The organism is Streptomyces sp. NPDC127108 (assembly GCF_042677545.1).
Lineage (GTDB): Bacteria > Actinomycetota > Actinomycetes > Streptomycetales > Streptomycetaceae > Streptomyces.
The window spans coordinates 1-57,516 of sequence record NZ_JBHXTE010000046.1 but is presented as its reverse complement, the minus strand read 5'-3'; the positions used below and the strand labels follow the sequence as shown (position 1 = coordinate 57,516).

The 57,516-nt window shown below is 71.4% G+C and carries 49 protein-coding genes and 1 pseudogene (1 of these 50 only partly in view); 26 read left to right on the top strand and 24 right to left on the bottom strand.

Annotated elements, in window-relative coordinates; genetic code table 11:
* Nucleotides 1–572, bottom strand: the 5' portion of a protein-coding gene (locus ACFVHO_RS31990; protein ID WP_385722294.1) for a hypothetical protein. The gene continues 388 nt to the left of window position 1, outside the view; only the first 572 of its 960 coding nucleotides appear in the window; its start codon is at nt 570–572; its stop codon lies beyond the left edge, outside the window.
* A gap of 79 nt (nt 573–651) precedes the next feature.
* On the opposite strand from ACFVHO_RS31990, the gene ACFVHO_RS31985 reads away from it, so the two are divergent.
* Nucleotides 652–846 (top strand): DUF3046 domain-containing protein, encoded by a 195-nt coding sequence (locus tag ACFVHO_RS31985; RefSeq protein WP_030362849.1) that lies wholly within the window; start codon nt 652–654, stop codon nt 844–846.
* A gap of 170 nt (nt 847–1,016) precedes the next feature.
* Nucleotides 1,017–2,258 carry an AI-2E family transporter gene (locus ACFVHO_RS31980; RefSeq protein WP_385722291.1) on the top strand — a complete coding sequence of 414 codons (1,242 nt, stop codon included), beginning with the start codon at nt 1,017–1,019 and terminating at the stop codon, nt 2,256–2,258.
* Nucleotides 2,259–2,268: 10 nt separating this feature from the next.
* Here the strand turns inward: ACFVHO_RS31980 and ACFVHO_RS31975 are convergent, their stop codons facing one another.
* A complete protein-coding gene (locus tag ACFVHO_RS31975) occupies nt 2,269–3,177 on the bottom strand; it encodes an SDR family NAD(P)-dependent oxidoreductase (RefSeq protein WP_385722347.1) in 909 nt (302 codons plus the stop codon).
* 226 nt (nt 3,178–3,403) lie between these two features.
* Nucleotides 3,404–4,201, bottom strand: a complete 798-nt coding sequence (locus ACFVHO_RS31970) for an ArsR/SmtB family transcription factor (RefSeq protein ID WP_385722289.1) — start codon at nt 4,199–4,201, stop codon at nt 3,404–3,406.
* Between the two features lie 327 nt (nt 4,202–4,528).
* Here ACFVHO_RS31970 and recA point away from each other — a divergent pair, with 327 nt between their 5' ends.
* From recA to ACFVHO_RS31950, 4 genes are all read left to right on the top strand, one after another.
* Nucleotides 4,529–5,656, top strand: coding sequence for a recombinase RecA (recA, locus tag ACFVHO_RS31965; RefSeq protein ID WP_385722286.1), 1,128 nt, complete (start codon nt 4,529–4,531; stop codon nt 5,654–5,656).
* 3 nt (nt 5,657–5,659) lie between these two features.
* Nucleotides 5,660–6,421 carry a recombination regulator RecX gene (recX, locus tag ACFVHO_RS31960; protein WP_385722284.1) on the top strand — a complete coding sequence of 254 codons (762 nt, stop codon included), beginning with the start codon at nt 5,660–5,662 and terminating at the stop codon, nt 6,419–6,421.
* A gap of 106 nt (nt 6,422–6,527) precedes the next feature.
* On the top strand, nt 6,528–7,304 hold the full coding sequence (locus ACFVHO_RS31955; RefSeq protein WP_385722281.1) for an ArsR/SmtB family transcription factor: 777 nt from the start codon (nt 6,528–6,530) through the stop codon (nt 7,302–7,304).
* A complete protein-coding gene (locus ACFVHO_RS31950) occupies nt 7,301–9,862 on the top strand; it encodes an FtsX-like permease family protein (protein ID WP_385722278.1) in 2,562 nt (853 codons plus the stop codon). Before ACFVHO_RS31955 ends, ACFVHO_RS31950 begins: the two co-directional genes overlap by 4 nt.
* Nucleotides 9,863–9,920: 58 nt before the next feature.
* Here ACFVHO_RS31950 and ACFVHO_RS31945 read toward each other — a convergent pair whose 3' ends face one another.
* The 8 genes and pseudogenes from ACFVHO_RS31945 to ACFVHO_RS31910 all read right to left on the bottom strand — a co-directional run bounded on the left by ACFVHO_RS31945 (nt 9,921) and on the right by ACFVHO_RS31910 (nt 16,972).
* Entirely contained in the window at nt 9,921–10,352 is a 432-nt protein-coding gene (locus ACFVHO_RS31945; protein ID WP_385722344.1) for a rhodanese-like domain-containing protein, read from the bottom strand.
* A 14-nt stretch (nt 10,353–10,366) separates the two neighbouring features.
* Nucleotides 10,367–10,963, bottom strand: a complete 597-nt coding sequence (locus ACFVHO_RS31940) for a cysteine dioxygenase (RefSeq protein WP_385722275.1) — start codon at nt 10,961–10,963, stop codon at nt 10,367–10,369.
* A 70-nt stretch (nt 10,964–11,033) separates the two neighbouring features.
* A complete protein-coding gene (locus ACFVHO_RS31935) occupies nt 11,034–11,120 on the bottom strand; it encodes a putative leader peptide (protein ID WP_361832679.1) in 87 nt (28 codons plus the stop codon).
* Between the two features lie 361 nt (nt 11,121–11,481).
* Nucleotides 11,482–13,083, bottom strand: a pseudogene (locus tag ACFVHO_RS31930) (FAD-dependent monooxygenase); the annotation flags it as partial.
* 224 nt (nt 13,084–13,307) lie between these two features.
* On the bottom strand, nt 13,308–14,390 hold the full coding sequence (locus tag ACFVHO_RS31925) for an amino acid ABC transporter permease (RefSeq protein WP_385722272.1): 1,083 nt from the start codon (nt 14,388–14,390) through the stop codon (nt 13,308–13,310).
* On the bottom strand, nt 14,387–15,034 hold the full coding sequence (locus ACFVHO_RS31920) for an amino acid ABC transporter permease (protein WP_190119349.1): 648 nt from the start codon (nt 15,032–15,034) through the stop codon (nt 14,387–14,389). Before ACFVHO_RS31920 ends, ACFVHO_RS31925 begins: the two co-directional genes overlap by 4 nt.
* Before the next feature lie 109 nt (nt 15,035–15,143).
* On the bottom strand, nt 15,144–16,064 hold the full coding sequence (locus ACFVHO_RS31915; RefSeq protein WP_385722269.1) for a glutamate ABC transporter substrate-binding protein: 921 nt from the start codon (nt 16,062–16,064) through the stop codon (nt 15,144–15,146).
* 131 nt (nt 16,065–16,195) lie between these two features.
* Nucleotides 16,196–16,972 (bottom strand): amino acid ABC transporter ATP-binding protein, encoded by a 777-nt coding sequence (locus ACFVHO_RS31910; RefSeq protein ID WP_385722266.1) that lies wholly within the window; start codon nt 16,970–16,972, stop codon nt 16,196–16,198.
* 362 nt (nt 16,973–17,334) lie between these two features.
* On the opposite strand from ACFVHO_RS31910, the gene ACFVHO_RS31905 reads away from it, so the two are divergent.
* Together ACFVHO_RS31905 and ACFVHO_RS31900 are read left to right on the top strand one after the other, a co-directional pair.
* A complete protein-coding gene (locus ACFVHO_RS31905) occupies nt 17,335–18,027 on the top strand; it encodes a response regulator transcription factor (RefSeq protein ID WP_385722263.1) in 693 nt (230 codons plus the stop codon).
* Nucleotides 18,028–18,036: 9 nt separating this feature from the next.
* Complete coding sequence (locus ACFVHO_RS31900; protein WP_385722261.1) at nt 18,037–19,467, top strand: sensor histidine kinase; 1,431 nt, start codon at nt 18,037–18,039, stop codon at nt 19,465–19,467.
* A gap of 97 nt (nt 19,468–19,564) precedes the next feature.
* On the opposite strand, the gene ACFVHO_RS31895 is transcribed toward ACFVHO_RS31900, so the two are convergent.
* The 7 genes from ACFVHO_RS31895 to ACFVHO_RS31865 all read right to left on the bottom strand — a co-directional run bounded on the left by ACFVHO_RS31895 (nt 19,565) and on the right by ACFVHO_RS31865 (nt 25,539).
* Complete coding sequence (locus ACFVHO_RS31895; RefSeq protein ID WP_385722258.1) at nt 19,565–20,557, bottom strand: TAXI family TRAP transporter solute-binding subunit; 993 nt, start codon at nt 20,555–20,557, stop codon at nt 19,565–19,567.
* A 148-nt stretch (nt 20,558–20,705) separates the two neighbouring features.
* Nucleotides 20,706–21,770 carry an aminoglycoside phosphotransferase family protein gene (locus tag ACFVHO_RS31890; protein ID WP_385722256.1) on the bottom strand — a complete coding sequence of 355 codons (1,065 nt, stop codon included), beginning with the start codon at nt 21,768–21,770 and terminating at the stop codon, nt 20,706–20,708.
* A 77-nt stretch (nt 21,771–21,847) separates the two neighbouring features.
* Entirely contained in the window at nt 21,848–22,624 is a 777-nt protein-coding gene (locus ACFVHO_RS31885) for an SAM-dependent methyltransferase (RefSeq protein WP_385722341.1), read from the bottom strand.
* Nucleotides 22,625–23,042: 418 nt separating this feature from the next.
* Nucleotides 23,043–23,630, bottom strand: a complete 588-nt coding sequence (locus ACFVHO_RS31880; RefSeq protein ID WP_385722253.1) for a hypothetical protein — start codon at nt 23,628–23,630, stop codon at nt 23,043–23,045.
* Entirely contained in the window at nt 23,627–24,766 is a 1,140-nt protein-coding gene (locus ACFVHO_RS31875) for a DUF6286 domain-containing Asp23/Gls24 family envelope stress response protein (RefSeq protein WP_385722250.1), read from the bottom strand. Before ACFVHO_RS31875 ends, ACFVHO_RS31880 begins: the two co-directional genes overlap by 4 nt.
* On the bottom strand, nt 24,763–24,948 hold the full coding sequence (locus ACFVHO_RS31870; RefSeq protein WP_385722339.1) for a hypothetical protein: 186 nt from the start codon (nt 24,946–24,948) through the stop codon (nt 24,763–24,765). The genes ACFVHO_RS31875 and ACFVHO_RS31870 overlap by 4 nt, the downstream gene beginning before the upstream one ends.
* 75 nt (nt 24,949–25,023) lie before the next feature.
* The gene (locus tag ACFVHO_RS31865) at nt 25,024–25,539 is read right to left on the bottom strand and encodes an Asp23/Gls24 family envelope stress response protein (RefSeq protein ID WP_385722247.1); all 516 of its coding nucleotides are present in this window, start codon (nt 25,537–25,539) and stop codon (nt 25,024–25,026) included.
* A 354-nt stretch (nt 25,540–25,893) separates the two neighbouring features.
* On the opposite strand from ACFVHO_RS31865, the gene ACFVHO_RS31860 reads away from it, so the two are divergent.
* From ACFVHO_RS31860 to ACFVHO_RS31850, 3 genes are read left to right on the top strand one after another with little or no spacing between them, the layout of a single operon-like run.
* Nucleotides 25,894–26,436, top strand: coding sequence for an RNA polymerase sigma factor (locus ACFVHO_RS31860; protein ID WP_385722336.1), 543 nt, complete (start codon nt 25,894–25,896; stop codon nt 26,434–26,436).
* Complete coding sequence (locus ACFVHO_RS31855) at nt 26,427–27,164, top strand: hypothetical protein (protein ID WP_385722244.1); 738 nt, start codon at nt 26,427–26,429, stop codon at nt 27,162–27,164. The genes ACFVHO_RS31860 and ACFVHO_RS31855 overlap by 10 nt, the downstream gene beginning before the upstream one ends.
* Nucleotides 27,161–27,511, top strand: coding sequence for an Asp23/Gls24 family envelope stress response protein (locus ACFVHO_RS31850; protein ID WP_385722241.1), 351 nt, complete (start codon nt 27,161–27,163; stop codon nt 27,509–27,511). Before ACFVHO_RS31855 ends, ACFVHO_RS31850 begins: the two co-directional genes overlap by 4 nt.
* Before the next feature lie 10 nt (nt 27,512–27,521).
* Here ACFVHO_RS31850 and ACFVHO_RS31845 read toward each other — a convergent pair whose 3' ends face one another.
* Nucleotides 27,522–28,067, bottom strand: a complete 546-nt coding sequence (locus ACFVHO_RS31845) for an N-acetyltransferase (protein WP_385722238.1) — start codon at nt 28,065–28,067, stop codon at nt 27,522–27,524.
* A gap of 109 nt (nt 28,068–28,176) precedes the next feature.
* On the opposite strand from ACFVHO_RS31845, the gene miaB reads away from it, so the two are divergent.
* Both miaB and ACFVHO_RS31835 read left to right on the top strand, forming a co-directional pair.
* Entirely contained in the window at nt 28,177–29,718 is a 1,542-nt protein-coding gene (gene miaB, locus ACFVHO_RS31840; RefSeq protein ID WP_385722236.1) for a tRNA (N6-isopentenyl adenosine(37)-C2)-methylthiotransferase MiaB, read from the top strand.
* A 104-nt stretch (nt 29,719–29,822) separates the two neighbouring features.
* Nucleotides 29,823–30,566, top strand: a complete 744-nt coding sequence (locus tag ACFVHO_RS31835; RefSeq protein WP_385722233.1) for a class III extradiol dioxygenase subunit B-like domain-containing protein — start codon at nt 29,823–29,825, stop codon at nt 30,564–30,566.
* Between the two features lie 308 nt (nt 30,567–30,874).
* Here the strand turns inward: ACFVHO_RS31835 and ACFVHO_RS31830 are convergent, their stop codons facing one another.
* Nucleotides 30,875–31,168, bottom strand: coding sequence for an antitoxin (locus tag ACFVHO_RS31830; RefSeq protein WP_289945001.1), 294 nt, complete (start codon nt 31,166–31,168; stop codon nt 30,875–30,877).
* A 25-nt stretch (nt 31,169–31,193) separates the two neighbouring features.
* Nucleotides 31,194–31,541, bottom strand: coding sequence for a hypothetical protein (locus tag ACFVHO_RS31825; protein WP_385722229.1), 348 nt, complete (start codon nt 31,539–31,541; stop codon nt 31,194–31,196).
* Nucleotides 31,542–31,722: 181 nt separating this feature from the next.
* Here ACFVHO_RS31825 and miaA point away from each other — a divergent pair, with 181 nt between their 5' ends.
* The 6 genes from miaA to hflX all read left to right on the top strand — a co-directional run bounded on the left by miaA (nt 31,723) and on the right by hflX (nt 40,046).
* Nucleotides 31,723–32,661 (top strand): tRNA (adenosine(37)-N6)-dimethylallyltransferase MiaA, encoded by a 939-nt coding sequence (gene miaA, locus ACFVHO_RS31820; RefSeq protein WP_385722226.1) that lies wholly within the window; start codon nt 31,723–31,725, stop codon nt 32,659–32,661.
* A 108-nt stretch (nt 32,662–32,769) separates the two neighbouring features.
* On the top strand, nt 32,770–33,285 hold the full coding sequence (locus ACFVHO_RS31815; protein ID WP_385722334.1) for a hypothetical protein: 516 nt from the start codon (nt 32,770–32,772) through the stop codon (nt 33,283–33,285).
* Between the two features lie 42 nt (nt 33,286–33,327).
* On the top strand, nt 33,328–34,221 hold the full coding sequence (gene dapF / locus ACFVHO_RS31810; RefSeq protein ID WP_385722223.1) for a diaminopimelate epimerase: 894 nt from the start codon (nt 33,328–33,330) through the stop codon (nt 34,219–34,221).
* A 253-nt stretch (nt 34,222–34,474) separates the two neighbouring features.
* Entirely contained in the window at nt 34,475–36,622 is a 2,148-nt protein-coding gene (locus ACFVHO_RS31805; protein ID WP_385722222.1) for a RelA/SpoT family protein, read from the top strand.
* 149 nt (nt 36,623–36,771) lie between these two features.
* Nucleotides 36,772–38,274, top strand: coding sequence for a M1 family metallopeptidase (locus ACFVHO_RS31800; RefSeq protein WP_385722219.1), 1,503 nt, complete (start codon nt 36,772–36,774; stop codon nt 38,272–38,274).
* A gap of 281 nt (nt 38,275–38,555) precedes the next feature.
* The gene (hflX, locus tag ACFVHO_RS31795) at nt 38,556–40,046 is read left to right on the top strand and encodes a GTPase HflX (RefSeq protein ID WP_385722217.1); all 1,491 of its coding nucleotides are present in this window, start codon (nt 38,556–38,558) and stop codon (nt 40,044–40,046) included.
* Nucleotides 40,047–40,180: 134 nt separating this feature from the next.
* Here the strand turns inward: hflX and ACFVHO_RS31790 are convergent, their stop codons facing one another.
* Nucleotides 40,181–41,389, bottom strand: coding sequence for a trypsin-like serine peptidase (locus tag ACFVHO_RS31790; protein WP_385722214.1), 1,209 nt, complete (start codon nt 41,387–41,389; stop codon nt 40,181–40,183).
* A 218-nt stretch (nt 41,390–41,607) separates the two neighbouring features.
* Nucleotides 41,608–42,834, bottom strand: a complete 1,227-nt coding sequence (locus tag ACFVHO_RS31785) for a trypsin-like serine peptidase (RefSeq protein ID WP_385722212.1) — start codon at nt 42,832–42,834, stop codon at nt 41,608–41,610.
* A 449-nt stretch (nt 42,835–43,283) separates the two neighbouring features.
* Here ACFVHO_RS31785 and ACFVHO_RS31780 point away from each other — a divergent pair, with 449 nt between their 5' ends.
* The 5 genes from ACFVHO_RS31780 to ACFVHO_RS31760 all read left to right on the top strand — a co-directional run bounded on the left by ACFVHO_RS31780 (nt 43,284) and on the right by ACFVHO_RS31760 (nt 52,450).
* Nucleotides 43,284–45,008: a diaminobutyrate--2-oxoglutarate transaminase family protein gene (locus tag ACFVHO_RS31780; RefSeq protein WP_385722209.1), complete on the top strand. Its 1,725-nt coding sequence runs from the start codon at nt 43,284–43,286 to the stop codon at nt 45,006–45,008.
* Between the two features lie 185 nt (nt 45,009–45,193).
* The gene (locus tag ACFVHO_RS31775) at nt 45,194–47,404 is read left to right on the top strand and encodes an IucA/IucC family protein (RefSeq protein ID WP_385722206.1); all 2,211 of its coding nucleotides are present in this window, start codon (nt 45,194–45,196) and stop codon (nt 47,402–47,404) included.
* A 169-nt stretch (nt 47,405–47,573) separates the two neighbouring features.
* The gene (locus ACFVHO_RS31770; protein WP_385722203.1) at nt 47,574–48,350 is read left to right on the top strand and encodes a GNAT family N-acetyltransferase; all 777 of its coding nucleotides are present in this window, start codon (nt 47,574–47,576) and stop codon (nt 48,348–48,350) included.
* 82 nt (nt 48,351–48,432) lie between these two features.
* Complete coding sequence (locus ACFVHO_RS31765) at nt 48,433–50,394, top strand: IucA/IucC family protein (RefSeq protein WP_385722200.1); 1,962 nt, start codon at nt 48,433–48,435, stop codon at nt 50,392–50,394.
* Nucleotides 50,395–50,434: 40 nt separating this feature from the next.
* Nucleotides 50,435–52,450: an ATP-dependent DNA helicase gene (locus tag ACFVHO_RS31760; protein ID WP_385722197.1), complete on the top strand. Its 2,016-nt coding sequence runs from the start codon at nt 50,435–50,437 to the stop codon at nt 52,448–52,450.
* A 194-nt stretch (nt 52,451–52,644) separates the two neighbouring features.
* Here the strand turns inward: ACFVHO_RS31760 and lexA are convergent, their stop codons facing one another.
* A complete protein-coding gene (lexA, locus tag ACFVHO_RS31755; RefSeq protein WP_030362804.1) occupies nt 52,645–53,430 on the bottom strand; it encodes a transcriptional repressor LexA in 786 nt (261 codons plus the stop codon).
* A gap of 494 nt (nt 53,431–53,924) precedes the next feature.
* Between lexA and nrdR the strand changes: the two genes are divergently transcribed.
* Together nrdR and ACFVHO_RS31745 are read left to right on the top strand one after the other, a co-directional pair.
* Nucleotides 53,925–54,467, top strand: coding sequence for a transcriptional regulator NrdR (gene nrdR / locus ACFVHO_RS31750; RefSeq protein WP_190119381.1), 543 nt, complete (start codon nt 53,925–53,927; stop codon nt 54,465–54,467).
* 131 nt (nt 54,468–54,598) lie between these two features.
* Entirely contained in the window at nt 54,599–57,490 is a 2,892-nt protein-coding gene (locus ACFVHO_RS31745) for a vitamin B12-dependent ribonucleotide reductase (RefSeq protein WP_385722194.1), read from the top strand.
* The last annotated feature ends 26 nt before the right edge of the window (nt 57,491–57,516 follow it).

Sequence of the window (57,516 nt, the reverse complement as noted above, 5' to 3'; positions counted from 1 at the left end):
TGGATCTCGTACGGATGCGACTTCTCCAGGCTCTCCACGGTCTGCCAGCAGAAGTCGGTGGCCCGGAACAGCCAGGCGTGCCACACCTCGTTGCGGTGCAGCAGGCCCACCACAGGACCGGTGGCGAGCAGCTCGCTGGGCGGGTCGGCCACCACGGGCACGAACGGCGCCGAGGGGTAGCCGCGCTGGCTGGGATGGATCGCCGGGAGCGCGCCGTCCGGTGTCGACACGGCGGTCAGATAGCGGCACACCCGCTCCACGCGCATGCCGCCGCAGCGCTGGATGGAGTCCAGGACGCGCAGCGCGTGCCCGGTGTGCAGCGGCTGGCTGACGGGTCCGCGCAGGTCGGGTTCGAGCGCGTGGCCGTACCCGCCGTCCTCGTTCCCGTACGCGGCCAGCGCGGTCTCCACCGCGTCGGCGCTCCCGGTGTCACCGTCCAGGAAGTGGTACGCGAACCGTCGCTGTTCGAGCACGCGCGCGGTGAGCCAGATGAACTGCTCGGCGCGGCGCAGCGGGGAGGACGGCGACGACGGGGAGGACGCGGCGTGCGGGGACGCTCCGTTTTCGGCCATGTTCAGAAGGTAGGGCGGAACGCGGTCCGGGGAAGCCCTCTGTGCGGGGCTGCACTCTCAGGGGCGCGATACTGGAGGCATGCGGTTGACGGTCTTCTGGCAGCGGATGGCGGCTCACTTCGGCGCGGGGTACGCCGAGACCTTCGCGCGCGATCATGTGATGACGGAGCTCGGCGGGCGGACGGTGCACCAGGCGCTGGACGCGGGCTGGGAGGCGAAGGACGTGTGGCGGGCGGTCTGCTCGGCCATGAACGTACCGGCTGAAAACCGCTGACGTACGGCTGCGGCCTCGCACGGGTGTCCGCGCGCGGACCGACGGGCGCGGGGGCGGGCGCGCCGGGGCGGGTGGATCTCCACGCGCGCGGCGACGGGCCTCCACGCGCGCGGAGCCGCGAAAACCGGGGGCGGCGGCCGAACGGTCGTGGCGTGGGCGAGACTGGCACGGTGGCACCCACAGACGAGACCGCACAGATCACCCCCGAGGCAGCACCGCCCGGCACCACCCCGCCCGCCCAGCCCCCCTCGGCGGAGCAGGCCCGTGGCACCGGCATGCCGCGCTGGCTGCCGCGCGCCATGGTGCTCGCGCTCGCCCTGGTGGCCTGTTTCCAACTCGGCAGCTGGGCCTTCCACCAGCTCACCGGACTGTTGATCAATATCTTGATCGCGTTCTTCCTGGCGCTCGCCGTCGAGCCCGCCGTGAGCTGGATGGCGGCCCGCGGGCTGCGCAGGGGCCTGGCCACGGGCATCGTCTTCCTGGGCGTCATGATCGCGAGCGCGGGCTTCATCACCATGATGGGATCCATGCTCGCGGGCCAGATCGTCGACATGGTCGAGGACTTCCCCGACTATCTGGACAAGGTCATCCGCTGGATCAACATGACCTTCGACACGGACCTGTCCCGGGTCGAGGTCCAGGACAGCCTCATCCACTCCGACTGGCTGCGGAAGTACGTGCAGAACAGCGCGAGCGGTGTCCTGGACGTCTCCGCGCAGGTGCTCGGCGGCCTCTTCCAGCTCCTGACGATCCTGCTGTTCTCGTTCTACTTCGCCGCCGACGGGCCGCGGCTGCGGCGCGCGCTGTGCTCCGTGCTGCCGCCCGCCAAGCAGGCCGAGGTCCTGCGCGCCTGGGAGATCGCGGTCAACAAGACCGGCGGCTATCTCTACTCCCGCGGCCTGATGGCGCTGATCTCCGGGATCGCGCACTACATCCTGCTCCAGGTCCTCGAAGTGCCCTACGCCCCCGTGCTCGCGGTCTGGGTCGGCCTGGTCTCGCAGTTCATCCCGACGATCGGCACCTATCTCGCGGGCGCCCTGCCGATGTTGATCGCCTTCACCGTGGACCCCTGGTACGCGCTCTGGGTGCTGATCTTCGTCGTGATCTACCAGCAGTTCGAGAACTACGTCCTGCAGCCCAAGCTCACCGCCAAGAGCGTGGACATCCACCCGGCGGTCGCCTTCGGGTCGGTCATCGCGGGCACGGCGCTCCTCGGCGCGGTCGGCGCCCTGGTCGCCATCCCGGCGGTCGCGACGCTGCAGGCCTTCCTGGGGGCGTACGTGAAGCGGTACGACGTCATGGACGACCCGCGCGTGCACGGGCACCGCCGCCGTGGCGGATCGCCCCTCCTCGCGCGCGTGCGGCGCTTGGTGTCGGGGCCCGAGGACGAGGCGCCGCCCGGCCCGCGCTAGCCGGGCGCGGCTACGTCAGACCGAGGCCCGTGTCGACGTCCGCCAGCTCGCAACTGGCGGCCCACAGCCGGGCCGCGACGGCGGGGTCTGCCATGTGCGCCGGTACCGGCTCGAGGCGGGGTCTGCCGCGCAGGCCGAAGACGCTCGGCCCCCACAACTGCCCCCCTCGCACCTCCGGGTCGAGGACGGCCCGCACGAGGGGCCACGCTCCCGCGTCCTTGCCCTGGACCAGCAACCCGGCGGGCAGGCCGCGCAGCCGCTCCCCGAAGCTCCGAGCGTGCACCGGCGGCCGGGAAGGCGTCAGGGCGTCCAGCGCGCCCCCGGGATGGGCCACCACACTGCGTACCGGGCTGCCGACGGCACGCAGCCGACGGTCGAGCTCGAAGCCGAAGGACATCTGCGCCAGCTTCGACCGGCCGTAGGCGCGCTTCGGCCGGTAGTCGTGGGCGCACTGCAGATCGTCCAGGTCCAGCCGTTCGGACCGGGCCGCGAAACTGCCGACCGTCACGACACGGCCCGCCGGCGCCGCGGCGAGCAGCGGTGCGAGCCACCTGGTCAGCGCGAAGTGGCCGAGGTGGTTGGTGGCGAACATGAGCTCGTGGCCGTCCCTGGTCTCGCGACGCGGTGGATCGTCGAGCGCGATCCCGGCGTTGTGGACCACCGCGTCCAGGCGGTCGAGTTCCCCTGTGTCCACGGCGGCCTTCAGGGATGCCGGCTCGGCGAGGTCCAGCGGCAGGTGGTGCAGGCGGGCCCCGGGGACGTACGAGCGGATCGAGGCCATGGCGGCCTCGGCCTTCCGGGGGTCCCGGCTGCCGAGCACGATCCGGGCTCCGGTCGCGGCGAGCTGCTCCGCCACGAAGTAGCCGATACCGGCGTTGCCTCCGGTGATCAGGAAGGTCCGTCCCCGGGCGGACGGCAGGTCATGGACGTCCCAGGGCTGGTGCGCGGGGTCCGGGGTGGCCGAGGGGCCCTGGGGTGCGGGTGCTCGGGGATCTCGGGATGGCGACGACACGGCGGAAGCAGGCTCCTTGCGCTCGGGTGCCGCTCACGTGGGCGGCACCGACGCGTTCACCGTCGCAGCCGCTGCCGACATCCCGGCGATGGTTCGTCGTCATCACCGACAGGCTGCCGACAGCCCTGCGGATTCAGCCCCCGTGCGCGTCGGCGAGCGGTTCGCCCGTCTCCAGGAGGCTCTTCAGGCTGGAGAGGATGGCCGGCCAGCCCTGGCTGCACATCGAGTGCAGCACGCCGGCGGGGTCGAATTCGTGGGTCACGGTCAGCTTGACCTGATCGCCGTGCGGCTCGATGTCGAAGGTCACCTGGGAGCGGCGCTCCGCGGCGAGCTGGGCGCGTGTCTCCTCGCTGACGCCGTTGGCCTTGGCCCACTCCGGGGTGAAGGTGTGCCAGGTGTAGGACAGCCGGCTGTGGGGCTCGTGGGCGAGGACGATCTGCTCGGGGTGTTCGGTGACGCTGCCGTCGGACTCGGTCCAGGCCATGGGGGATCCCTCGGCCCAGTCGGTCCGGAAGCCGACGCCCCAGTAGCGGCTGGTGAAGGCCGGGTCGGTCAGGGCCTGCCAGAGCCGCTCGGGGGTCGTGCGGATGTAGGTCGTGTAGACGAAGGTCTTGTTGTCCATGGGAGGTTGCTCCAGTGCTCTCTTCAGGTCCGCGAGCGCGTTGACCCGCTCGCGGTCGAATCGGCTGATCCATCGCTCCGCGATGGCGTTGATCGGAGCGGCGTTCAAGTAGTGCAGCTTCTCCCGCCCCTGCCGCACCGTGGTCACCAGCTCGGCCGCCTCAAGCACGGCCAGGTGCTTGCTGACCGACTGCCGGGCCATGTCCAGTCCCGCGCACAGCTCCCGCAGGGTCTGCCCGTTGCGGTCCCGGAGCCGGTCCAGCAGCCGACGGCGACTGGGGTCGGCCAGTGCCTTGAACACCGCGTCCATGTCTGCCACCCCCAGTCATGCAGCCAAGCGGCTGCCTTTCCATGATTGGCAGCCAGCTGGCTGCATGTCAAGCGGGAGGTCGAGGTGAAGCTCGCGGGACGCCGCGTGGTGCGCTTGACAGTAAAATCGAACATCCATTCATATAGGGGTTCTGGTGGCGCGTTCCCGGGGGTTCACGGGGGGATCCCCGGGCCGCGCCGGTGGCTCGAGGAGGGCGGATCGCCCGGAGTTATCCACAGGCCGGGCGGGCGTCGGGGCGCATTGTCAGTGGCAGGCGTTAGCGTCTTTGACGTGAAGCGATCGACTCAAGCAAATCGGGTGGAACCCATGGCAGGAACCGACCGCGAGAAGGCGCTCGACGCCGCGCTCGCACAGATTGAACGGCAATTCGGCAAGGGCGCAGTGATGCGCATGGGCGAGCGGCCGAACGAGCCCATCGAGGTCATCCCCACCGGGTCGACCGCACTCGACGTCGCACTCGGCGTCGGCGGCATCCCCCGCGGCCGCGTGGTGGAGGTGTACGGCCCGGAGTCCTCCGGTAAGACGACCCTCACCCTGCACGCCGTGGCCAACGCCCAGCGGGCCGGTGGCGCGGTGGCCTTCGTGGACGCCGAGCACGCCCTCGACCCGGAGTACGCCAAGAAGCTCGGCGTGGACATCGACAACCTCATCCTGTCCCAGCCGGACAACGGCGAGCAGGCCCTCGAGATCGTCGACATGCTCGTCCGCTCCGGCGCCCTCGACCTGATCGTCATCGACTCCGTCGCCGCCCTGGTGCCGCGCGCGGAGATCGAGGGCGAGATGGGTGACTCGCACGTGGGTCTGCAGGCCCGCCTGATGAGCCAGGCGCTCCGGAAGATCACCAGCGCGCTCAACCAGTCCAAGACCACCGCGATCTTCATCAACCAGCTCCGCGAGAAGATCGGCGTGATGTTCGGCTCCCCGGAGACCACGACCGGTGGCCGGGCGCTGAAGTTCTACGCCTCGGTGCGCATGGACATCCGCCGCATCGAGACCCTCAAGGACGGCACGGACGCGGTGGGCAACCGCACCCGCGTCAAGGTCGTCAAGAACAAGGTCGCGCCGCCCTTCAAGCAGGCCGAGTTCGACATCCTCTACGGCCAGGGCATCAGCCGCGAGGGCGGCCTGATCGACATGGGCGTGGAGCACGGCTTCGTCCGCAAGGCCGGCGCTTGGTACACGTACGAGGGCGACCAGCTCGGCCAGGGCAAGGAGAACGCCCGCAACTTCCTCAAGGACAACCCCGACCTCGCCAACGAGATCGAGAAGAAGATCAAGGAGAAGCTGGGCGTCGGCGTGCGCCCGGAGACCCCGGCGGAGCCGGGCGCGGACGCCGCTGTCACCGCCGCCCCCGCCGAGGAGGACGCGGCCAAGACCGTGCCCGCCCCCGCGGCCAAGGCCACCAAGTCCAAGGCCGCGGCGGCCAAGAGCTAGGCCATGACGCGACGAACCGACTGGGCGGACCGCGCCGACCCCGCAGGGCGAAGCCGCCCCGAGGCCGTCGGCCCGGACGGCCGCGCCCCGGCCGGTGTCGCCCCGGGACTCCCGGGCGACGACGAGAGCGGTGGCCCGCAAGGCGGCGGTCGTGGCGGCAGGGGCGGTCGCGCCGGTGGCCGTCGGCGGCGCGGCGGCTTCGGCGGCCAACAGGACAGCGGTTCCCCGTCCTCGTCGAGGGCCGAGGACGGGGAACCGCCCACGGGGGACCCGGCTGAGCGGGCACGGGCCATCTGCCTGCGCCTGCTCACCGGGACCCCGCGCACGCGCAAACAGCTCGCCGACGCGCTGCGCAAGCGGGAGATCCCCGACGACGTGGCGGAGGAAGTGCTGTCCCGCTTCGAAGAAGTCGGCCTCATCAACGACGAGGCCTTCGCGGACGCCTGGGTCGAGTCCCGGCACCACGGCCGGGGCCTGGCGCGGCGGGCGCTCGCGCGGGAACTGCGCACCAAGGGCGTGGACTCGGCGGTGATCGACGAGGCCGTCGGGCAGTTGGACGCGGACCAGGAAGAAGCCACGGCCCGCGAGCTCGTCGCCCGCAAGCTCCGCTCCACCCGCGGCCTCGACCGGGACAAGAGACTCCGCCGCCTCGCCGGCATGCTCGCCCGCAAGGGGTATGCGGAGGGCATGGCGCTCCGGGTCGTGCGCCAGGCACTGGAGGAAGAGGGGGAGGACACCGACGACCTGGGGTACGAGGCGTACTGACCTGGTACCGACCTCGCGCCCGGGCCGGAAGGTGGGGTTTTCCCCACCCTGAACATGCCCGGTCGCCTCAGTGCACAGAGGTCTGTGCACAGGCGACTGTGTACACATGGCTCAGGACGAGAGCACCACTGACGACGATGCCGTGCTCGGCGAGGGCAGTGCCTCCCAGGGCGGCGTCCCCGTCGAGACACCGGCGGACGGCACCCCCGCCGAGACACCGGCGAGCGGCACCCCCGCCGCAGCGGCGGAGGGCGACACCCCCGCGAGCAGCCACCTCCCGCCCGTGCCCCAGGAGCTCAACGACCTCCGGGCCCTCAAGGCGCTCGCGCAACCCCGGCGGCAGCAGATGCTGCAGCACCTCACCCTGCACGGCCCCGCCACCTCCGCGACGCTGGCCCGCGCCCTCGGGCTGAACACCGGGGCCACCAGCTACCACCTCCGCGAACTGGAGCGGTACGGCTTCGTCGAGGAGACACCGGGCCCCGGGCACGGGCGGGAACGTTGGTGGCGTCTGATCCCGGGCGACCGGCGCTTCCCGCCCCGCAGTCGGCAGAGCGCCGAGATGCGGCTCGTCATGGACGAGCTGAACCATCACGCGTACGCCGCCGACCTCGAGCTCTTCGCCCGGCTCCAGCGGGAGACGGACGCCGCCGAGGCGGACGAATGGGCCGACGCTTTCCCGTACTCACGCGGCACGATGCGGCTGACGGTCGCCGAACTCCACGAGTTCTTCGAGGAGTACATCGCACTGCTCAACCGCTACAAGCGCCCCGAGGCCGACACCCCGCCCGGCGCGCGCACGGTGCTCACCCGCTTCCTCGCCTTCCCGACCCCGGTGACCGATGAGGCCGCCGACAACCGCAAAGGTCCCGAGACGCCATGATGCTGAGCTACGCACTGCAGACGATCCGGGACCGCAAAGGCGGATTCCTGGGCGCGTTCGTCGCGTTGATGTGCGCCGCCGCGCTCATCACGGCCTGCGGCACGCTTCTGGAGACAGGCCTGCGCGGCACCATCCGCACCGAGCGCTACGCCGCCGCACCCGTGATCGTCTCCGCGGACCAGAACGTCCACAAGACGACCGTCAAGCACAAGAAGGGCAAGACCAAGGTCAAACACAAGGCCAAGCCGATCGCCGAGCGGGCCTGGCTGCCGGACAGCGTCACTCAACGCCTCAAGGGCGTCCCCGGGGTCGGCAAGGTCGTGCCTGAACTGACCTTCCTGGCAGAGCCGTTGACGCCTTCCGGGGCGCGCGACGCGAGCCGCCCCGCGTACGGCCACGTCTGGACGTCGGCCGCCCTCACCCCCTTCCGGCTCGCCGACGGACGGGCCCCGCGCGCCGACACCGACCTCGTCGTCGACCGCGGCCTCGCCGACCGCGCCGGACTCAAGCCCGGCGACCGCCTCACCGTGCAGTCGACGCAAGCCCCACGCACGTACCGCGTCACCGGCATCGCCACCCCCGACAAGAGCGGCGGCAGCGGCGACGGCGCGCTCGCGCACCAGACCGCGCTGTTCTTCTCCGCCCAGGAGGCCCAGCGGCTCGCCGCCCACCCGGGCAAGGTCACCGCTGTGGGTGTCATGCCGGCCGACGGCACATCCGCCGACCAGCTCAAGGCGGCCGTCAAGAAGGCGCTCAGCGGTACGACGGTGCAGGTCAACACCGGTGGTGGCCGGGGTCCTGTCGAGTTCTTGGACGCCGCGGGCGCACGGGTGCGGCTCGTCAGCATCGGCGGCGCGATGGGCGGCACCTCGCTGCTCGTCGCCGTCCTCGTGGTCGTCGGCACCTTCGCGCTCTCCATCCAGCAGCGCCACCGCGAACTGGCCCTGCTGCGCGCCATCGCCGCGAGCCCGAAGCAGATCCGCCGTCTGCTCGGCCGTGAGGCGCTCATCGTCGGAGCGGCCGGGGGAGTGCTCGGCGCGCTCGCCGGAATCCCGCTCGGCGGGCTGCTGTACGACGAGTTCGTGTCCCGCGGCGCCGTCCCTGCGACCCTCGACCGCGTCGTCAGCCCCTTCCCGCTGTTCGCCGCCGTCGCCGCGACTCTTCTGGGCGCCTGGGCCGCCGCTCGCGTCTCCGCGCGCCGCATCGTGCGGATCCGCCCGGGCCAAGCCCTCGCCGAGGCTCGCGTCGAGCCCGCCAGGCCCTCCTGGGTCCGCATCGGGGCAGGTCTCGCCCTCCTTGCCGCGGGGGTGGTCCTCGTCGTCGTCCTCGGCAGCCTGCGCACCGAGCCCGCCTCGACTCCCGTCACCTTCCTGGCCGTTGTCGTCCTCGCCACCTCCGTCGCCCTGCTCGGGCCGCTCATCGTGAAGGCGGCCGCAGCCCTCCTCTCCCTCCCCATGCGCATGACCGGCCCCGGCGGCCGCCTCGCGCACGCCAACCTGCGCGGCAACGCCGCCCGCATGGCCGCCGCCGTCACCCCCCTCGTCCTGCTCATCGGCATGACCTGCACCGTCCTGTTCGTCCAGCCCACGCTCGACGCCGCAGCCACCGCCCAGGCCCGGGACGGCGTCCGCGCGGACTGGGTCCTGACCGCGCGGGGACCGGGCGTGCCGGGGCAGGCCGCGGACCAGCTCCGGACGGCCGCGGGCGTCGACGCCGTCACCGAGGTCGTCCGCACGACCGTCCGCGTCGGCCTGGACAAGTACCCGGCGCAGGGCGTGACCCCGGCGGGGCTCGGGCGCACCTGGGACCCGGACGTCACCGCGGGCTCGCTGACGTCCTTCGGCGCGGGCGACGTCGCCCTCAGCGAGGTCGCCGCCGACCAGCTCCACGTAGAGCCGGGCAGCAGCCTCAAGCTCACGCTCGGCGACGGCACCCCGACGACCCTGAAGGTCACCGCCGTCTACGCGCGCGGGCTCGGCTTCGGCGATCTGACCATGGCCCACGAACTGGTCGCCCGCCACATCGACAACCCGCTCGCCGCCACGGTCCTCGTCAAGACCGACCGTACGAAGGATCAACTCTCGACGACCCTCGAGAAGTTCCCGAACGTACGCGTCCAGTCACCCTCCGCGGTCGGCACTCTTCAGGCCGAGCGCGGGCAGGCCAACGCCGAGGTGAACCACGTGGCCATGGGCCTGATCCTGGCCTTCACCGCGATCGCCGTCGTCAACACGTTCGCGATGTCGATCTCCGAACGCGCCCAGGAGTTCGCGCTGCTCCGCCTCGCCGGTGCGACGCGCCGCCAGGTCCTGCGGATGCTGCGCACCGAGGCGCTCGCCGTACTGCTCCTCGCGACCGTGCTCGGCAGTGGCATCGCCCTCGCCGTACTGACCGGCTTCAGCGTCGGCATGACCGGCGCCGCGGCGCCGACTGTCCTGCCCCTCGTCCTCGCGGCCGTGGTCGGTGTCGCCGGACTCCTCGCCCTGACGGCGACGGCGCTGCCCGGCCGGGCCGCCCTGAAGCCGCGCCCCGTCACCCTCGCTACGGCCAAGGAGTAAGAGGCGATACGCAAAGGAGTAAGGGGCGATACGCAGTGGAGATCGCCCCTTACCCGGCCTACTCGACCGGCAGCCCCGCCGCTTTCCACGCCTGGAAGCCGCCGATGAGGTCCGTCGCGTGCCGCAGGCCCAACTGGCGCAGGGAGGCGGCCGCGAGGCTCGACGCGTAGCCCTCGTTGCAGAAGACCACGACCCGCAGCTCATGACTGGTCGCCTTGGGTGCGCGGTGGCTGCCCTGGGGGTCGAGGCGCCACTCCAGTTCGTTGCGTTCGACGACGAGGGCGCCGGGGATCAGGCCGTCCCGCTCGCGCAGCTCCGCGTACCGGGTGTCGACGAGCAGCCCGCCCGAGCCCGCGATGTCGTATGCCTGCTCAGGGGTGACCCGGTCGAGGCCGCGCCGCACCCGCTCCAGCAACTCGTCGATGCCCACGGGGGATTGGGGTTCTCCGGAGGGGCGCTGTTGCGCGGGGACTCCGGGGACGCCGTTCATTTCCAGGCCCGCGCTCACTGCCAGTCCTCCGGACGCTCGACGTGCTCGAGGCGTAGCACGGCGCCGGTGCGGCTGTAGCGGCGGATCTGTGGGAGCGGGGGGTAGTAGGCGTGCACGGAGATGGCGTGCTGGTCCGTGGACTCGTTGAGCACCTCGTGCACGTGGTTGCGGCCGAAGGCCCGGCCCTGTCCGGTGGCGAGACGGCGTTCACGGTCGACGCCGTCGGTGAGTTCCAGGGTCTTCCAGCCGTCGGTGGGCAGGCGGGCGGCGAGCGAGTTCTCCTTGAGGGTGCCCGCGGCGGTGGTGAACGCGCCGACCGACTCGGCGTGGTCGTGCCAGCCGGTGCCGGTACCGGGTGGCCAGCCGATCAGCCAGGCCTCGCTGCCCTGAGGGCCTTCGAGGCGCACCCAGGTGCGGCCCTCCGCGTCCAGGGGCAGCGAGGCGATGAGGTTGGTGTCGGCCGCGGCGCGGCGTACGAAGTCGAGGAGCTCGGCCGAGGTGGGCTTGGCCGTCGGCCGGGCGGGCGTGGGCAGCGCGGCGGGTACGGGAGCGGAAGCCGGTACGGAGGCAGAAGCCGGTACGGGAGCAGAGGCCGGTACGGAGGCAGACATGGGGTCCGTCCAGTGAGTTCGCGGAAGCGCACACCGGCGTACGGCATGCGCGAAAGGAGGAAGGGCGAATTCAGCAGGACGGCTGACACACGCAGCCCGCATAGCGGACGAGGTCCATATGGACCCTCCGCCACAGGCGAACAGCGGTGTCGGTCATGGTCGGGAGTAGACCATGCGGCCGAGAGACGGTCAACTCATGCTCAGCATCCGGTCGGTCGGTTGTCTCAGGATGAACCACCGGGCTTCTTGGGGCCACGCTTTCCGCTGGTCGGAGCCTTGGAGGGGGTACGGGAGGGGGTACGGGAGGAGGTACCGGACGCGGAGTCGGACAGGTGCTCGGGCGAGCCGCCGGACGTCTCGCCGGGACCGGAATCGGGACCGGAACCGGATTCGCGACCGGGGCCGGGATCGCGACCGAGGCCGGAATCGGGACCGGAACTGGAACGGGGCTCCGCACCGCTCCCGCCCGCACCGCTCCCGCCCGCCCCGGACTCAGCCCCGCCCCGCGCCCCCGAAGCCCGACTCCCCGAGCCCCGATCCCCCGAGGCGCGTCCCTTCGCACTCTCACCCAGCGCCGCCTCGGCCGCCGCGTAAAGCTCCGCCGGGCGCACCCCGCTGAGCGCGGTGACCAGATGGCCGTCGGGGCGTACGAGAAGGACGGTGTGCGCCGCGGCGCCCGGGTAGCCCTCCGCGACGAGGAGCTCGGCGGGATGGGGGAGCGCGGTGACCGCGGCGGCGAGCCGGGGCATGATCCCTGCCGTCACCCAGTGCCGCCGCTCCCACACGACGGTGCCGGGCGCCACGAGCACGACGAGCAGATGACCGCGGCCGAGCCGGTCCCGCAGCCGGATGAAGGTGCCGTCGGGCGCGGTCACGCCTACGTCGGTGACCGGACTGCCCGGTTCCGTGTCCACCGCCACGACGGAGTCCGAACTCTCCGGAGCCAGCGGCGAGTCGGTGTACCTGCCGGGTCCGCCCAGAGGTCCGTTGCCCACATGGCCGTCCATGAGCAGGGCGTCCTGCCCCCGCGCGGTCCCGGGGACGTACGCCCGCAGGCCCTTGCCGCCGCGCAGCGCGGGCAGCGCCTGGTCGGCGGCGCGCAGCCGCCCGGAGACGGCGCCGCGGCGCTCGGCCTGATAGCTGTCGAGCAGGGCCTCGCGCGGGCCGTGGTGCCAGGCCAGGGCCAGCTTCCAGGCGAGGTTGTCCGCGTCGCGCAGGCCCTCGTCCAGGCCGTGGGTGCCGAGCGCGCCGAGGAGGTGCGCGGCGTCCCCGGCCAGGAAGGCGCGGCCGACCCGCCACCGGCGGGCGAGGCGGTGGTGGACGGTGTGGACGCCGGTGTCGAGCAGTTCGTACGACGGTGTGGCGCCGCCGCACCAGCCGGCGAGCGTCTCGCGGATGCGGGTCACGAGGACGTCGGGTGTCACCAGCTCGCCGCGCGGCGGCAGGAGCCAGTCGATCCGCCACACGCCGTCGGCCAGCGGACGTCCCGTCACCTCGGCACCGCCACCGCGCCAAGGAGGGCTCCGATGCAACAACGCCTGGCCGGGCCACGGAAGTTCCGTGCGCAGCGCGGCGACCGCGTGCCGCTCCACCGCCGTGCGCCCCGGGAAGCGGACGTCGAGCAGCTTGCGCACGGTCGAGCGGGGCCCGTCGCACCCCACCAGATAACTGCCGCGCCACCAGGTGTCCTTGAGGCCGCGCGTGTGGGCGGTGAGACCGGAGGCGTCCTGCTCCAGGGCGTCGAGCTTGCTCTCCACGGCGACCTTGACGAGGCGTTCGTCGGCGATGGCGGCCCGCAGGGCGCCGGTCAGCTCGTGCTGTGGGACGTGCAGCGGAGAGGGCAGCTCGTCACTGAACGTGAGCTCCCGCATCACCTGCTTGCGGCGCATGGAGCGCCATCCGGTCCAGCGCGCGCCGGTGTCCACGTCGCCGAACGAGTGCCCGGCGAGCCGTTCGACGAGCGCCGTGGTGTCCTCGCGCAGGACGGCGGTCCGCGCGGGCCGCTGCTCGTCCTTGCCGGGCCCTTCGTCGAGGACGACAGTGGGGACGGAGTGACGTGCGAGGGCAAGGGCGAGGGTGAGGCCGACGGGACCCGCGCCGACGACGATCACCGGGTCCACGGCGCGCGGCCTCCTGCCAGGACGGTCCGGGAGCGCTGGACGTACGTACAGGAAATGGCAGTTGGAACCCGGTGCACGATCACAGAACGTATGCAACAGACTGCATGGCACCCCGTCAAGCGGACGCTCGGGGCGTACCCCTTCGGGAGACTGGGCGGGGCACCACCATGGCGATGGCCCGCCGGTGTTCCGGCGGGCCATCGCGGTGTGCGTGCGCGAACGCGCTACTTCTTGAGGTCCGGGGGTGGCGTGTCCTCCGGCGGCTCGGTGGCGCCGCCGTCGGCCGTGGCCGCGCCGTCAGCCGTACCGTCCGAGGAAGTCGTCTCCTCCGTAGAGGAAGTCGCCTCCTCCGTAGAGGCCGCGTCCTCTGCCACGGCCACACTGTCCGCCGTCGGCGGGACGGCAGGCGACACGGGCTTGTCGAGCACCTGCGGTGCCTCGGCGGGCTCGGCGGCAGCCGCCACCTTGATGCCCGTCTTCGCCCGGCGGCCACGCCGCTCGATCCATGTGGCGAGGGACGAAAGGGCCAGACACATCACGATGTAGATGGCGCCGACGACGATGACCACAGGGGTGATCGGATTCTCGCCGTTGACGATGATGTTGTTCGCCATCGTGCGGGCGGCGAAGAGCAGTTCGTCGTACGTGATGATGTAGCCGAGGGACGTGTCCTTCAGCGTCACCACCAGCTGGCTGATGACCGTCGGCAGCATGGCGCGGATCGCCTGGGGCATCTGCAGGGTGATCATGACCTGCGATTTGCGCAGGCCGAGCGCGTACCCGGCCTCGACCTGACCGCGGGGCACGGCGTTGACGCCCGCGCGGAACACCTCGGCCTGGACGCAGCCGTTGTAGACGGTGAGGCCGATGACCAGCGCCCAGAAGGCGGCGTTCTCGCCGATCACGCCCAGGTCGTTCTGGTAGGTGAGGATCAGCACCCACAGCGCGTAGATGGTGATCAGCAGCGGGACGGCGCGGAACAGCTCGATGAAGCCCGTGGCGAACCAGCGGATCGCCCGGTGGTCCGAGAGCCGGCCGACGGAGAGCAGCAGGCCGAGGAGGAGGGAGAGGACTCCGGCCAGGGCGAACACCTTGAGGGTGCTCAGGAGGCCGTCGCGGATGTTGTTCCGCACGCCCGCGTTGTTGAAGATGTCCCAGACCTCGGGCTCCAGCTGGCCCTTGTCGTGCAGTCGGAAGACCGAGAAGACGATCAGGCCGAGCACGGCGAGCGAGCCGACGACCGTGTAGATCCGGTTGCGCAGCCGGGCCTTCGGCCCCGGTGCGTCGAACAGGACGCTCGAACTCATCGCGCGACCCCCAAGCGGCGCTCAAGCAGCCGGAAGAGACCGCTGATGGTGAAGGTGATGATCAGGTAGCCGAGGGCCACCCAGAGGAAGATCCAGGCGATGTCGAAGCCCTTGTCGCTGAGCAGCTTCTGCACGCCGAACAGCTCCGTCACGCTGAACGCGCCCGCGATGGCGGAGTTCTTCGTCAGCGCGATGAAGATCGAGCTGAGCGGAGGGATCACCGTACGCGTGGCCTGCGGCAGGACGATCAGACGCAGGGTCTGGAAGAACGTCATGCCGATGGAGCGGGCGGCCTCCGCCTGGCCCAGGGGCACCGTGTTGATGCCGGACCTGATGGCCTCGCAGACGAACGCCGAGGTGTAGAAGCCGAGCGCGAGCAGCGCCTTGGTCCAGGGGCTGAGACCCGGCATGAAGATCACGGGAACGACGAACCACGCCACGAGGAAGAGCACCGTGAGCGGGGTGTTCCGGAAGAGCGTGACCCAGGCCGCGCCGAAGAAGCGCAGCGGGGGCACGGGAGACACGCGGAACCCGGCGATCACGATCCCCAGCACCATCGCCAGGGCTCCGCTGGCCAGGGTCAGCAGGATGGTTCCTATGAACCCCTCCCGGAATTCCGGGAGATGATCGAGCAAAACATTCACGGAGATGTCCTAGCGGCGGCTGCTGTCGGGCGGAGCTGCCGCGCCCCGTGGGTGCCGTGACGACACCCACAGGGCGCGACGCTCAGTGCCGGTGGATCGGACGGAGGTGTCAGTAGCGCTCGAGCGCCGGGGGCTCCTGGTACGGGGAGCCCGACAGGCCGAGGGTCGCGTCGTACGCCTTCTTGTAGTCACCGTTCTTCTGGTGCGCCTCGAGGGCGTCGGCGACGGCGTCCCGCAGGGCCTTGTCGTCCTTGTTCATGCCGACGCCGTACGGCTCCTTGGTGAAGGGGTCGCCGACGACCTTCAGCTTCTCCGGGCGCTGGGCGGCGTAGCCCTTGAGGATGGCGTCGTCGGTGGTGACGGCGTCGACCTCCTTGTTCAGCAACTGCTGGACGCACTCGGAGTACTTGGACAGCTCGACGGTCTTGGCGCCGTACTTGGACTTCTTGATCTCCTGCAGCGGAGTCGAGCCCTTGATGGAGCAGACCGTCTTGCCCTTGACGGACTTCGGACCCGTGATGCTCTTCTCGTCCTTGCGGACGAGCAGGTCGGCCCCGGCGAGGAAGTACGGTCCGGCGAACCCGACCTGCTTCTTGCGCTCGTCGTTGATCGTGTACGTGCCTACGTAGAGGTCGACCTGGCCCTTGGAGATGGCCGTCTCACGCACGTTCGAGTCGATCGTCTCGAACTTGACCTTGTCCGCCGGGAAACCGAGGTCCGCCGCCACCATCTTGGCGATCTCGATGTCGAAGCCGGAACGCTTGCCGTCGGTGTCCTCGAAGCCGAGGAACGGCTGGTCGTTCTTGGCGCCGAAGACGATCTCGCCGTCCTTCTGCGCCTTCTTCAGGGTCGGCGAGTCGATCTTGACGTTCTTGGCGACCGCGTACGTGGGCAGCTTCGGCTGGTCCTTGCCGCCGGCGCCGCCCTTCGGCTTGTCACCGGCGGTCCCGGAGTCGCCGCCGCAGGCGGTGGCGGTCAGGGCGAGAGCGGCGATCACCGCCGCCGCGGCGGCGGACTTGCGAACCTTCATGGTGGACATCCTTTGTTTCGGCGGAGGTTGAGGGAGACGCTGTGGTGCGTCCTGGCATCGAGGTGGCGTCCCCGGCGGCCCCGATGCCGTCGGCGCACGGGCCGCGCCGGCGGGGCGCACGCGGGTGCGCGTCAGTGATGCAGGATCTTCGACAGGAAGTCCTTGGCGCGGTCGCTGCGCGGATTGCTGAAGAACTGGTCCGGTACGGCCTCTTCGACGATCCGGCCGTCCGCCATGAAGACGACACGGTTGGCCGCCGACCGGGCGAAGCCCATCTCGTGCGTGACGACCACCATGGTCATGCCGTCCCGGGCGAGCTGCTGCATGACCTCGAGGACCTCGTTGATCATCTCGGGGTCGAGGGCCGAGGTGGGCTCGTCGAAGAGCATCACCTTGGGGCCCATCGCCAACGCGCGGGCGATCGCGACGCGTTGCTGCTGGCCTCCGGAGAGCTGCGCCGGGTACTTGTCGGCCTGGGAGCCGACGCCCACCCGGTCGAGCAGGGTGCGGGCTTTCTCCTCCGCCTCCGCCTTGGGCGTCCTGCGCACCTTGGTCTGGCCCAGCATCACGTTCTCGAGCACGGTCTTGTGCGCGAAGAGATTGAAGGACTGGAAGACCATGCCCACGTCCGCGCGGAGCCGGGCCAGTTCCTTGCCCTCCTGGGGCAGCGGCTTGCCGTCGATCGAGATCGCTCCCGAATCGACGGTCTCCAGGCGGTTGATGGTCCGGCACAGCGTCGACTTGCCCGACCCGGAGGGACCGATCACGACGACGACCTCGCCACGGGTGATGGTCAGGTCGATGTCCTGGAGGACGTGCAGGGCGCCGAAGTGCTTGTTGACACCCTTCAGCACGACAAGGTCGTCCGCCGCGGGCTTGGCGTCCTTGGTCACCGATACTTCGGTCACGGCTTGTTGCTCCATCCTCCTCGGGTTGGGAGGACAGTAGTAACCCGGTGCGACCAGCGTCATTACATCTGAGGGGAAATTGAGCATAACGATCCGGCCGCAACCGGACACTCCGCGTGAAGGGGGCGCCCCGGCTGCGTACCGGGTGCATAACGGAACGTGTCCGTGACCCTAAGGGCCTTGACGCGGTCCTTATCCATCGGCGTGGATGCCTTGGGTGCTTTCGTGCGCCTGTATGCCGCTTGAAATCCGCGCGCACGCGCGCGTGCCTGGCGGCCACGAACACACATGCGGGACCGCGTGAGCGGGAACGGAACGACCGATGAACGAGTGGGGGGCCGGATGGGCTGGAAGGAGACCGCATGAGACTGCTGCTCGTCGAGGACGACGACCATGTAGCCGCCGCCCTGTCCGCGGTCCTGGCCCGGCACGGCTTCGCCGTCACCCACGCCCGCAGCGGCGAGGAGGCCCTGCAGGCCCTGCTGCCCGGCGAAGCGGCGCCCTTCGGAGTCGTACTCCTCGACCTCGGTCTGCCCGACCAGGACGGCTACGAGGTCTGCGGCAAGATCCGCAAGCGCACCTCCATCCCCGTCATCATGGTCACCGCCCGCGCCGACGTCCGCTCCCGCATCCACGGCCTCAACCTCGGAGCCGACGACTACGTAGTGAAGCCGTACGACACCGGGGAACTCATCGCCCGCATCCACGCCGTCATCCGCCGACCCTCGGCCGGCGGCGCCGCGAAGAAGTCCCCCGACACCGAGCTGCGGCTCGGCAGCGTCCGCATCGAACTGCCCACCCGGCAGGTCAGCGTGGACGGCGACGTGGTCCAGCTGACCCGCAAGGAGTTCGACCTGCTCGCGCTGCTCGCACAGCGCCCCGGAGTCGTCTTCCGGCGCGAGCAGATCATCAGCGAGGTGTGGCGCACGAGTTGGGAGGGCACGGGGCGCACGCTGGAGGTGCACGTGGCGTCCCTGCGCGCCAAGCTGCACATGCCCGCCCTGATCGAGACCGTGCGCGGAGTCGGCTACCGGCTCGTCGCCCCGGCGTCGTAGCGGGCACAGGTGCGCGCCCGCCTCCTTCCGCTCCTCATCGTCCTCATGGCCGGCGTGCTGCTCGCCCTGGGCTTCCCGCTCGCGGTCAGCGTGGCGTCGGCCCAGCAGCAGAAGGTGGTCGTCGACCGCATCGACGACACGGCGCGCTTCGCCGCGCTCGCGCAGTTCGTCACTCAGCGCCCCACGGGCTCACGGGTGCGCGACAAGGACGAGCGGCGCGAGACCCTGCAGAAGGAACTCGACTACTACCACGAGGTGTACGGCATCAAGGCGGGCGTGTTCTTCCGCGACCGCTTCCCCATGGCGCACGCCCCCGGCGACTGGTACCTGCCCACCGGCGGCGGGGACCTGAGCGACGCCTTCGAAGAGGCCCTGCGCTCCCGCGGCAGCCACAACCCGCCCCAGGTGTGGCCCTGGAACGAGGGCGGGCGGATCGTCGTCGCCTCACCGGTGATCCGCGACGGCGACGTCGTGGCCGTCGTCGTCACCGACTCGCCCACCGGACGCATGCGCGCGAAGACCCTGCACGGCTGGCTGCTCATCGGCGCGGGCGAGTCCGCCGCCATGCTCCTCGCGGTCGGCGCCGCGCTGCGCCTCACCGGCTGGATCCTGCGCCCGGTGCGGGTCCTGGACGCCACCACCCACGACATCGCCACCGGCCGCCTCGCCTCCCGCGTCGCGGCCGCCGGCGGCCCGCCGGAACTAAGGCGCCTGGCCCGGTCGTTCAACGAGATGGCGGACAACGTCGAAGACGTCCTCGAGCAGCAGCGCGCCTTCGTCGCCGACGCCTCGCACCAACTGCGCAACCCGCTGTCCGCCCTGCTGCTCCGCATCGAGCTCCTGGCCCTCGAACTGCCCGAGGGCAACGAGGAGATCGCCTCGGTGCGCACCGAAGGCAAGCGCCTCGCGCAGGTCCTCGACGACCTGCTCGACCTGGCGCTCGCGGAACACGCGGCGGCGGATCTCCAGCTCACCGACATCGGCGAGCTGGCGGCCGAGCGCGTCGCCGCCTGGCGGCCGCTCGCCGAGGAGCGGGGCGTGCGGCTGACCGGGGAGTGCCCGGCGACGACCGGCTGGGCGGACCCGATCGCCCTGTCCAGCGCCCTGGACGCGGTGATCGACAACGCCCTGAAGTTCACACCCGAGGGAGCGGAGGTGCGGGTGCGGGTCACCGCCGCCGACTCCAGGACCACCGTCGTCATCACCGACGGCGGCCCCGGCCTGTCCGACGACGAACTGGCCCGCGTCGGCGACCGCTTCTGGCGCAGCAACCGCCACCAGAACGTCAAGGGTTCGGGCCTCGGCCTGTCGATCTCACGGGCCCTGCTCGCTGCGGGCGGCGGCACGATGGCGTACGAGCGCCATGAACCCCAGGGCCTGAAGGTGACGGTCGGCATTCCGCGACAGGCGCCGGAGGGGGAGGGGGCGGTCCGGAAGTAGCGCGGGGCAGTGGGGCAGCGGGGCGGCTCGGGTTCGGCCGAGGGTGCTGCGGGCTTGCGAGCGGCGCTGGCGCTGGTGCCTCAGGTGAAGCGGTGCCTCAGGGCTTGACCGAGCGGTAATAGCGCCGCGCGCCCTCGTGCAGGGTGAGGGGGTCGGTGTACAGGGCGGTGCGCAGGTCCACCAGTTGGGCCGCGTGCACCTGCGCGCCGATGTGGTCCCGGCTGTCGATGACGGTCCGGGTCAGGCCCTCCGTCAGCTCCGCGTCGGCCCGGTCGGTGGTCACCAGGAGGTTCGCCACGGCCAGCGTCGGCACGGCCGCGCTCTGCTGGGCCAGCGGGTAGGCGTCGGCCGGCATGGTGGCGGCGCGGTAGTAGCGGGACGCGCCGCCCTGCTTGTGCAGTGCGTCGACGAGGCCGCCGAGCGGTACGAGGCGGATGGCGAGGCTCTCGGACAGCTCCCGCACCGAGCTGGTGGGCAGGCCGCCCGACCAGAAGAACGCGTCGATGTCGCCGTTCCGCAGCAGCTCGGGGGCGGTGTCTATACCTGCGGGCCGCGCCTTGATGTCCTTGTCCAGGCTCAGGCCCGCGGCCTTGAGCACCCGGTCGGCGATCAGTCGCACGCCCGAGCGCGGCTGCCCCACCCCGACCCGCTGGCCGCGCAGGTCCTTCGCCGACTCGATCTTGGACGAGCGCCGCACGACGAGCTGCACGTAGTCGTCGTACAGCCGCGCGCAGCCCTGTAGCCGGTCCGCGCCCGGCCGGTCCTCCAGGCGGTACTTCTCCACGGCGTCGGCCGCCGCGATGGTGAAGTCGGCCTTGCCCGTCGCGACGCGCTCGACGTTCTGCTGCGAGCCCTGGCTGTTGAGCAGGTCGATGTCGACGTCCGGCATGTCGTCGGCGGCGGCGTTGCGCAGCAGCTTTCCGTACGTCTCGTAGACGGCGCCCTTCACTCCCGTACTGAAGGTCATCCGGCCCTGCGGCGAACTCCCGCCCACCGGGAGCAGCCACCACAGGAGCAGGCCGAACACCACGAGGGCCGCCGCCGAGGCCTGCAGGGCCCGGCGCCGGCTGAGGTGGAGGGCCGCGAACATGGGCGCGATCCTGCCACCTCGCGCGGCGTGCTGGCCAGGGCGGACCGTGCCGGTACGCGGGCGGGGTGCCTGCGGCGGGCTGCGCCGATACTGAGCGGGGAGCCTGCGGTGGACTGTGCCGGTACTGAGCGGGCCCCGGATGCCGGGGTCAGGCGCCGCGCGCGTGGTCGGCGAGGACCTCGTGGATCACATGGCGCGCGTTGGCGGCGAGCACCGGGTTCGTGACGGCGTAGTACGGGAGCTGGATGAGCGCCATGGACAGCGCACGGCCGCGCCCGCGCGCCCACATCGCGTCGTCTGCGCCGGTCGCGGTGCGGAACGTCTCGCGGGCGTCGGCGGGCAGGAGGTTCCAGGCGACGATCAGGTCACAGGCCGGGTCGCCCAGTCCCGCCGTCCCGAAGTCGATCACCGCGTCGAGGCGGCCGTCCCGGACCAGCAGGTTGCCGGGCATGAGGTCGGAGTGGACCCAGACGGGTGGGGCGTCCCAGTCGGGGGTGCGGAGGGTGGCCTCCCAGACGGCGGTGGCGGCGTCCAGGTCGATGCGGGTGTCGACGGTGGGAGTGGGCGTGGGCGAGGGGGCGAGGGAGGGGGCTGGGGAGGTGTTGGCGGGGTTCGCTTGCGCGTGACCCGCGTGACCCGCGTGACCCGCGTGGCTCGGCTGCCCCACTTGCCCCGACCGCCCCAGCCGTCGCAGCTCCTCGATCGCCGCACGGGTCTCGGTGTCCTGCGTCGACACCGGGGCCCCGCGATAGGCGGGCGGCCCGTCCGTCGGGTCGGCGCCGCGCATGGCCGTGACGAACGCGGCCAGGTCCGCGGCGAGCGCGTCGGGCGCGGTGAGTGCCCCGGCGGCCGGGTTCTCGCCGTCGAGCCAGCTGTGGACGGACCAGGCCCACGGATACCCCTCGCCGGGCTCGCCGCGGCCCAGCACGGCGGGGATCGTCGCCGGGAGCCGAGGCGCGAGCCAGGGCAGCCAGCGGCTCTCCTTGGCCACGTCCTCGGCGCCTCCGGCGATGCGGGGGAGGCGCACGGCCATGGCGTCGCCGAGCCGGAACACGGCGTTGACGGTCCCGGCCGACGGGAACTGCTCGACGGGCAGGTCCGCCCACTGCGGGAACTGGGCCGCGAGCAGCTTTCGGACCAGCGGTACGTCGATGTCCGGCTCCCCGGCGTGCAGCTTGCCGTTCTGGTGGGGCTCGTCGGTGGGCGTCGTCATGCGGGCATTCTTCGTCGTCGCACCGCCTGGGTGAAACCGAATTCTCAGCGGTCGATGACGCGTTGGAGCCGTGCGTCCTAGTGCTTGCGGGCCACGCCGCCGAACATCGCCACTTCGTCCGGCTCGCCGGGCCCCTCCGGCTCCGGGCGCCAACGCGAGCAGGAGACCACGCCGGGCTCCAGCAGTTCGAGGCCGTCGAAGAACTTGGCGACCTGCTCCGGAGTGCGCTGCGTCAGCTTCGGAGTGCCGTGCTCGTTCCAGAAGGCCACGGCCGCGTCGACGTCCGGCATGGCCGGGCTGGTGATCGTGTGCGACAGGACGAGGTAGCTCCCCGAGGGCAGCGCGTCCATGATGCGGCGCACGAGCCCCTGGGCCTCCTTGTCGTCCTCAATGAAGATCACGACTCCCAGGAGCATCAACGCGACCGGACGGCTGAAGTCCAGCGTCTGGGAGGCGTGTTCCAGGACGGCCTCGACGTCACGCATGTCGGCGTCCAGGTAGTCCGTCCGCCCCTCGGGGGAACTCGTCAGCAGGGCACGCGCGTGGGTGAGGACCAGCGGATCGTTGTCTACGTAGACGATGCGTGACTCCGGGGCGATCCGCTGGGCCACCTCGTGGGTGTTGTCCGCGGTCGGCAGTCCGGTGCCGATGTCGAGGAACTGGCGTACGCCGCAGTCGGCCACCAGGTGCCGTACCGCGCGGCCGAGGAACAGCCGGTCCGCGCGCGCGTAGTCGCCGATTCCCGGGTGGAGTTCACGGATGCTGTCGCCCGCCTCGCGGTCGACCGCGTAGTTGTCCTTGCCGCCGAGCCAGTAGTTCCAGATGCGGGCCGTGTGCGGCTGCGCGGTGTTGATCCGGTTCCGTACGGCGTCGGCCGCGTCGACCGAGTCCTGCGGGGACGACTCCTGGGGAGAAGGGCTCGCGGTCACGTGATCGCCTCCTGGCGTGACGTTTTACGTGTGACGTGATGAGGACGTGGCGGGGTGGGGGCCGTGACGCGCGCGGCCGCTGATGCGCCAGGAGGCAATCTAGTCGCGGAATGCGGGCGTCCATCGCACGCCTGCGGCACGGCACCCCTGAACGCCCTTGGGGAAGGGCGGTTTTCGAGGGATGCGGGGTGCCGCGGGGGCGGTGAGCGTCGGTGAGACGGTGGCGCGCCCGTGCGCGGGACGGCGTCCGTGGGCGGGACGGCGTCCGTGGGCGGGACGGCGTCCGTGGGCGGGACGGCGCCCATGCTCAAGTCGGTGTTCACATCCACGCCGAGGTCCGTGTTCAGCGGATGCGGCGGCGCGCCTTGTGCGTCCGGACGCCGATCCGCACCTCCGTCTCCAGGGTGCGTGGTGCCGCCGCCGCACGCGCCTCCGAGACGACCTGCTCGGCCAGCTGGCGCAGGACCGCGCGGGGTGAGCCGTCGGCCGCGAGGACCAGCGTGACGCGCGCCCGCAGCCGGTGCGGGCGGCCTAGGAGGCGTACGTGGGCATGGGCCACGCCGTCGACCGCCTTGACACGCTCGGCCATCGCCGCGGCCAGCGCCGGTCCTGCGAGGGTGACCCCGTCCCGGCCGAGGGGGAGCACCCGCAGGCGCCCCGCGCGGACCTCCAGGGCGGCCCACCACAGGAACAGCAACAGGGCGACGGCCAGGGCCGCGATCACGACGGGCGGCCACCAGCCGTGGTCGCGCCAGCGCCCGAGCGCGGCGCCGTCCAGCCATAGGCGGTCGGTGCCGAGGCGCGGCCAGCCGGACGGCAGCCGGTCCCGGACGGGGGTCGCCGTCGTGGCCAGGGCGGCGCCCGAACCGAGCAGCACCGCCGCGGCGCACACCAGTGTCGCGCGGTTCACGCCTTGCCGAAGGGTGCTCATGAGGGTCCGCTCCCCGGTGCGTGCTCCTGGGCGGCGGGCTGCGGCGTCGTCCCGGGCGGGCTCGGGTCCGGGGCGGGCGGGGGTGCCGGTTCGCGCCATGTGGGCTCCGTACGCAGCCGTACGCGCAGCCGGAGCGGCCTGGTGAGTCCGCACTCCGCCAAGGCCGCCTCAGCCGCTCTCAGGGCCTCCTGGCGGGCCGTGACGGGGTCGCCGAACCCCAGCCCCACACGCGCCCGCGCTCGGCGGCGCCCGACGCGCACACGCACCCGCGTGACGCCGGGCACCTGGACCACGGCGTCCCGCAACAGGGCTGCGGCCGCCCCGCGTTCAAGGGTCGCGCGCACCCCGGGCAGCGGTGCCGCCATCGGGAGACGCCGTCGCTGCCCCGGAGTGATCGCCAGGACCAGCAGGCACACGCCGAGGGCGAGCACGGCCGCCGCGACGGCGAGGTTCACCGCCGTCCCGACGTCCGGTCCGTGCGTGGTCAGCCAGTCCACGAGTCGCACCCGCCACCGCGCGGGAGCCCGGTCCGCCGCGTGCACCGCCACCACGTCGTACAGGAGCACTCCGGAGGCGACGGCCCCGGCGAGGGCCAACGCGGCCACGGGCAGCCGACGTTCGGACCACGGGCGCCGTGCGCCGCGCGTGCCCGTCGCCTCCGTAGACGTCGCTTTGCCGTCCCCGGCGTGTGTGGCGCCTTCAGCAGTCCCAGCGCCCTCGGTGACCCCCGTGCTCCCGACGACCCCCGCGCCCCCGATGGCCCCAGTGGCACCGACGTACGCAGAGCCCCCTGCGTACCCGGCGCCCTCCGCGTAATCAGCCCCCTCCGTAGAGCGCTCCCGCAGGGACAACTCCCGTACGTGGACCCGGGCCGAGTCCACGGAGAGCCCCGTCAGGTGGGCCGTGCGGTCGGTGACGTGCGAGCGCACGCTCTCGCCGGTGTCGTCCAGCACGCCCGCGTAGGGCACCGCCACGGTGACACCCACCCGGGCCCGGCGGCCGCGCACGTCCGCCGAGCCCTGGCTGACCCGGACCTCGCCCGGCCCGAGTGCCTCCGTAGCGGCGCGTTCCGCGATCCGGCGCACCGCGCGGTCCGCGATGGTGGTCGCACCGCGTTCCGCTGCGGGGGTGCTCATCGCCGCTCCCGGTCACGGCCGGACAGGAACTCGCGGATGCCGATGCCGTCGTCCATGAGGCGACCCAGGACGAAGCCCACCGCGCCGAGCGCGGCGACCAGCAGGAAGGCCCCGAAGCCGCCGAACCATCCGGCGAATCCCAGTGCCATCCCCGAAAACAGGCCCACCAGGGCTTTGTTCACCACTCACCTCACACTGCAGAAGGGACAACTCACACCGCGGAAGGGGCTTCGGAACCACAGAGAGTGGGGCGGGCCCTACTCCACGCGGGTCTCCGCGGTGGCGTCCCGGTCGTCGTCCGGCAGGTGCACGTCGTTGATCGCGACGTTGACCTCGACGACCTCCAGGCCGGTGATGCGCTCCACGGCCGCGATGACGTTCTCGCGCACGTCGTGGGCGACGTCCGTGATGGGCACGCCGTACTCGACGACGATGTCCAGATCGATCGCCGTCTGCCGCTCGCCGACCTCGACCTTCACGCCGCGGCCCACGTTCGGGCGCCCGCCGGGCACACGGTCGCGCACGGCGCCGATGGTGCGGGACAGACCGCCGCCCATGTCGTGCACTCCGGGGATCTCGCGCGCGGCCATGCCGGCGATCTTGACGACCACGACATCCGCGATGGAGGTCTTGCCGCGCGTCGCCGCGGGTTCGCTCGCGCCCGTGCGGCCGGTGAGGGTGGTGGCTCCTTCGGTGCTCTTCGCGCCGCCGACGAGGTCCTTCTCCGTGCTGCTGGAAGCGGCCGACTTCGAGGTGAGCTCCTGTGTCGCCATATCGGCATCTCCTAGTCGTTGATCTGATCGATCTCGTGGGTCGTGCGGGTCCCGATCGGCCGTGCGTGCCAAGCAGGCCGTACCGATCGTGTTGGTGCTCTGCCCCCGTCGCGCGTTCCGTGCCGTACGGCGCTCCGTCGCGCCGAACCACTTCGTACCGCGCCCTTCACCTCCACTGACACGGGTGCCCCGAATCCGTTACGCGCCTCTCGGGAATTTCTTCTCCGGACGGGTAGCGTGCCTGCGCCGCGTAACGCGGGCGGCTTGTCCTGTGTCGTAAGAGGACGACCGAAGCGAGAGGAGCCGCGTGTGCCCGGGGAACGGGGCGGAGCGCCGGAGGACACGGATGCGTCGTTGCCGCATGAGGACGCGCTGCTGGTGGTGCGCGCCGCCGAAGGTGACGACGAGGCCTTCGAGGCGCTCGTGCACCGGCACGCGCCCGTCCTGCTGCGCCTCGCCACACGGCTGCTCGGCAGCCCGACAGAGGCGGAGGACGCCGTGCAGGAGGCCTTCGTGAGCGCCTGGCGCAAACTTCCGGAGTTCCGCGGGGAGGCCCGGTTCGGCACCTGGATGCACAGGATCGTCACCAACCGCTGTCTCAACGTGCTGCGTTCGCGGCAGCCGGTGGCGGCCTTGGACAGCGTTCCGGAACCGCAGGCTCCCGAGCATCAGGTGTCCCCGCCGCGGGCCGCCGAGGCGCACGCCGCCGTCCAGGACCTGTCGCGGGCGATAGAAGGGCTCTCACCGGAGCAGCGGGTGTGCTGGGTCCTGCGGGAACTCGACGGCGTGCCCTACGAGTCCATCGCCGAGTCGGTCGGCATCAGCCAGGAGGCGGTCCGGGGCCGCGTCTTCAGGGCCCGGCGCTATCTGACGGAGGCGATGGCCGGATGGCGATGAACGAAGGCGGGGCACCGGGCGGGACGTCGTTCGAGGACGTGCCCGAGGAGGAGATCCTGCCCTGTGGCCGGGAACTCGCGCAGGTGTGGGAGCAGGCGGAGGCGGGCGAGCCGGATCCGCACACGGCCGTCTGCCCGCACTGCGCCGACGCGCTGCGGGCGCTGCGCTCCCTGGAGGACGTCGTCGCCCGGGCGCGCGACGACGAGCCCCAGGACCGCGTCTGGGACACCACCGCGCTCGCCGGCCGCGTCATGGACGTCGTACGCCTCGAGCTGCGGCCGGGGCGTACCCTCGCGCTGGGCGAGGCCGACGAGGACGCGTGGATCGTGGAGGCGGCGGCCGCGCGGACGTTCCGGGCCGCCGTGGACTCCCTGCCCGGCGTCCGCGCGGGCAGCTGCCGCATAGAGGCCGAACCCCAGGACACCGGCCGCCCGGCCTCGGCCCCGCCTCCGGGGCGGCTGCCGCGCGGACCGGCCAGGATCCGTGTCGAAGTGCAGGTCGGCCTCTCCTGGAACCTGCAGCTCGTCGCGGACGAGGTGCGCGCCAGGATCGTCGAGGCGGCGGACCGCGAGCTGGGCATGCGGGTCGCGGCGGTCGACGTGGTGATCGTCGATCTGCTCGACGACGCGGACACGGACGTCGACACGGACGCGGGCGGGGGCCCGGGCAGGAATGGCGCGGGCCGGGGCAGGGACCGGGGCGCGGGTACCGAAGGGCGGCAGGGATGACGGAACAGCAGGCTCCGCCGGCACTCGCGGACGTCGTCGGCACGGCCGTCCTCGCCACCCCTGGCGTGGCCTTCCTGCGCCCCGGCCTGGCCGAGCTCCTGCGCTCCTCCGTGGGCCTGGGAGCGGGCCGGGGCACGTCCGGGGCAGCCGGGGCGTCCGGCGTGCGCGTGGAGCGCAGGAAGGGCTCCCAGGGCCTCGACATCGAGGTGTACGTGGTGCTGAACCGCGGGCACCGCGCCCTGGACGTGACCCGCGCGGTGCGCTCGGCGGTCGTGGCGGCCCTGGACGGTCAGGCGTCGGGGGCGGCTTCCGCGCGGGTCAAGGTGACGGTGACCGGGGTCGTGTAGCGGCGCGGGGTCAGCGGGGCGCGTAGTTGACCCTCCCGAAGGGCCAGTCCGCGGCCAGCCACGCGCTCACGGCCGCGTACAGGGGCGCGTCGAGAGCGGCCCGGTCGGCCCGGACCCAGGACCGGACGTCGGCGGCGAAATCGTCAGCCCTGGAGTCGTCGGCGGTGAAATCGTCAGCCCCGGAGCCGTCGGCGGCGAAATCGTCGGCTCCGGAGTCGTCGGTGCGCGAGGCGTCGACATGCGGCGGATAGATGTAGAGGCACCCGATGACCTCGCCGCTCGCCGTCTCGATCACGGTGTACGTGAATCCGCCGCGCCGGACGAAGTCCTCCGCGTGCTCGACCAGGTCGCGCAGGTTCTCCTCCGCGGTCATCCCGGCCACCGGGGGCCAGCTCCGGCCCTGGAAGCCCGGGGTGGCTCGGATGTGCTCGATGCTGCCGGTCCAGGCGGCGAGGTCCTCGGTGTTGTGCCGGCCACCCAGCGGTTCGAGGCGGAACTCCGGTGTGACCAGTTCCAAGGGGACGACGAAGTCGTCGGGGACGAAGGAAGCACTCATGGGCCGAAGCTATGGGGACCGGCCCACGGATCGCACCCGAATTGGGCGGGGACCGGTCGGGGGCCAAGGGGGTGAGAGCCCACTGCCGCAACCCCCGTACCCTTGAGGGATGACCAGCAGCAGTGTCCGGACCGGAGCAGTGGACGAAGCAGTGGACGAAGCGGCCGTCGCGCGAAGCTACGAGATCCGCACCTACGGGTGCCAGATGAACGTCCACGACTCCGAACGCCTCTCCGGCCTCCTGGAGAACGCCGGTTACGTGCGCGCCCCGGAGGGCTCCGACGGCGACGCGGACGTGGTGGTCTTCAACACGTGCGCGGTCCGTGAGAACGCCGACAACCGCCTGTACGGCAACCTCGGCCGCCTCGCTCCCCGCAAGACCCAGCGCCCGGGCATGCAGATCGCCGTCGGCGGCTGCCTGGCCCAGAAGGACCGCGACACCATCGTCAAGAAGGCGCCCTGGGTGGACGTCGTCTTCGGCACCCACAACATCGGCAAGCTGCCGGTCCTCCTGGAGCGCGCCCGCGTGCAGGAAGAGGCGCAGGTCGAGATCGCCGAGTCCCTGGAGGCGTTCCCGTCGACCCTGCCCACGCGCCGCGAGAGCGCGTACGCGGCGTGGGTGTCGATCTCCGTGGGGTGCAACAACACCTGCACCTTCTGCATCGTGCCCGCCCTGCGCGGCAAGGAGAAGGACCGCAGGACCGGCGACATCCTCGCCGAGATCGAGGCGCTCGTCGGCGAGGGCGTCTCGGAGATCACGCTGCTCGGCCAGAACGTGAACGCCTACGGCTCCGACATCGGCGACCGCGAGGCCTTCAGCAAGCTGCTGCGCGCCTGCGGGCAGATCGAGGGCCTGGAGCGGGTGCGCTTCACCTCCCCGCACCCGCGCGACTTCACGGACGACGTGATCGCCGCGATGGCCGAGACGCCGAACGTGATGCCGCAGCTGCACATGCCGCTGCAATCCGGCTCGGACCCCGTCCTGAAGGCGATGCGCCGCTCCTACCGCCAGGAGCGCTACCTGGGAATCATCGAGAAGGTCCGCGCCGCCATCCCGCACGCGGCCATCACCACGGACATCATCGTCGGCTTCCCCGGAGAGACCGAGGAGGACTTCGAGCAGACCCTGCACGTGGTCCGCGAGGCCCGCTTCGCGCAGGCCTTCACCTTCCAGTACTCCAAGCGCCCCGGGACGCCCGCCGCCGAGATGGACGACCAGATCCCCAAGGAGGTCGTCCAGGCGCGCTACGAACGCCTGGTGGCCCTCCAGGAGGAGATCTCCTGGTCCGAGAACAAGAAGCAGGTCGGCCGCACCCTGGAGCTGATGGTCGCCGAGGGCGAGGGCCGCAAGGACGGCGCCACGCACCGGCTGTCCGGCCGCGCCCCCGACAACCGCCTGGTGCACTTCACCAAGCCCGTCACCGAGGTGCGCCCCGGTGACGTGGTGACGGTCGAGATCACGTACGCGGCGCCGCACCACCTGCTCGCCGAGGGCGCCGTGCTCGACGTCCGGCGCACCCGCGCGGGCGACGCCTGGGAGAAGCGCAACACGGCGGACGCCCCGAAGCCCTCCGGAGTGCTGCTCGGCCTCCCCAAGGTGGGCGTCCCGGAGCCGCTCCCGGCGGCCACGGGCGGCTGCAGCATCGACTGACGCACACGGCGCTCTCAAGGCGGGCCGGGGGCGCAAGGCGGTCCCTACGGAGGGGCACGTCCTCTACGGAGAGTGGCGTCGGCTACGCCTGTACGCTGCGGATCATGCTTGTCGCCGCAGCCGTCTGCCCCTGTCCGCCCCTGCTCGTGCCCGAGGTCGCCGCGGGCGCGGCACCGGAACTGGACGCCGCGCGGGCGGCGTGCACGGACGCGATCGGGGTGCTCGCCGCGTCCCGGCCCGACCGGCTCGTCGTCGTGGGCCCCGCGGAGCAGAAGGACCGTGGACCGCACTCCCAGGGGACACACGGTTCGTTCCGGGGCTTCGGTGTGGACCTCGACGTACACCTCGGGCAGGCCCTCGCGGACGACAGCGACGGCGCGGACGACACGGTGGCAGCCGCGGAGCGTCGGCTTCCGGTGTCGTTGGCCGTCGCCGGTTGGCTGCTCGGACGTACGGAGTGGTCGGCCGCCCCGCTCGAAGGCCTCGGCGTGGGGGAACCTCTCGCGCCCGAGCGGTGTATCCAAGTGGGAGGGGAGATCGCCGCGCGCGCGGACCGGGTGGCGCTCCTTGTGATGGGCGACGCCAGTGCGTGCCGCACGCTCAAGGCGCCCGGCTATCTGGACGAGCGGGCCGCCGGGTTCGACGCGGACGTGGCGCGGGCGCTGGCCGCGGCGGACGTGGCGGCGCTCAAGGCGCTGGACGCCGAGCTGGCGCAGGAGCTGAAGGCCGCGGGCCGCGCGCCCTGGCAGGTGCTCGCGGGCGCGGCCGAGGGCGCGGGCCTGCGCGGCGAGCTGCTCTTCGACGACGCGCCGTACGGGGTGGGCTACCTCGTGGCGGCCTGGTCGTAGGGCGAGACCGCACCAGGCCGACGCCGCCTTACGGAGGGCGAGCGCTCCGGGCGAGGGCCCTCTCAGGAGGTCGCTGCAGCCCTGGCCGACGACACGTCCGCAGGAGAGGCGACCGCACCCGGCCGACGACGCCTCCAGGAGGCCACGGCGGCCCCAGCCGACGACGTCCGCAGGAGAGGCCACCGCAGCCCCGGCCGAAGCCACCGCAGGCCCGGCCGACGCCGCCCCAGGAAGCCTTCTCCCGGACACGCCGACGGCCGTGAAGCCAGTCGCGCTTCACGGCCGTCCGCCGGTTGTTCCAGAGCCGCTCAGGAAGCCGAAGGGGGCGTCGGCGGTGACGGGGGCGGGGCGTCGCCGGGGGGAGTGGCACCGCCACCCCCGCCCTTGCCGCCGTCCGTCCCCGCGAGGCGGTCCAGGGCGTCCTTGGCCTTGCCCGTCCCCGCCTGGATCTTGTCGCTGTACTTGCCCTTGGTCCTGCGATCGACCACGTCGGCGGCCTTGTGCAGGCCTTGGTCGATCTTGTCCCCGTGCTGCTGCGCGAGGCCCGAGACCTTGTCCTTGGCAGGGGCGAGTTTGTCCTTCAGCTGGTTCAGGAAGCCCACGGATTCGCCTTCCTTCGCGGGATAGTCACTTGCGGGCGCTCTCACCGGCCTCGTTGTCGGCCGCCTCCTGCGCGGACTGCTGCTTCGGGATCTCCACGCCCTCGGCGGCAGCCGACTCGGCCGATTCCTCCGCCTCGTCTTCGGCAGCGGCCTTCGCCTCGGACTTGTCCTTGTCCGTGGCGGACGTGGCGGACGTGGCGGACGCGGCGGCGGTCTCGGTGCCGTCCTCGGCCTCGGACTTGTCCTCGGCCTTGGCCTCGGAGGAGGCCTCCGCTTCCTCCGACTCGGCCGTCAAGGTGGCGGCCGACGCGTCGGTGCTCGACGCCTCGTCCGTGTCCTTGCTCTTCCGGCGAAACCGACTAAAAACGCCCATATTTACTCCATACGTTACTCGTGTGGGCGAAATCCCGCGCCGCCCGGTGCGTCCGATTGCGTCGCCCGGGTCACCGATCCTCGAAACCGGCGGCCGGAACCTCGCAACAGGCAACGAACCCGGAGCCGTGCCGTCACGTAGCTCGTTCGGGCACCCGTGAGCGATTTGCGAGACTGGTTCGGTGAGAAGTGCACCTCCCGCCCCGCGGGTCATCGCCGTCGTCGGGCCCACAGCGGCCGGAAAGTCCGATCTGGGCGTCCACCTCGCTCAGCGCCTCGGCGGCGAAGTCGTCAACGCCGACTCGATGCAGCTGTATCGGGGGATGGACATCGGAACCGCCAAACTGACGCCCGCCGAGCGCGACGGCGTGCCGCACCACCTCCTGGACGTCTGGGACGTGACGGAGGCGGCGAGTGTGGCCGAGTACCAGAAGCTCGCGCGCGCGGAGATCGACCGGCTGCTCGCCGAGGGCCGCTGGCCGATCCTGGTCGGCGGCTCCGGCCTGTACGTGCGCGGGGCGGTCGACCACCTGGAGTTCCCCGGCACCGACCCCGCCGTGCGCGCCCGCCTGGAGGAGGAGCTGGAGGAGCGCGGCCCCGGCGTGCTGCACGGCCGCCTCGCCGCAGCCGACCCGGACGCGGCCCGCGCGATCCTGCCCGGCAACGGCCGCCGGATCGTGCGCGCCCTGGAGGTCATCGAGATCACGGGCAAGCCGTTCACCGCCAACCTCCCCGGTCACGAGTCCGTGTACGACACCGTGCAGATCGGCGTCGACGTGGCCCGCCCCGAGCTCGACCTGCGCATCGCCACGCGCGTGGACCGCATGTGGGAGGCGGGACTTGTGGAAGAGGTGCGCACGCTGGAGGCGCAGGGGCTGAGGGAGGGGCGCACGGCGTCGCGCGCGCTCGGCTACCAACAGGTGCTCGCGGCGCTCGCCGGTGAGTGCACCGAGGACGAGGCGCGCGCCGAGACCGTGCGCGCCACGAAGCGCTTCGCGCGCCGACAGGACTCCTGGTTCCGGCGTGATCCACGCGTGCACTGGCTGAGCGGTGCCGTCGCCGACCGCGGGGAACTCCCGGGGAGTGCAATGGCGTTGGTCGAACGAGCGGTCACAGCCTGATCACGTGATGGCATCGGGACGCTCCGCCGGTCATCGAGGCAGCTGACGGCGTGCCATCATCGACCATCGATCGACCAGTGGAGTCCGAAGTTGGGAGGGCGCGTGGCGATGGAGGCCGGCCCTCGTGACACCGCACATGACGGCGAGCGGCACACCGCGCATGACGGTGTGGAGCACACCGCGCACAACGGCGCGCGGCTCAGCCCGGACGGACCGGACAGCCCCGGGATCACCCCGAGCGGCATGACCGACGACGGCCCCACCGAGGAGGAGCTGGCGACGGAGCCCGAGGTCGAGGTCGAGCTGCGGCCGCAGCGCAGGCTGCGTATCTGGCAGCTGGCACCGATCGTGATCCTCGCCGCCGTCGGCTCCCTGATGTTCGCCTTCCCGCTGGCCTTCGAGTTCGGCGACGGCGGCGCCGTCGTCGCCATGCTGGGTCTGCTCATCAGCTCCTGCGCCGCGGGCTGGGGCATGATGGCCGCCCGTCGCGTGGGCCACACCTGGCCGGGACTGCCGGAGCGCGGCTCCGGGCGCAGGCCGGACTGGCGCGTGGTTTCCGCGTACACCCTGGTCGTCGGGATCGTCGCCGTGCTCGCGGTCTGGCGGGTGGCCCGGCTCCGCTGACGTCCCCGACAGCCTGTCGTACCCACCCCGTACGATCGAGGGATGAGCACGCGGATCGCCTTCCTCAAGGGGCACGGGACCGAGAACGACTTCGTGATCGTCCCCGACGCCGACAACGCCATCGAGCTGCCCCCGGCCGCCGTCGCCGCCCTGTGCGACCGCCGCGCGGGCATCGGCGGCGACGGCCTGCTGCACGTCGTGCGCTCCGCCGCCCACCCGGACGCGCGGCACCTGGCGGACGAGGCCGAGTGGTTCATGGACTACCGCAACGGCGACGGCTCGGTGGCCGAGATGTGCGGCAACGGAGTGCGCGTCTTCGCCCGGTACCTCGAGCGCGCCGGGCTCGTGGGCGAGGGTGACCTGGCCGTCGCGACCCGCGGCGGCGTGAAGCGCGTGCACATCGCCAAGCCCACCGAGGACGGCGCCGACGGCGACATCACCGTCGCCATGGGCAAGGCCGTGCTCCCCGAAGGCGACGTCACGATCTCCGTGGGCGAGCACCAGTGGCCCGCGCGCAACGTGAACATGGGCAACCCGCACGCGGTCGCCTTCGTGGCCGACCTGGCGCACGCGGGCCGTCTCCTGGACCCGCCGCCGTTCAGCCCGGCCACGGCCTACCCGCACGGGGTGAACGTGGAGTTCGTGGTCGACCGCGGCCCGCGCCACGTAGCCATGCGCGTGTACGAGCGCGGCGCGGGCGAGACCCGCTCGTGCGGCACGGGCGCCTGCGCGGTGGCCGTCGCGGCGGCGCGCAGGGACGGCCTGGACCCCGCTGTGACCGGCGCCCCCGTGGCGTACACCGTGGACGTGCTCGGCGGGCGCCTGGTCATCACCGAGCGGCCGGACGGCGGGATCGAGAAGACGGGCCCCGCCGTGATCGTGGCCGAGGGCGAGATCGACGCCGACTGGCTGGCGGCGGCCGTAGCGGCGGTCTGAATGGCGCACTCGGCCGCACGGCGCACACGGGGCCACGGGCAGCGCACCTGGTCCCGCGCCCGCGCCGTGGTCGAAACCGCGCTCGTCCCAGTCGAAACGACACTCCACAGAACTGTCGCTCGAATGGGTGATCCGTTTCACGCTCGGCGAGAGCGGGTCAGCACCACGTGATGGGCTCGATAGCATCAAGCACCGGCCCGGACGGAGCAGGCTGCCGTCCGCTCACCGCCGGTCGGAGCTGCCGGAGGTGCCCATGAGTGCGGAGGCGACGAATCCCGCGACGCCCGGCCCGACGACGTCCTCGACCCAGCGTAGGCGTCCCCGTCCCCGCCTCGACCTGCGCAGACTCGGCCGCGCCGCACTTCTCGGACCCGCCACGAGGGACCGCCTCCCGGACGCCATCGGCCATGTGGCCGAGGCCCACCGCGGCCACCACCCGGACGCCGACCTGGAGCCGCTGCGCCGCGCCTACGTCCTCGCGGAGTCCTCGCACCGCGGCCAGATGCGCAAGAGCGGTGAGCCGTACATCACACACCCGCTCGCCGTCACGCTGATCCTGGCCCAACTGGGCGCCGAGACCACCACGTTGACCGCCTCCCTGCTCCACGACACCGTCGAGGACACGGATGTGACGCTCGATCAGGTGCGCGCGGAGTTCGGCGACGACGTCTGCTACCTGGTCGACGGCGTCACCAAGCTCGAAAAGGTCGACTACGGAGCAGCCGCCGAACCGGAGACCTTCCGCAAGATGCTGGTCGCCACCGGCAACGACGTCCGCGTCATGGCGATCAAACTCGCCGACCGCCTGCACAACATGCGCACGCTCGGCGTGATGCGCCCCGAGAAGCAGGCCCGCATCGCCAAGGTCACCCGCGACGTCCTCATCCCGCTCGCCGAACGCCTCGGCGTGCAGGCCCTGAAGACCGAGCTGGAGGACCTCGTCTTCGCGATCCTCCACCCCGAGGAGTACGCCGAGGTCAAGGACCTGATCGCGGCGAACACAAAGGCCGGGACCGACCCGCTGGCCGATATCTCCGAAGAGGTGCGCGGCGTCCTGCGCGAGGCCGGCATCACGGCCGAAGTCCTCATCCGGCCACGCCACTTCGTGTCCGTGCACCGCGCGCACCGCAAGCGCGGCGAGCTGCGCCCCTCCGACTTCGGGCGCCTGCTCGTCCTCGTCAACGAGGACGCCGACTGCTACGGAGTCCTCGGCGAGCTGCACACCTGCTTCACGCCGGTCGTCTCGGAGTTCAAGGACTTCATCGCCGTACCGAAGTTCAACCTGTACCAGTCGTTGCACACGGCCGTGGCCCGCGGCGACGGCGAAGTCGCCGAAGTCCTCATCCGCACCCACCAGATGCACCGGGTCGCCGAAGCGGGCGTCGTCGCCCTGCACAACCCCTACGCCGGGCCCTCCGAGGAGCAGCCCGCCGACGGCGAGCGCGCCGACCCCACCCGCCCCGGCTGGCTCTCGCGTCTCCTCGACTGGCAGCAGGCCGCACCCGACCCCGACACCTTCTGGTCGACGCTCCGCGAAGACCTCGCCCAGGACCGCGAGATCGCCGTCTACCGCACCGACGGCGGCACGCTCGGCCTGCCCGCGGGCGCGAGCTGCGTCGACGCCGCCTACGCCCAGTACGGCGAGGACGCCCACGCCTGCATCGGCGCGCGCGTCAACGGCCGCCTGGCCACGCTCAGCACGGTCCTGCGCGACGGGGACACCGTGCAGCTGCTCATGGGCCAGGACCTGACGTCGGGGCCCTCACACGACTGGCTCGACCACGCGCGCACACCCGCCGCGCGCATCGCCATCCGCCGCTGGCTCACCACGCACCCGGCGCCCGCGCCCGCCCCGCCCGCGCAGGCCGACCCGGCGACCCCGGCCCCCGTGACGGTGCCCGCCGCCGCACCGAGGCCCCAGGTGTCCGCGGCCCTGCGCCCGGCCGCTGAGAACGTCGTCGTCGACCGCGAGGGCGCCACCGTACGGCTCGCGGGCTGTTGCACCCCGGTCCCGCCCGACGAGATCACCGGCTTCGCGGTACGCGGCGGCGTCGTCACCGTGCACCGCGTCACGTGCTCCGCGGTGGCGCGCATGACACAGGTGGGGCGCCCGCAGGTCGGTGTGCGCTGGGGGGACACCACGGAGTGCCGGGTCACCCTGGTCGCCGAGTCGTTCGGCCGGGCGCACCTCCTGGCCGACCTCACCGAAGCCATCGCCCTCGAAGGCGCCGCGATCATCTCGGCGACCGTCGAACCCCCGACCCAACAGCGCGTGCGCCACACGTACACGCTCCAACTCCCCGACGCCGCACACCTCCCGGGCCTGATGCGCGCCATGCGCAATGTGCCCGGGGTGTACGACGTGGCCCGCGCGCAGCACCGGGCGGCAGCGGCGCCCTGACACCGCTCCACGCTGAACCCGGCGGCGTTCTTCGGCGACGCCTTCCAGTGAACCCGGCGGCGCACCGCGGTGAAACGGCGCCGACTCGTTCGGGTGGGCCCGTCGCGTGCCGTCCCGACGTGGAAGGCATGCGCTGATAGCCGTAGTTCATGCTCCTCACCCCGCGCACCAAGGCGACCCGGCCGAAGACGGTCCGGATCGCCGTCGCCGTCCTCGCCGCCACCACCTCCGCCGCCCTGCTCGCCGCGAGCGCCCCGCAGCCCGCCGCCCCCCTCGGCATCGGCGACCGGCTCTTCCCCCACCTCGGCAACCCCGGTTACGACGTGACGTCGTACGACATCGCTTTCACCTATCACGGGGACAACAGCAAGCCCCTGGACGCGCTCACGAAGATCGACGCCAAGGTGACGGCCCCACTGGAACGCGTCAATCTCGACTTCACCCACGGCAAGGTCCGCTCCGTCGAGGTGAACGGCGCCGCCGCCGACTTCACCACCGCCGGCGAGGACCTCGTCGTCACGCCCCACGCGCGCGTGCAGCCCGGAGAGCGCCTGCGGATCGCCGTGCGGCACACCAGCGATCCGGTGTCCGGCGACGTCGAGGGCGGCTGGGTGCGCACCAGTGACGGGCTCGCGATGGCCAACCAGGCGGACGTCGCGCACCGCGTGTTCCCGTGCAACGACCACCCCGCCGACAAGGCGCAGTTCACCTTCCGCGTCACCGCCCCCAAGGGCCTCACCGCCGTCGCCAACGGCCTGCCCCTGGCCGAGGAGCGGCGCGCGGACACCACCACGTGGGCGTACCGCACCCGGCACCCGATGGCGACCGAGCTGGCCCAGGTCTCCATCGGCCGCTCCACCGTGCTGCACCGCACCGGCCCCTACCGCCTGCCCGTACGGGACGTCGTGCCCACGAAGGACCGGGGGCAGCTCGAACCCTGGCTGAAGAAGACCCCCGACCAGATCTCCTGGATGGAGGACAAGGTCGGCCGCTATCCGTTCGAGACGTACGGGGTGCTCGTCGCGGACGCGCGGACCGGCTTCGAGCTGGAGACACAGACGCTGTCGCTCTTCGAGAAGGAGCTGTTCACCCGGCCCGAGTTCCCCGAGTGGTACGTGGAATCGATCATGGTGCACGAGCTGGCGCACCAGTGGTTCGGCGACAGCGTGAGCCCCGCCACCTGGTCCGACCTGTGGCTGAACGAGGGGCACGCCAGCTGGTACGAGGCCCTGTACGCGGAGGAGAAGGCGAGCGAGTCCCTGGAGAAGCGGATGCGGTACGCCTACCGGCTCTCCGACAGCTGGCGCGCGGCGGGCGGGCCCCCGGCCGCGCCCAAGGGGCCCCGGCCGGGGGAGAAGATCAGCATCTTCCGGCCCGTCGTGTACGACGGCAGCGCGCTCGTGCTCTACGCGCTGCGCCAGGAGATCGGGCGACCCGGCTTCGAGGCCGTGGAGCGGGCCTGGGTGCACACCTACCGCGACGGGAACGCGACCACCGCCGACTTCGTGCGGCTCGCGTCCGAGGTCTCCGGCCGCGACCTCGACGGGTTCTTCCACGCCTGGCTGTACGGGGCGAAGACCCCGCCGATGCCGGGGCACCCCGACTGGATGTCGACGCCGCCGGAGAAGAAGGCGGCGGAGGGCAAGAAGTAGCGGCGGGCCCCTGGCGGGGCGCCCGAAATACTCGGGTGACGAGACGGGTCGTACCGTGCGACCATCTTCAGGTCGACGGCGCGGCCCGTCCGGGAGATCCCCTCGGGGACATCTCAGGGACGGTCCCGGCTGGTCCGGGGAATCTCCGGGGGGCCGTGAGCGTTGTCGAACATGACGGGTGGCGCTGTGGCACGCGGTGCGAGCCGCACACGCGGTGCGGCAGGGCGAAGAGTGCCCGCAGGCGCTCTCCGTATCGGATTCCCATCGACGTAAAGGACCCAATGACCTCCTCTTCTTCCCCTTCCCAGGACGCACAGAGCTTCGCGCAGAACTACCCCGAAGGTCTTCGGGCCGATGCCCTGATGGAAGAGGACGTCGCCTGGAGCCACGAGATCGACGGAGAGCGGGACGGCGAGCAGTTCGACCGTTCCGAGCGCGCGGCCCTGCGCCGCGTCGCCGGCCTCTCCACCGAGCTCGAGGACGTCACCGAGGTCGAGTACCGACAGCTCCGCCTGGAGCGCGTCGTCCTCGTGGGCGTCTGGACCTCCGGAACGGTTCACGACGCGGAGAACTCCCTCGCCGAGCTGGCCGCTCTCGCGGAGACCGCGGGCGCGCTCGTGCTCGACGGCGTCATCCAGCGCCGCGACAAGCCCGACCCGGCGACGTACATCGGCTCCGGCAAGGCCCTGGAGCTGCGTGACATCGTCCTCGAGACCGGAGCGGACACCGTCGTGTGCGACGGTGAGCTCAGCCCCGGCCAGCTCATCCACCTCGAAGACGTCGTCAAGGTCAAGGTGGTCGACCGGACCGCCCTGATCCTCGACATCTTCGCCCAGCACGCCAAGTCCCGAGAGGGCAAGGCGCAGGTAGCCCTCGCGCAGATGCAGTACATGCTGCCGAGGCTCCGCGGCTGGGGTCAGTCGCTCTCCCGTCAGATGGGTGGCGGCGGCGGTGGCGGCATGGCCACCCGCGGTCCCGGTGAGACCAAGATCGAAACGGACCGGCGACGGATCCGCGAGAAGATGGCGAAGATGCGCCGGGAGATCGCGGAGATGAAGACGGGCCGCGACATCAAGCGCCAGGAGCGCAAGCGCAACAAGGTGCCTTCGGTCGCCATCGCCGGGTACACGAACGCGGGCAAGTCCTCCCTGCTCAACCGCCTCACCGGCGCGGGTGTGCTGGTGGAGAACGCCCTGTTCGCCACCCTCGACCCGACGGTCCGCAGGGCGGAGACGCCCAGCGGCCGGTTGTACACCCTGGCCGACACGGTCGGCTTCGTCCGGCATCTGCCGCACCACCTCGTGGAGGCGTTCCGCTCCACCATGGAGGAGGTCGGCGAGTCCGACCTGATCCTGCACGTGGTGGACGGCTCGCACCCCGCGCCGGAGGAGCAGCTCGCCGCCGTCCGCGAGGTCATCCGGGACGTGGGCGCGACGGACGTGCCGGAGATCGTGGTGATCAACAAGGCGGACGCGGCCGACCCGCTGGTCCTCCAGCGGCTGCTGCGCACACAGAAGCACGCGATCGCCGTGTCCGCGCGCACCGGCACCGGCATCGAGGAGCTGCTCGCGCTCATCGACGCCGAACTGCCGAGGCCCGAGGTCGAGATCGAGGCCCTCGTGCCGTACACCCACGGCAAGCTCGTGGCGCGTACGCACGCCGACGGCGAAGTGCTCTCCGAGGAGCACACGCCCGAGGGCACGCTGCTCAAGGCACGGGTGCACGAGGAACTGGCGGCGGAACTCGCGCCGTACGTTCCCGCGGCGCACTGACGGGACGCTGCAGTTCCGCGCGCTGACGCGGGACTCGTACGCGCACCACATGGTGAAGGCCCCGCCCCCTCTCGTAGGGGGCGGGGCCTTCACCATGAAAACTCCAGGTCACCGGGGTTCGGACTGCCGTCGGATCACTGCGAGCCGTACTTCTCGCTCATCGTGTCGAAGACCTGCTTCGCGCCGCTGCCCAGCTGCGGACCGGCGAGCCAGGTGTTGTCGGCCGGGCCGATCGACGTGTTGGAGACCAGCTGGGACTTGTCGCCCACCACCCGGAACCAGCCACCGCCGGACGAACCGCCGGTCATGGTGCAGCCGATGCGGTACATCGTCGGCGTCGCCGGGTCCAGCGACAGACGGCCGGGCTTGTCGATGCACTTGTGCATGATCAGGCCGTTGTACGGCGGCGCGGCCGGGTAGCCCCAGGCGCCCATGGACGCCACGCTCTGCGCCGACGGGGTCGTGAAGTCGACCTCCAGCGCGTTGCCGACGGTCTCCTCGAGGGACTTGGTGCCCTCCTGCGGCTTCACGTGCATCACGGCGTAGTCGTACGGAGCGCCGGCGCCGCCCGATGCGGCACCCTGGTCGATCCACTCACCGGACGTCGAGACCCAGTCCGCCCACCACTGGCCGTACGGCGCGATCTCCTGCGGCGCCGCGTTGCTCAGGGCCGCCTCGGACTTGCCCAGGTCGTTGTACGAGGGCACGAAGGTGATGTTGCGGTACCAGCCGCCCTCGGAACCGGCGTGCACACAGTGACCCGCCGTCCACACGAGGTTGGACTTGCCCGGGTTGCGCGGGTCCTTCACGACCGTGCCGGAGCAGACCATCGAACCCTTGGGGGAGTCGAAGAAGATCTTGCCGACCGGCGCCGCGTTGTCGTGGTACGGCGTCTTCTCGGGCTTCGCCTGGACCGGAGCGGGGTCCGGGTCGGTCTGGCCCTGGTCGGCGGTCGCGTCCTTCGACGCGATCGTCTTGTTCGGGTCCTTGGCCTTCTGCATCCGCTCGGGCTTCCAGAGCCCGTCGATGACCGGGTTGACGAAGTCCTTGGCCTCGCGCAGCCAGTCGTCCTTGCTCCAGTTCTTCCAGGCACCGTCCTTCCACTTGTCAGGATCGATGCCGTGCTTCTTGAGCCGGTCGGCGAGGTCGCCGGGCAGGCCGGAACCGGAGTCGGAGCCCTTGCCCGCCTCCTGCGCCGAGCCGCCGTCCGACTTGTCGCTCGCCTTGTCGTCGCTCGGGCCGCAGCCCGTGGCGGTGAGCGCCAGGGTCGCGGCGAGCCCGGTGACGGCGAGCGCGGCTCGGCGGCCGCGGCTGCGCGCGAAGGGCGCACGAATGGAACGCATGTAGCTGTAACCCCCGTAGGAACGTGTATTTGCCATGTGCGTGTCAGGTGCGGGCGTGGCATCCGCCGCCCGGGCCGACGTGAGCTCCCACTATGCCTGTGGAATTGGGGACGAACGGCGGCGGGGTGGTGAAGGTTTCGCCGCGCTGACGCGCGTACGCGGACGAAGCGGGTGGGGCCGGCCCCGGGAACCGGGGCCGACCCGCCGACGGTGACTTCTTACTGCCCCGCGAACTTCTTGCTGACCGCGTTGTAGATGCCCTTGGCCTCGTCACCGAGGCGCGGACCCGCGAGCCAGCCCGCCGTCACCGGGCCGATCGACGTGTTGGACACCAGGGCGGGCTTGCCGTCCTGGCCCTCCGTGACCCAGCCGCCACCGGACGAACCGCCGGTCATGGTGCAGCCGATCCGGTACATCGTCGGGTCGGGCTTGCTGAGGGAGAGGCGGCCCGGCTTGTCCGCGCACTGGAACTGCTTCTGGCCGTCGAACGGCGACGCCGCCGGGTAGCCGGTCGCCGTCATGTCCTTGATCTTCGGCACCGCGGGGGCGTCGAAGTCCACCGGCAGCGCCGTGCCGACCGTCTCCTCCAGGGACTTGCCCTCACTGCCCTTCTCCGGCGTCACATGGATCACCGCGAAGTCGTACGGAGCGCCCTTGCCGCCCGTCGGGCCGCCCTGCTCGATCCACTGGTCGGACGTCTGCGCCCAGTCGCCCCACCAGACGCCGTACGGAGCGACCTCTTCCTTGGGCTTGCCCTGCAGCTCCGCGGTGGGCGTGCCGCTGTCGTTGTACGACGGGACGAAGGCGATGTTGCGGTACCAGCCGCCCTTGGCGCCCGCGTGGACGCAGTGACCCGCGGTCCACACCATGTTGGACTTGCCGGGGTTCTTCGGGTCCTTGACGACCGTGGCCGAGCAGACCATCGAGCCCTCGGGGCCGTCGAAGAAGAGCTTGCCGGCCGCGGGGACCTGGTCGTGGTACGGCGTCTTCACGCCCGCTGCCTGGACCGGCTTCGGCGTCGGGTCCGTCACGCCCTGGTCGCCGGAGATGTCACCCTCGTCGACGCCGCGGTCCGGGTTCTTGTCCGCGTCCCGCATGCGGTCCGGGTCCCAGAGGTCCTCGATGATCGGGTTGACGAAGTCGCCCGCCTCGCGCAGCCAGTCGTCCTTGTCCCAGTTCTTCCAGGCGCCGTCCTTCCACTTGTCCAGGTCGATGCCGTGCTCCTTGAGCCGGTCCTGGATGTCGCCCGGAATCTGGAACTTGTCGTCGCCCTTGTCGCCGGGCTGCGAGGCGGAGGAGTCGTCCGCCTTGTCGTCACTCGGGCCACAGGCGGTCGCGGTCAGGACGAGTGCCGCGCCAAGCGCGACGGCGGCCGCCACGGGGGAGGTCCTGCCGCGCGCGCCCCTCCCACTGCGGGAGCTGAAGAGCGGACGTATGGGTCGCATGGTGAGAATCCCCCTGGGCCTCGAAATCGTTCCAAATGCCGTACATCGTGGTGCCGTACGTGCTTCTGTACGGCCTCGGCCATCACGGCGCGCCCACTGCGGGGCGCCCGGATGCCCGTGCTCGCGGGCGCTCGGTCGTTCGTGGTGCCGAACGTCCGGAATGCCCGTGGTGCGGAACACCTTGGTGCTGGTGAACGGCACCCCACACTATGCCGGTGCCGTTGGGGACGGCCCACGGGACGGCAACGGTTCCGTCACGGCAAGGATCTTCCGTACACCCGTGATCCCGCGCACCTGCCGTCGTTGGTACGTACGGGGGACACGCTGTGCGCGTTCAGCCCCCGCGCCAACTCGCTCGCGCGCCCGGCTGAAATCCGGCGGGCCCGCGTCAAGTCCCAGCGGGAGGACCAACAGCCGTGGCCGTGACCGAGCCTGCTTCCGCTGGGGGCATGGGGGGTGAGGGCGCCACACGCGAGAGCGCCGGGGGTGCGGGTGCTGCGGGTGACGGTGTCGTGGGTGCGAGTGGTCCCCGTGAGGGCGGCGGCTTTGAGGGCGAATCCCCCGTAAGGGGTGCATACCAATCAGGCGCCTCCGAAAGGGGCGCGCACGAAGGCATCCTGCGCCGTCAGTCCGCCCGCGAATCCGCCGCGCGCACCTACGCACGCGCGCTCCCGATCGTGCCCGTCCGCGCCCGCGGCATGACCATCGAGGGCGCCGACGGACAGCGCTACCTGGACTGTCTCTCCGGCGCGGGCACGCTGGCCCTCGGCCACAACCACCCCGTCGTCCTCGAAGCCATCCGCAACGTCCTCGACTCCGGGGCCCCTCTCCACGTCCTCGACCTGGCCACACCCGTCAAGGACGACTTCACCACCGAGCTGTTCCGCACACTTCCGCCCGCCCTCGCCGACCGCGCCCGCATCCAGTTCTGCGGCCCCGCCGGCACCGACGCCGTGGAAGCGGCCCTCAAACTCGCCCGCACGGCCACCGGCCGCGAGGGCCTGCTCGCCTTCACCGGCGCCTACCACGGCATGACCGCAGGAGCCCTCGAAGCCTCCGGCGGCGCCCGCGACGTCCGCGTCACCCGCCTGCCCTACCCCCAGGACTACCGCTGCCCCTTCGGCATCGGCGGCCCGAACGGAGCCGAACTCGCCGCCCGCTGGACCGAGAACCTCCTCGACGACTCCAAGTCCGGCGTCCCCGCCCCCGCCGCCATGATCCTCGAACCCGTCCAGGGCGAGGGCGGCGTCCTCCCCGCCCCCGTCGCCTGGCTCCGCCGGATGCGAGAGATCACCGCAGCCCGTGGGATCCCCCTCATCGCCGACGAAGTACAGACTGGCGTCGGCCGCACCGGCGCCTTCTGGGCCGTCGAGCACAGCGGCATCGTCCCCGACGTCCTCGTCCTGTCCAAGGCGATCGGCGGCAGCCTGCCCCTCGCCGTCGTGGTCTACCGCGACGACCTCGACGTCTGGCCCCCCGGCGCCCACGCGGGCACCTTCCGCGGCAACCAACTCGCCATGGCCGCAGGCGCAGCCACCCTTGCCTACGTACGCGAGAACCGACTCGCCGAACGCGCCGCCACCCTCGGCGCCCGCATGCTCGCAGACCTGCGTTCCCTCGCCGCCGACCACCCCTGCGTCGGCGACGTCCGCGGCTCCGGACTGATGCTGGGCGTCGAACTCGTGGACCCGGAGCGCGCCCAACCCGCGCCCCATACCCTGCACTTGGGCGACCAGACGGAACCTTCTCCGCACCCCGCGTACTCCTCGTACCCCTCACACCCCGCGTACGCCCCCGCACCCCCGACGACCGAGCCCACCACGCCCCCGGCAGGAGCAGCGACGCCGCCCGGCGCCTCCGCCCCCCAGTACCCACACCCGCACCCGCACCGGCACAATCACCACCAACACCACCGGCCGCACGACCTCCCCGACACCCGCCCGCACCCACCGGCCCCCGAACTGGCCGCCGCCGTACAGCGCGAGTGCCTGCGCCGCGGGCTCATCGTCGAACTCGGCGGACGGCACTCCAGCGTCGTGCGTCTCCTTCCTCCCCTCACCATCACGGACGAACAGGCGACCGCGGTCCTCGACCGACTCGCCGACGCCCTCACCGCGGCGGAGCGTTCCCACCGCCGCGCCACCGACGGCAGACTCGCATCGGAGCATCCATGACCACCGCGACTCACGTCCCCTGACCGAGCCGGGCACGAACCGACCGACCCGACGACAGCTGCAGCCGCACCATCACCTCCCAGGCGCGGCCGTCACCGTCCCACCCCGCGCCCGCCCCGCGACCCGTCCCGCCCAACCACCGCCCGTCGCCAAACGGAGCCCGATCAACCACACAAGGAACCCTCTTGAACGCCACACCCGCACCCGACGGCCGTCCCCAACCGCACCCACCGGCAGCGTGCGGCACACAGTCCGCGCAGTCCCCGCAGACGGCGGAGGCCGGTACGGTCCCGCGGCAGAAAGGCAGGAGTCAGGAGGCCGAGCGACTGCGCCACGGCACCACCGACCTCCTCGACCACCCCGACCCGCACACCGCGGCCCAGGCCGCAGCCGTCGAGAACCTGCTCCGCTGCTGGGTGCGGGAGAACGACATGGCCGCACCCGAACACGGCTCCCTGCGCATCCCCCTCGAAGCCAGCGGCACCGCCCTCCTCGTCCCCGTGGACTACTGGTCCCCGACCGGCTGGCACCGCTTCGGCCCCCCGTGCCTGGAAGACGGCCCCGCAACCGCACCACCGGTCGACGCCGTCACCGTCGCCGCCCTCCTGAGCCGCGAAACGGCCCGCGCCACCGAATCACCCCACGGCCCCACCCAGGAGCGCACCGCACCCCACCCGGACACCGACTCCGAACCCCGGCCCGTTGACCCCACCAACGCCCGGACCGAACCCCAACCCGACGCCCAGCGCGGCGACTTCGCCGCCTCAAGCCCCCAGGCACAGCCCGACCCGAAGCAGCCGCACCCGCAGCCACAACCGCGACTGACAGGGCTGGAGGCCGGACCCCCTCGGGAGGCCACCGAACCCGAAGCCGCCCCATCCGAAGCCGCCCAACCCGAACCCGCCGAACCCAGGGAACCCGCCGAGCCCCGGGAAGCGCCCGACGGCGCCGACCTGGTCGCCCGCGTCGCCGACTCCGTCCGCCGCACCGCCGACTTCATCGCCGACCGCAGGAACAACCCGGACGACATCCCCGACCTGTTCCTCGCCGCCGAACAGTCCCTCCTCCTCGGCCATCCGCTGCACCCGACCCCGAAGAGCCGCGAAGGGCTCTCCGACACCGAATCCCGGCTCTACTCACCGGAGTTGCGCGGCGCCTTCCCGCTGCACTGGCTCGCCGTCGACCGCTCGGTGCTCGACATGGACTCGGCCTGGACCGAACGCGGCCGCACCGTCCCGGCCGACCAGCTCGCCGCCCGCCTCGCGGGCCCCGACCTGCCGCTGCCGGACGACCACGCCGTCCTGCCCGCACACCCGTGGCAGATCCGCGAACTCCGCCACCGCCCCGAGATCGCCGCCCTGCTTGACGCCGGACTCCTCAAGGACCTCGGCCCCCACGGCGCGCCCTGGCACCCCACCTCCTCCGTGCGCACCCTCTACCGCTCCGGCGCCCCGGCCATGCTGAAGCTGTCGCTGGCCCTGCGCATCACCAACTCCCGTCGTGAGAACCTCCGCAAAGAACTCCACCGCGGCGTCGAGGTCCACCGGCTGCTGCGCAGCGGCCTCGCCGAGCAGTGGCAGGCGGCCCACCCCGGGTTCGACGTGATCCGTGACCCCGCCTGGCTCGCCGTCACCGGAGCCGACGGAGAAGCCGTCGCCGGACTCGATGTGATGATCCGGCACAACCCCTTCCGCCCCGGCGACGACGCGACCTGCATCGCCGGACTCGTCTCACCCAGGCCGCCCGCGCAGCCCACCGGCCAGGACCGGCCGCCGATGCACTCCCGGCTCGCCGCGATCATCACCCGGCTCGCCGGACACACCGGCCGCCCACGAGGAGCCGTCGCCACCGAGTGGTTCCTGCGCTACCTCCAGCACGTCGTACGCCCCGTGCTCTGGCTGGACAGCGAAGCAGGCATCGCCCTGGAAGCCCACCAGCAGAACACCCTGCTGCTGCTCGACCCCGACGGCTGGCCCACCGGTGGCCGCTACCGCGACAACCAGGGCTACTACTTCCGTGAATCCCGCCGCGCCGAACTGGACAAGCGGCTCCCCGGCATCGGACAGCGCAGCGACACCTTCGTCTCCGACGAGGTCACCGACGAGCGCTTCGCCTACTACCTCGGCATCAACAACGTCCTCGGACTCATCGGAGCCCTGGGCGCCGAACGCCTCGCCGACGAAAAGCTGTTGCTCGCCGCGTTCCGCCGCTTCCTCCGCGACGCCGCGTCGGGCCCAGGCCGGCTCCGCACCCCGCTGCCCTCCCGACTGCTCGACTCACCCGTGCTGCGGTGCAAGGCCAACCTCCTGACCCGCCTGCATGGACTCGACGAACTCGTCGGCCCCGTCGACACCCAATCCGTCTACGTCACCATCTCGAATCCCCTCCACGCGTGACCCGCTCCACCCCGAACCCCGCCCGAACTCACTAACTCCCCACCCGCCGCGACCACTTCGTTTGCGCCACCACAGAACACGCCCCCTTTCCCCACCGATGACCATGCCCCCTTCCTGAGGACCAGGCCCCACCCCTGCCGAAGCCAACCCCTCCGAGAGGAGCGACGCCGTGCCTCCCACCGACGCGAGCACCGACGCCGGAACCGATCCCGCCACCGCGGGCACCCCGGACTGCGAAGACACCCTGGACCTGCGGCTGCCCGACGCACTCGTCGCGCTGATCGCCGACTGCGGTGGGCACACGGCGCCCCTCACCTCCGACGCCGCCGCGGGCTCGGACCACGCGACGGCCACCGAGCCCGACCCGGCCCGCGGCGACCTGCTCGACCACGTGGACACCTGGAGCCCCGCCGCCACCGACGCGGGCGTCTTCCAACTCGTCCCCGTACGCATTGAGCGCGACCTGGCACTGATCAGCAGATGGATGAACGACCCTGCCGTGGCCGCCTTCTGGGAACTGGCCGGACCCGTATCCGTCACGGAGACCCACCTGCGCCCCCAGCTCGACGGCGACGGACGCAGCGTGCCCTGCCTCGGCGTCCTCGACGGCGCCCCCATGAGCTACTGGGAGATCTACCGCGCCGACCTCGACCCTCTGGCCCGCCACTACCCCGCACGCCCTCACGACACCGGAATCCACCTCCTCGTCGGTGGTGTCGCCGATCGCGGCCGGGGCCTCGGCACCACCTTGCTGCGGGCCGTCGCCGATCTCGTACTCGATCACCGACCCTCCTGCGCACGTGTCGTAGCCGAACCAGACCTGCGCAACACCCCCTCCGTCTCCGCCTTTCTCAGCGCCGGTTTCCGCTTTGCCGCCGAGGTGGACCTCCCCGACAAACGAGCGGCCCTCATGGTCCGCGACCGGGCTCTGCGCGCCGTGCTGTGACCCGCTCAGCCCGCCCCTTTTCGATCCGCTCACTTCTGATACACCGCTCGACCCGATCCGGTTCCCTCCCCGAGGAGTCCCCGTGCCGAATCTTTCGGATCCCGAGACACCCAACGACCCCGCCGCCCTTTACGACCCGCCCGAGCTGACCGCGGAACGCTGGGAGGAGGCAGGGCGCCGCCTCCTCGCCAAGCTCGTCGGCGAGTTCGCGTACGAAGAGATCCTCAGTCCGGTCCCAGCGGAAGCAGCGAGCGCCGATGGCCGAGGCGGCGACGCCGGTGGCCGGGCGAGCGCGAGGGGAAGCCGGGCAGCAGACGCACCAGACGAGGGGAGTGTCACGGACAGTGAGGGGCGGGCCACAGAGACGTACACGTACACCTTGCTTCTCGACGAACCCGCCGCGCCCGGCGAGCACCGTCCTCGTCTCACCTTCCGCGCCCGCCGCGGCGCCTACGGCAGCTGGCGAGTGGACCCGGCGAGCCTGACGCTCACCGACGGCACCGGCAGCCCGACGCCCTGCACCGACCCCCTGCGCTTCCTGACCGTCGCCCGCCGCACCCTGGACCTCGACGGCGCCACCCTCGGCCACCTCATCCGCGAACTGACCGCGACGCTGAGCGCCGACACCCGCCTCGACCACGGGGCGCTCAGCGCCGGGGAGCTCGCCGACCTCGGCTACGCGGAGCTCGAAGGCCACCAGATCGGCCACCCCTGGCTCGTCCTCAACAAGGGCCGCATCGGCTTCTCCGCGTCGGACGCCGCACGCTGGGCACCCGAGGCCCGCCGCGACTCGGCCATCCCGTGGATCGCCGTGCACAACAGCATCTCCACCTACCGGGGCGTGCCGGGCCTGGACACCGCGGACGACCTCTACGCACGCGAGCTCGACGCCGCGACACGCGAGTCCTACGCGGCCCTGCTCGACGCACGCGGCCTCGACCCGCGGGAGTACCTCTACCTGCCTGTGCACCCCTGGCAGTGGGACGACGTCGTACTGCCCCTGTTCGCCCCGTCCGTCGCCGCCGGAACCATCGTCCCGCTCCCCAGCGACGGCGATCTGCGCCTGCCCCAGCAGTCGATCCGGACATTCCTGAACACCACCCGTCCCGACCGGCACACGATCAAACTCCCGCTGTCGGTCCTCAACACTCTCGTGTGGCGCGGTCTGCCCACGGAGCGGACGGTCGCCGCCTCGGCCGTCACCTCCTGGGTGCACGCCCTGCGTGACGGCGATCCGTTCCTGCGTGACGAGTGCCGGGTGATCCTCCTCGGAGAGGTCGCCTCCGTCGCCGTGGAGCACCCCGTCTACGACTCGCTCCCGGAAGTGCCCTACCAGTACAAGGAACTGCTGGGCGCCATCTGGCGCGAGCCCCTCACGCGCTACCTCGCGCCCGGGGAGCGCGCCCGCACCCTCGCCGCGCTTCTGCACACCGATCCCCAAGGGCGGGCATTCGTCACGGAGCTCGTCGCCCGCTCCGGGCTGACGCCCACGGCCTGGCTGACGCAGCTCTTCGCCGCTCTGCTGCCGCCCCTGCTGCAGTTCCTCTACCGCTACGGAACGGTGTTCTCCCCTCATGGGGAGAACGCCATCGTCGTCTTCGACGACAAGGACGTCCCCGTGCGCCTCGCGGTCAAGGACTTCGTAGACGACGTCAACGTCAGTGCGGAGCCCGTGCCGGAGCACGCCTCCATGCCCGACGACGTACGCGACATCCTGCTCACCGAGCCGCCGGCCTTCCTGACCCAGTTCATCCACGCCGGGCTCTTCGTAGGCGTCTTCCGCTACCTGGCGCCCCTGTGCGAGGACCAACTCGGTGTCCCCGAGGCCGACTTCTGGTCACTCGTACGGGCCGAGATCCTCCGGCACCAGGCCCGCGCCCCCGAGCTGAAGGAGCGGTACGAGACATTCGACCTGCTCACACCACGTATCGAGCGCCTGTGCCTGAACCGCAACCGGCTCCACCTCGACGGCTACCGCGACCGTTCCGAGCGCCCGCACGCCGCCGTCCACGGGACCGTCGCCAACCCCCTCCATCAGCCTTGATCGCAGTGTTGTCAGTGGGGCACCGTAGGGTGGTCGAGCTATGACGAAGCCCTCCCTCCCCGAGCTCCTGCACGCCGCCGTCGCCGCCGTCGGCGGCACGGAGCGCCCCGGCCAGGTGACCATGGCCGAGACCGTCGCCGAGGCGATCGACGACGGTTCCCACCTGCTGGTCCAGGCCGGCACCGGCACCGGTAAGTCCCTCGGCTATCTGGTGCCCGCGTTGGCGCACGGGGAGCGGGTCGTCGTCGCGACGGCCACCCTGGCGCTGCAGCGTCAGCTGGTCGAGCGCGACCTGCCGCGGACGGTGGACGCCCTGCATCCGCTGCTGCGTCGGCGCCCCGACTTCGCGATGCTCAAGGGCAGGTCGAACTATCTCTGTCTGCACCGCCTGCACGAGGGCGTGCCACAGGACGAGGAAGAGGGGCTTTTCGATCAGTTCGAGGCGGCGACGCCCACCAGCAAGCTCGGCCGGGACCTGCTGCGCATGCGGGACTGGGCGGACGAGACGGAGACCGGCGACCGCGACGACCTCACCCCGGGCGTCTCCGACCGCGCCTGGGCGCAGGTGTCCGTCTCGTCCAGGGAGTGCCTGGGCGCCTCGAAGTGCGCGTACGGCCAGGAGTGCTTCGCCGAGATGGCGCGCGAGCGAGCGAAGCTCGCCGAGGTCGTGGTCACGAATCACGCGTTGCTCGCGATCGACGCCATCGAGGGCGCCCCCGTCCTGCCCCAGCACGAGGTGCTGATCGTGGACGAGGCCCATGAGCTGGTGTCCCGTGTCACCGGTGTCGCCACCGGTGAGCTCACCCCTGGACAGGTCAACCGTGCGGTGCGGCGCGCGGCGAAGCTGGTCAACGAGAAGGCGGCAGATCAGCTCCAGACCGCCGCGGAGGGCTTCGAGCGGCTCATGGAGCTGGCGCTGCCGGGGCGCCTGGAAGAGGTCCCCGAGGACCTCGGCTATGCCCTGATGGCGCTGCGCGACGCTGCCCGCACGGTCATCTCGGCGCTGGGCTCCACCCGCGACAAGTCCGTCCAGGACGAGGACGTGGTCCGCAAGCAGGCCCTGGCCTCCGTGGAGACGATCCACGACGTGGCGGAGCGCATCACGAACGGCTCCGAGTACGACGTCGTCTGGTACGAACGCCACGACCGCTTCGGTGCCTCCCTGAGGGTGGCTCCCATGTCGGTCTCGGGCCTGCTCCGCGAGAAGCTGTTCACGGACCGCTCGGTGGTCCTCACGTCCGCCACACTCAAGCTCGGCGGGGACTTCAACGGCGTCGGGGCGTCCCTCGGGCTGTCCCCCGAGGGCACCCAGGCCGAGGACGCGCCCGTCTGGAAGGGCGTCGATGTCGGCTCCCCCTTCGACTACCGCAAGCAGGGCATCCTGTACGTCGCACAGCACCTGGCACGTCCGGGCCGCGAGGGCACGCGCGGCGACATGCTGGACGAGCTCACCGAGCTGATCGAGGCGGCGGGCGGGCGGACGCTCGGCCTGTTCTCCTCGATGCGGGCGGCCCAGGCGGCGGCCGAGGAGCTGCGGGGCAGGCTCGACATGCCGATCCTGCTGCAGGGTGAGGAGACGCTGGGCGAGCTGATCAAGGGGTTCGCGGCCGACGCGCGGACGTGTCTGTTCGGCACGCTCTCGCTGTGGCAGGGCGTCGACGTGCCGGGCGCGAACTGCCAGCTGGTGATCATGGACAAGATCCCGTTCCCGCGTCCCGACGACCCTCTGATGAGCGCCCGGCAGAAGGCCGTGGACGAGGCGGGCGGCAATGGCTTCATGGCGGTCGCGGCGACCCATGCCGCGCTGCTGATGGCCCAGGGGGCCGGTCGTCTCGTCCGGGCGTCGGGGGATCGCGGTGTGGTGGCGGTCCTGGACCCGCGCCTGGCTACCGCGCGCTATGGGAGCTATCTGAGGGCCTCGCTGCCGGAGTTCTGGTACACGACGGACCGGAACCAGGTGCGCCGCTCCCTGGCGGCGATCGACGCGGCGGCGGTGGCTGCGGAGGCGTCGGGAGGGGCCGGGGCACCGGAAGCGGCCGAGGCCTCGGAGGAGTAGTCCGCAGCCCCGTTGCCGTCGGCGGGCCAGCAGGGCGCGGTCGGCGTGACGGCGGAGCTGAGGCGCGGGCAGCGAGGCCGGGACACAGCCGGGCCAGGGGCACGCGGAAACGCCCCACGCGGGGGCCAGAACGGCAAGAGACGGGCCCCGGAACCGGCGCAGTAGGTTCCGGGGCCCGTGTCAGGGGCGGAGGCTCACACGCGACGCAGAACCGCGACCACCTTGCCGAGGATGGTCGCCTCGTCGCCGGGGATCGGCTGGTACGCGGAGTTGTGCGGCAGGAGCCAGACGTGTCCGTCCTCGCGCTTGAAGCGCTTGACGGTCGCTTCGCCGTCGAGCATGGCGGCGACGATGTCGCCGTTCTCGGCGACGGGCTGACGGCGGACGGTGACCCAGTCCCCGTCACAGATGGCGGCCTCGATCATGGAGTCGCCGACGACCTTCAGGACGAACAGCTCACCGTCGCCGACGAGCTGGCGGGGGAGGGGGAACACATCCTCGACGGACTCCTCGGCGAGGATCGGGCCGCCCGCCGCGATGCGGCCGACCAGGGGGACGTACGAAGCGGCCGGCTTGCCCGTGGTGTCCGTGGCCTGGGTGCTGGGCTGGTCCGAGCCCCGGACCTCGTACGCGCGCGGACGGTGCGGGTCGCGGCGCAGGAAGCCCTTGCGCTCGAGAGCCATCAGCTGGTGGGCCACCGACGAGGTGCTGGAGAGGCCGACCGCCTGACCGATCTCCCGCATCGACGGCGGGTAACCACGCCGCTGCACCGAGTCCCTGATGACTTCGATCACCCGGCGCTGGCGATCGGTGAGCCCGGAGCTGTCGGCGCGGATTCCTGGAGGTCGGCCCGGCAGGGAGCGCGTGGGCTTGGGCCCCTCCTGGTTCGTGGCTGCGTCATTCATGGCATGCACCGGCTCGAATCGGCTCTGGGAGCGGTCCTGGGCAGTGATGGTGGCGCTGTCTGCGGTGGTGGTCACGTCGGTCGGCCCCTCTCGAGATGTTCTCCCTAGTTAGCCAACGGTAGTTGCTTTCGAAAGGTTGCGCCAAACACACGTTCGAGTGAAAAATCGTAGATTCCCTGTCCTGATCATGTGTCTGGGTGTATGGCTGACGTTCGGGCCGAAAGGAATTTCGGTTCATTACGGTACGCTTCACCGCCGGGGTCCAGCCCCGCCGAGTGAGGCTCCCATAGTGCCACTCGGCGCTCCGTCAACTGGGCACCGGGATCTCCCGGGTGGCGTCGGCGCGGACTCGCGCGCGCCTGCCTGTCCGACGCGCTCCGCGACACGCGGTGACGTCGATGATGACGAGCAAACCCCAGATGTAGTGGTTGGATTGCGACCGCAGCCTAGAAGTTGTGGTCCCCGGTCTTCCGGGGTCGCGGGCATCGCCTATGCTTGGGGCTGCTTCGAGGGGCCCAAGGGTCCTTGGAGGCCTCTGTGTCGTGCCATGAAGGAGGGTTGGGAGATCCATGCACTGCCCCTTCTGTAGGCACCCCGACAGCCGCGTAGTCGACAGCCGCACCACTGATGACGGCACGTCGATCCGCAGGCGCCGCCAGTGCCCGGACTGCTCGCGTCGCTTCACGACCGTGGAGACCTGCTCCCTGATGGTCGTCAAGCGCAGCGGCGTCACCGAGCCCTTCAGCCGCACCAAGGTCATCAACGGCGTCCGCAAGGCATGCCAGGGGCGGCCTGTGACCGAGGACGCGCTGGCGCAGCTCGGCCAGCGCGTCGAGGAAGCGGTCCGGGCCACCGGAAGTGCCGAACTGACCACCCACGACGTGGGACTGGCCATACTCGGCCCGCTGCAGGAACTCGACCTCGTCGCCTATTTGCGCTTCGCGTCCGTGTACCGGGCGTTCGACTCGCTCGAGGACTTCGAGGCCGCGGTCGAAGAGCTGAGGGAGCGGCGCGACGCCGCGCCGGACGGCTCCGGAGCGGAACGTGACGCGACCGGCCGCGGGCCCGGTGGGACTGTCGAAGTCCCGCAGCCTGCCACCGCCGGCGACTGACCTTTCACGGTCCGACGGCGAACCAGACCTGTTGCGGTCGCCCCTAGTGGTGCCCGCGACACAAGACACACACCGTGCTGCGGGAAGAACGTGGCACTTCAGGGCGTTTTAGCCTGATACAGGGAGGCGGCATGACCGAGACGACGAGCGGCCCCGCGCGAGGTTCGCGCGCGAAGGGACCCAAGGGCGGCAAGGGCCTGCGCATCGAGCGCATCCACACGACCCCGGGCGTGCATCCGTACGACGAGGTGGTCTGGGAGCGCCGTGACGTCGTCATGACCAACTGGCGCGACGGTTCGGTCAACTTCGAGCAGCGCGGCGTCGAGTTCCCCGAGTTCTGGTCGGTGAACGCGGTCAACATCGTCACGAGCAAGTACTTCCGCGGCGCGGTCGGCACGCCGCAGCGCGAGGTGAGCCTGAAGCAGCTCATCGACCGCATCGTGAAGACGTACCGGAAGGCCGGCGAGGACTACAGGTACTTCGCCTCGCCCGCCGACGCCGAGATCTTCGAGCACGAGCTGGCGTACGCCCTCCTGCACCAGATCTTCAGCTTCAACAGCCCGGTGTGGTTCAACGTCGGCACGCCCCAGCCGCAGCAGGTCTCCGCCTGCTTCATCCTGTCCGTCGACGACTCCATGGAGTCGATCCTCGACTGGTACAAGGAAGAGGGCATGATCTTCAAGGGCGGCTCCGGCGCCGGCCTGAACCTCTCCCGCATCCGTTCCTCCAAGGAACTGCTGTCCTCCGGAGGCAACGCCTCGGGTCCGGTCTCCTTCATGCGGGGTGCCGACGCCTCCGCAGGAACGATCAAGTCGGGCGGCGCCACGCGCCGCGCGGCCAAGATGGTCATCCTCGACGTCGACCACCCCGACATCGAGGGTTTCATCGAGACCAAGGTCAAGGAAGAGGAGAAGATCCGCGCGCTGCGTGACGCGGGCTTCGACATGGACCTGGGCGGCGACGACATCACGTCCGTCCAGTACCAGAACGCCAACAACTCGGTCCGAGTGAACGACGAGTTCATGAAGGCCGTGGAGAACGGCGACAAGTTCGGCCTGCGCGCCCGCATGACCGGCGACGTCATCGAGGAGGTCGACGCCAAGTCGCTCTTCCGCAAGATGGCCGAGGCCGCCTGGGCCTGCGCCGACCCCGGCATCCAGTACGACGACACCATCAACGCCTGGCACACCTGCCCGGAGTCCGGCCGCATCAACGGCTCGAACCCCTGCAGCGAGTACATGCACCTGGACAACACGTCCTGCAACCTCGCCTCCCTGAACCTGATGAAGTTCCTCAAGGACGACGGCAACGGCAGCCAGTCGTTCGAGTCCGAGCGCTTCGCCAAGGTCGTCGAGCTGGTCATCACGGCGATGGACATCTCCATCTGCTTCGCGGACTTCCCGACCCAGAAGATCGGCGAGAACACCCGCGCCTTCCGCCAGCTCGGCATCGGCTACGCCAACCTGGGCGCCCTGCTGATGGCGACCGGCCACGCGTACGACTCCGACGGCGGCCGCGCCCTCGCCGGTGCCATCACGTCGCTGATGACCGGCACCTCGTACAAGCGCTCCGCGGAGCTCGCGGCGGTCGTCGGCGCCTACGACGGCTACGCCCGCAACGCCACCCCGCACAAGCGCGTCATGAAGCAGCACGCCGACGCCAACGCCTCGGCCGTCCGCGTCGACGACCTGGACACCCCGATCTGGGCCGCCGCCACGGAGGCCTGGCAGGACGTCCTGCGCCTCGGCGAGAAGAACGGTTTCCGTAACTCGCAGGCCTCGGTCATCGCGCCCACCGGCACCATCGGTCTCGCCATGTCCTGTGACACGACCGGCCTCGAGCCCGACCTGGCCCTGGTCAAGTTCAAGAAGCTCGTCGGCGGCGGGTCGATGCAGATCGTCAACGGCACCGTGCCGCAGGCCCTGCGTCGCCTCGGCTACCAGGAGGAGCAGATCGAGGCGATCGTCGCCCACATCGCCGAGCACGGCAATGTGATCGACGCCCCGGGCCTGAAGACCAAGCACTACGAGGTCTTCGACTGCGCCATGGGTGAGCGCTCCATCTCCGCGATGGGTCACGTCCGGATGATGGCGGCCATCCAGCCGTGGATCTCCGGCGCTCTCTCCAAGACGGTCAACCTCCCGGAGACCGCGACTGTCGAGGACGTCGAGGAGGTCTACTTCGAGGCCTGGAAGCTCGGCGTCAAGGCGCTCGCGATCTACCGCGACAACTGCAAGGTCGGTCAGCCCCTCTCCGCCAAGAAGAAGGAGGAGGAGAAGACCGAGATCGCCGAGAAGGCCGAGGGCACGATCCGCAGCGCGGTCGAGAAGGTGGTCGAGTACCGCCCGGTCCGCAAGCGCCTTCCGAAGGGCCGTCCCGGCATCACCACGTCCTTCACCGTCGGTGGCGCCGAGGGCTACATGACGGCGAACTCCTACCCGGACGACGGTCTGGGTGAGGTCTTCCTGAAGATGTCCAAGCAGGGTTCGACCCTCGCGGGCATGATGGACGCCTTCTCCATCGCCGTCTCCGTCGGTCTGCAGTACGGCGTGCCCCTGGAGACGTACGTTTCCAAGTTCACGAACATGCGCTTCGAGCCGGCCGGCATGACGGACGACCCGGACGTGCGGATGGCGCAGTCGATCGTCGACTACATCTTCCGCCGCCTGGCGCTGGACTTCCTGCCCTTCGAGACCCGCTCCGCGCTCGGCATCCACTCCGCCGAGGAGCGTCAGCGTCACCTGGAGACCGGTTCGTACGAGCCGGCCGACGAGGACGTCGACGTCGAGGGCCTGGCCCAGTCCGCCCCGCGGCAGACGGAGGTCCTGAAGGCCGTCGCCACGCCGAAGCCGGAGACCGAGGCGGCCGCTCCGCAGCAGGCGCACACCAGCGCCGAGCTCGTCGAGATGCAGCTGGGCATCCAGGCCGACGCGCCGCTGTGCTTCTCCTGCGGCACGAAGATGCAGCGCGCGGGCTCGTGCTACATCTGCGAGGGCTGCGGTTCCACCAGCGGCTGCAGCTGACCGCTTGACGCCGTGAGGTGAGGGGC

Coding starts and splice junctions, on each gene's coding strand:
- ACFVHO_RS31925 (WP_385722272.1), bottom strand. CDS start 14,390: ATGAGTTCGAGCGTCCTGTTCGACGCACCGGGGCCGAAGGCCCGGCTG.
- ACFVHO_RS31790 (WP_385722214.1), bottom strand. CDS start 41,389: ATGCGTTCCATTCGTGCGCCCTTCGCGCGCAGCCGCGGCCGCCGAGCC.
- ACFVHO_RS31945 (WP_385722344.1), bottom strand. CDS start 10,352: ATGAACGGCGTCCCCGGAGTCCCCGCGCAACAGCGCCCCTCCGGAGAA.
- ACFVHO_RS31865 (WP_385722247.1), bottom strand. CDS start 25,539: ATGGCGACACAGGAGCTCACCTCGAAGTCGGCCGCTTCCAGCAGCACG.
- ACFVHO_RS31895 (WP_385722258.1), bottom strand. CDS start 20,557: ATGTTCGCGGCCCTCCACCTCAGCCGGCGCCGGGCCCTGCAGGCCTCG.
- ACFVHO_RS31815 (WP_385722334.1), top strand. CDS start 32,770: ATGGAGGCCGGCCCTCGTGACACCGCACATGACGGCGAGCGGCACACC.
- nrdR (WP_190119381.1), top strand. CDS start 53,925: ATGCACTGCCCCTTCTGTAGGCACCCCGACAGCCGCGTAGTCGACAGC.
- ACFVHO_RS31845 (WP_385722238.1), bottom strand. CDS start 28,067: ATGAGTGCTTCCTTCGTCCCCGACGACTTCGTCGTCCCCTTGGAACTG.
- ACFVHO_RS31825 (WP_385722229.1), bottom strand. CDS start 31,541: ATGGGCGTTTTTAGTCGGTTTCGCCGGAAGAGCAAGGACACGGACGAG.
- ACFVHO_RS31880 (WP_385722253.1), bottom strand. CDS start 23,630: ATGAGCACCCTTCGGCAAGGCGTGAACCGCGCGACACTGGTGTGCGCC.
- ACFVHO_RS31890 (WP_385722256.1), bottom strand. CDS start 21,770: ATGACGACGCCCACCGACGAGCCCCACCAGAACGGCAAGCTGCACGCC.
- ACFVHO_RS31780 (WP_385722209.1), top strand. CDS start 43,284: ATGGGGGGTGAGGGCGCCACACGCGAGAGCGCCGGGGGTGCGGGTGCT.
- ACFVHO_RS31935 (WP_361832679.1), bottom strand. CDS start 11,120: ATGACCGACACCGCTGTTCGCCTGTGGCGGAGGGTCCATATGGACCTC.
- recX (WP_385722284.1), top strand. CDS start 5,660: ATGACGCGACGAACCGACTGGGCGGACCGCGCCGACCCCGCAGGGCGA.
- miaB (WP_385722236.1), top strand. CDS start 28,177: ATGACCAGCAGCAGTGTCCGGACCGGAGCAGTGGACGAAGCAGTGGAC.
- ACFVHO_RS31785 (WP_385722212.1), bottom strand. CDS start 42,834: ATGCGACCCATACGTCCGCTCTTCAGCTCCCGCAGTGGGAGGGGCGCG.
- ACFVHO_RS31800 (WP_385722219.1), top strand. CDS start 36,772: ATGCTCCTCACCCCGCGCACCAAGGCGACCCGGCCGAAGACGGTCCGG.
- ACFVHO_RS31855 (WP_385722244.1), top strand. CDS start 26,427: ATGGCGATGAACGAAGGCGGGGCACCGGGCGGGACGTCGTTCGAGGAC.
- ACFVHO_RS31760 (WP_385722197.1), top strand. CDS start 50,435: ATGACGAAGCCCTCCCTCCCCGAGCTCCTGCACGCCGCCGTCGCCGCC.
- ACFVHO_RS31850 (WP_385722241.1), top strand. CDS start 27,161: ATGACGGAACAGCAGGCTCCGCCGGCACTCGCGGACGTCGTCGGCACG.
- dapF (WP_385722223.1), top strand. CDS start 33,328: ATGAGCACGCGGATCGCCTTCCTCAAGGGGCACGGGACCGAGAACGAC.
- recA (WP_385722286.1), top strand. CDS start 4,529: ATGGCAGGAACCGACCGCGAGAAGGCGCTCGACGCCGCGCTCGCACAG.
- ACFVHO_RS31875 (WP_385722250.1), bottom strand. CDS start 24,766: ATGAGCACCCCCGCAGCGGAACGCGGTGCGACCACCATCGCGGACCGC.
- ACFVHO_RS31835 (WP_385722233.1), top strand. CDS start 29,823: ATGCTTGTCGCCGCAGCCGTCTGCCCCTGTCCGCCCCTGCTCGTGCCC.
- ACFVHO_RS31915 (WP_385722269.1), bottom strand. CDS start 16,064: ATGAAGGTTCGCAAGTCCGCCGCCGCGGCGGCGGTGATCGCCGCTCTC.
- hflX (WP_385722217.1), top strand. CDS start 38,556: ATGACCTCCTCTTCTTCCCCTTCCCAGGACGCACAGAGCTTCGCGCAG.
- ACFVHO_RS31950 (WP_385722278.1), top strand. CDS start 7,301: ATGATGCTGAGCTACGCACTGCAGACGATCCGGGACCGCAAAGGCGGA.
- ACFVHO_RS31985 (WP_030362849.1), top strand. CDS start 652: ATGCGGTTGACGGTCTTCTGGCAGCGGATGGCGGCTCACTTCGGCGCG.
- ACFVHO_RS31805 (WP_385722222.1), top strand. CDS start 34,475: ATGAGTGCGGAGGCGACGAATCCCGCGACGCCCGGCCCGACGACGTCC.
- ACFVHO_RS31970 (WP_385722289.1), bottom strand. CDS start 4,201: ATGGACGCGGTGTTCAAGGCACTGGCCGACCCCAGTCGCCGTCGGCTG.
- ACFVHO_RS31905 (WP_385722263.1), top strand. CDS start 17,335: ATGAGACTGCTGCTCGTCGAGGACGACGACCATGTAGCCGCCGCCCTG.
- ACFVHO_RS31955 (WP_385722281.1), top strand. CDS start 6,528: ATGGCTCAGGACGAGAGCACCACTGACGACGATGCCGTGCTCGGCGAG.
- ACFVHO_RS31745 (WP_385722194.1), top strand. CDS start 54,599: ATGACCGAGACGACGAGCGGCCCCGCGCGAGGTTCGCGCGCGAAGGGA.
- ACFVHO_RS31940 (WP_385722275.1), bottom strand. CDS start 10,963: ATGTCTGCCTCCGTACCGGCCTCTGCTCCCGTACCGGCTTCTGCCTCC.